This window comes from Nocardioides montaniterrae (assembly GCF_054782655.1).
The window spans coordinates 1-41,752 of record NZ_BAAGSB010000018.1; the positions used below are offsets into that span (position 1 = coordinate 1).

Genomic DNA, 41,752 nt, shown 5'->3' on the forward strand with positions numbered 1-41,752 from the left:
CCCGCGAACTATTGCCCCTCATCCGAGAAGCACTAGGCGACACGGCACCAGCGCCCGACATCCACATTGCCGCTTGACGATCTATAGGAGCTTCAGGCCCATCAGCGCAGCATCGGGTGGCCTCGACCAGCGGGGCCCTCGATGCGCGAGCGCGGTCCTACTTGTTCCAGTCGGTCCCGGGGGGCCGGGCCTCGAGCCAGGCCTGGAAGCCCGTGAGCGAGGACTCGCTCATCGCCATCTCCACGACCTCGCCGCGCAGCGAGTGGCACCGGATGACGACGTGGTCGGGGTAGAGCGAGGCCTGCTCGACACCGAGCGGCTCGCGCCGGCCGTCGTAGGTGAGCCGCTCGCGCTGCCAGACGACACCGGGCCGGGGCCACAGCGAGAAGATCCGGAACCACTCGAGCCGCTCGTCGACGTACCTGCCGATGCCGAGGGCCCAACCACGGCCCTCCGCGCCACCGGGCAGGCGGTAGGAGAGCTCGAACGTCCCGCCGTGGCGGGACAGGAAACGGCGCCGGACCATGAGTCCGGCGCCGTATCCGAGAAGCAGCAGGAGCACGGCACCGGAGACGTCCAGCAGCGCACCCCACCACGTCATGTCAGGATGCCTGCTCCGCAGCCTCGGCAGGCTCCGTGGCGAGCTCGGTGCCCAGGGCAGCGTGCTCGGCCAGGATGGAGACGCGGTCGTTCGCTACCGAGATGAAGCCGGCGTCGACGGACGCGACGACCTTCTCCCCCTCGGTGGCGACGATCTCGACCACGCTGCGAGCGAGCAGGGACATCACCGGGGTGTGGCCCCGGAGGATGCCGATCTCGCCCTCGACCGTGCGGGCGTTGACCTGCGACGCCTCACCGGACCAGACGATCCGGTCAGCCGCGACGAGCTCGACCTGCAGTGCCTCAGCCATCAGAGGCTCTTCTGGATCTCAGCCCACTTGGCCTCGACGTCGTCGAGCCCACCACACATGAAGAAGGCCTGCTCGGCCACGTGGTCGTAGTCGCCGTCGCAGATCTTGTTGAACGCCTCGATGGTGTCGGCGATCGGAACCGTCGAGCCCTCGATGCCGGTGAACTGCTTGGCGACGTAGGTGTTCTGCGAGAGGAAGCGCTGGATACGACGCGCCCGGGTGACGATGGTCTTGTCCTCTTCGGACAGCTCGTCGACACCGAGGATGGCGATGATGTCCTGGAGCTCCTTGTTGCGCTGCAGGATCTGCTTGACGCGGATCGCGCAGTCGTAGTGAGCCTGACCGATGTACTGCGGGTCGAGGATCCGGGAGGTCGAGGTCAGCGGGTCCACGGCCGGGTAGATACCGAGCGACGCGATCTCACGGGAGAGCTCGGTCGTGGCGTCCAGGTGGGCGAACGTGGTCGCCGGCGCCGGGTCGGTGTAGTCGTCCGCGGGGACGTAGATCGCCTGCATCGAGGTGATCGAGTGACCACGGGTCGAGGTGATGCGCTCCTGGAGCGTGCCCATCTCGTCGGCGAGGTTCGGCTGGTAACCCACGGCGGACGGCATGCGGCCGAGCAGGGTGGAGACCTCGGAACCGGCCTGCGTGAAGCGGAAGATGTTGTCGATGAAGAGCAGCACGTCCTGGTTCTGGACGTCGCGGAAGTACTCCGCCATCGTCAGCGCGGACAGGGCGACGCGCAGACGCGTGCCCGGCGGCTCGTCCATCTGGCCGAAGACCAGGGCGACCTTGTCGAAGACGCCGGCCTCCTGCATCTCGACGATGAGGTCGTTGCCCTCGCGGGTACGCTCACCGACACCGGCGAACACGGAGACACCACCGTGGTTCTTGGCGACGCGGGCGATCATCTCCTGGATGAGGACGGTCTTGCCGACGCCGGCACCACCGAACAGACCGATCTTGCCGCCGGTGACGTACGGCGTGAGCAGGTCGATGACCTTGATGCCGGTCTCGAACATCTGCGTCTTCGACTCGAGCTGGTCGAAGGCCGGAGCCTTGCGGTGAATGCCCCAGCGCTCGGTGACGTTGTACTCCTCGCCCTCCTCGAGGTTGAGGACGTCGCCGGTGGTGTTGTAGACGTGGCCGAGGGTCACGTCGCCGACCGGGACGGTGATCGGGCCGCCGGTGTCGCGCACCTGGGCGCCACGCACGATGCCGTCGGTGGGCTTCAGCGAGATGGCGCGGACCATACCGTCGCCGATGTGCTGAGCGGCCTCTAGCGGCAGCGTGATGGTCTCGCCGTCGAGCGTGACGTCGACCTCGAGCTTGTTGTAGATCGCCGGCATCGCGTCGACGGGGAACTCCACGTCGACGACCGGGCCGATGACGCGGGTGATGCGGCCCACCGAGCCAGCGCCGGCGGCAGTGGTCTCTTCAACCGTTGCAGTCATTTCATTAACTCCGTTTGTCTGGATCAATCGGTGGGTCAGTCGTCGCCGGCCTGGGCGTCGGCCAGAGCGTTCACGCCACCCACGATCTCGGAGATCTCCTGGGTGATGCCGGCCTGGCGCGCCTGGTTGGCGATCCGGGTGAACTTCTTGATGAGCTCCTCGGCGTTGTCCGTCGCGGACTTCATCGCCTTCTGACGGGCAGCCAGCTCGGAAGCCGCGGCCTGCAGGAGCGCGTAGAAGACCCGGCTCTCGACGTACTGCGGAAGCAGCCCGTCGAGGACGGCCTCGGCCGACGGCTCGAACTCGTAGAGCGGCAGGACCTCACCGGAGACCGGCTTGTCCTCGCCCTCGACGACCTCGAGGGGCAGCAGGCGCACGGTGTGCGGCTCCTGCACCAGCATCGACTTGAACTGGGTGAAGACGACGTGCACCTCATGCACGCCCTCCGCACTCTCGCCCTGACCCGCGAGGAAGGCCTCGATCAGCGTCTCGCCGATCTCCTTGGCCACGTCGTACGTCGGCTGGTCGCTGTGACCGGTCCAGGACCGCTCCACGGGACGACCGCGGAACTTGTAGAAGGCCTCGCCCTTACGTCCGGAGATGTAGGCGGTGACCTCCTTGCCCTCTTCCTTGAGCCGCTCGACAAGCTGCTCCGCCTCGCGCAGGACGCTGGAGGAGTAAGCACCCGCCAGACCGCGGTCACTGGTGACGACCAGTACCGCGGCCCGCGTCGGGTTCTCGGGCTCGGTGGTCAGCGCGTGGTCGACGTTGGAGTACGTCGCCACGGCGGACACGGCCCGGGTCAGCTCTCGGGCATACGGCGCGGCCGAGTTGGCCCGCTGCTGCGCCTTGATGATTCGAGACGCAGCGATGAGCTCCATGGCGCGCGTGATCTTCTTCATCGACTCCGTCGACTTGATCCGCGCACGATACTCACGCAGCGATACGGCCATGAGTCAGCTCACGCCTTCTTCTGCTTGACGATCTGAGCCTGCTCGATCTCGTCGTCCGCCAGCGGAGCGCTCTCCTCGTGGCCGGCGCGGATGAACGCACCACCCGAGGTCTGGAACTCCGGCAGGAACGAGTCGTACGCCGAGCTCAGCTCGGACGCGGTCGAGTCCTCGAACTTCAGCGACTCACGGATGGCCGACAGGATGCCCGCGTGCTTGCTGCGCAGGTAGTCGAGGAACTCGTGCTCGAACTTGATGACGTCCTCGGTCGGGATCTCGTCGAGACGGCCCGAGGTGCCCAGCCACAGCGAGACGGTCATGTCCTCGACGGAGTACGGCGAGTAGGCCGGCTGCTTGAGCAGCGCCATCAGCCGCTGGCCACGGGCCAGCTGCTGCTTGGAGGCGGCGTCGAGGTCCGAGGCGAACATGGCGAAGGCCTCCATGGCGCGGAACTGCGCCAGGTCGACCTTGAGCGAGCCGGTGACGGCCTTCATCGCCTTGGTCATGGCCGCGCCACCGACACGCGACACCGAGACACCGACGTCGATGGCCGGGCGCTGGTTGGCCGCGAACAGGTCCGACTGCAGGAAGATCTGGCCGTCGGTGATCGAGATGACGTTGGTCGGGATGAACGCCGAGACGTCGTTGGCCTTGGTCTCGATGATCGGCAGACCCGTCATCGAGCCCGCGCCGAGCTCGTCGGAGAGCTTCGCGCAACGCTCCAGCAGGCGGGAGTGCAGGTAGAAGACATCACCCGGGTACGCCTCGCGGCCCGGCGGGCGCCGGAGGAGGAGGGAGACGGCACGGTAGGCCTCGGCCTGCTTGGTCAGGTCGTCGAAGACGATCAGGACGTGCTTGCCGTCGTACATCCACTGCTGGCCGATGGCCGAGCCGGTGTACGGCGCGAGGTACTTGAAGCCCGCGCTGTCGGAGGCCGGAGCCGCGACGATGGTGGTGTACTCGAGAGCACCCGCCTCCTCGAGGGCACCGCGGACCGACGCGATGGTCGAGCCCTTCTGGCCGATGGCGACGTAGATGCAGCGCACCTGCTTCTGCGGGTCGCCCGAGGCCCAGTTGGCCTTCTGGTTGATGATCGTGTCGATCGCGACCGTGGTCTTGCCGGTGGCGCGGTCACCGATGATCAGCTGGCGCTGGCCGCGGCCGATCGGGGTCATCGAGTCGATGGCCTTGATACCGGTGGCGAGCGGCTCGTGGACCGACTTGCGCTGCATGACGCCGGGCGCCTGCAGCTCGAGGGCACGACGACCCTCGGTCGCGATCTCGCCGAGACCGTCGATCGGGTTGCCCAGCGGGTCGACGACCCGACCGAGGTAGCCCTCGCCGACGGGGACGGAGAGGACCTCGCCCGTACGACGGACGGCCTGGCCCTCCGCGATCTTGTCGAAGTCACCGAGGACGACGACGCCGATCTCCTTGGTGTCGAGGTTCAGCGCGATACCGAGCGTGCCGTCCTCGAACTCCAGGAGCTCGTTGGCCATCGCCGACGGCAGGCCAGCGACACGAGCGATGCCGTCAGCCGTCTGCGAGACGGTGCCGACCTCCTCGGTCTTGGCCGCGTCGGGCTGGTAGTCGGCGACGTACTTCGCCAGGGCGTCGCGGATCTCGTCCGGACGGATAGACAGCTCCGTCATCTCCAGATGCCTTCTCTCTCGTTTCGTTTAAGTCTTAGCCGGCGATGCGACGCTTGGCGTCGTCGAGCCGGGTGGCGATGGTGCCGTCGATGATGTGGTCACCGATGGCGACCTTCACGCCACCGATCACGGCCGGGTCGATCACGACGTTGGCGTGGACCTTGCGGCCGTACTGAGCGGACAGCGAGCTGACGAGCCGGTCGAGCTGACCGTCGGCGAGCGGCCGGGCGACCCGAACGGTCGCGACGGTCTCGCCACCCACCTCGGCCGCGAGGCCTCGGTAGTGGCCCAGGCCCGCGCTGACGGTGCCGTGGGCACCGCCCACCGCGCGCTTGATCAGTGCCGACGTCGCCGGGAGGACCTTGCCGCCGAAGATCGTGTCGACCAGGCCGGACTTGTCGGCCTGCGACCGCGTCGGGTCGGCCAGCGCGTCCCGGAGCTCCGGGGTGCCCTGGACCAGCTCGCGTGCGGCGAACAGCTCGTCGGCCACCTTGCCCTTGTCGTCGCCGGCGGAGAGCACGGTGGCGGTCTCGGCGAGGTGGGCCAGGCCCCGGGCCAGGTTGCCGCCCGAGGTCCAGCGACGCTGGACGGCGGAGGCGACGATGTCGACCGCGGAGCCGTCGAGCTTGGCGAACACCTCGCGGACGAGACCGGACTTGGCCTCGGCGGGGGCGCTCTGGTCGGCGGCGAAGCGGCGCAGGGCCGGCTCGTCGCGAACCGCGTCGGCCACCGTGAACAGCGACTCGGCGATCGACGCGGCCTTGGCGGCGTCGGCACCGGCCGCAGCGGTCAGCTCACCGGTGAGTGCGCTGACCGCCTCGGCGGAAGCTCCACGGAAGTCCATCAGCTCGCGCCCTCGAGCTCGCTCAGGAAGCGCTCGACGACGCGGCTCTGACGAGCCTCGTCCTCGAGGCCCTCGCCGACGATCTTGCCGGCCAGGCCAGTGGCCAGGCCGCCGGCCTCGGCGCGCAGCGACGCGATGGCCGCCTGACGCTCGGCCTCGATCTGGGTCTTGCCGTGCTCGACGATCCGCGCGGACTCGGCCTGGGCCTGCTCACGCATCTCGGCGATGATCGCGGCACCCTGCTCGCGGGACTCCTCGCGGATGCGAGCAGCCTCCTTGCGAGCCTCGGCGATCTGGGACTCGAACTCATCCTTGGCAGAGCTGGCCTCGGCCTTGGCGGCGTCGAGGTCGGCGAACTGCTGGCGGATCGCCTCCTGCCGAGCAACCATCGCGCGGTTGATCGGCGGGATGATGAACTTCGCGATGATCGCGAACATGATCACGAAGGCGATCAGCTCGACGACGAAGGTGCCGTTGGGCACCAGGAAGTTCGGCGCGGGCTTCTCGGCCTTGCCACCGGCTGCCTCGGTCGCGAGCTGGATCAGCTGCGTTGTGCTCATCTACGTCACGGTCCTTCTGAACTAGTGCGGGTGAGTCGGGTCCCCAGTGGGGACCGGCTCACTTGCCGCCGAGGACGAAGACGAAGAGGGCCATGAACGCGAGGTTGATGAAGAACATCGCCTCGACCAGACCCACGGTGAGGAAGAAGATCGTCTGCAGGCGGCCCTGGGCCTCCGGCTGGCGAGCGACACCCTCGATGTACGACGAGCCGGCGAGGCCGTCACCGATACCGGCACCGATAGCGCCACCGCCCAGAGCGAGGCCACCGCCGACGAAAGCGCCAGCGAGCGTGACGGCCTGGTTCATGTTCGAGACTGCCATTGTTTCTCCTTGGTGTCCGCGCCGATTTTCGGCCGGCGCCGTGTGATTACCTCTTGTGCGATCCGAGCGTCTTGCCCGGCCGCGAGTCTTTGGTTGTTGCGGGTGCTACGGGTGGATCAGTGGGCCGACGCGTGGGCCGCGTCTTCCTCGTGGTCGTCATGGCCGCCGCCGGCCATTGCGAAGTACAGCACGGTTAGCAGGGCGAAGATGAACGCCTGCAGACCACCGATGACCATGTCGAACATCTTCCAAGCCACGTTCGCGATGGGCATGCCGGCGAACCACGGGATAGCGGCGATCAGGGCGAGCATGATGCCGCCGGCGAAGATGTTGCCGAAGAGTCGCAGGGCCAGGGTGACCGGCTTGACGAGCTCCTCGAGGACGGTCAGCGGCAGCAGGACCGGGTAGGGCTGCACGAAGTGCTTGAAGTAGCCCAGGCCGTTCTTCTTGATGCCGTAGACCCAGACCGAGATGACCGCGAAGATCGCCATCGCGTAGGTCAGGTTCGTGTCAGCGGTCGGCGCCGGCAGCACGTGGTAGTTGGTCTTGCCGATGTGGAACTCGGACGGGATCAGCTCGAGCCAGTTCGCGATCAGGATGAAGAAGAAGAGCGAGATCGCCAGCGGTGCGACGTACGGGTGCACCTTGCCGAGGTTGTCCTCGACCTGCTTGTTGACCTGATCGACGACCGACTCCCAGATGATCTGGAGCTTGGTCGGGACGTGGTCGTTGGTCTGCTTCGTCAGCGCGCGACGGACGAGGAAACCCAGCGCAAGGACGATGAGACCCGCGACGAGGGTGCTGAAGACCGTGTCGATGTTGACGGTCAGACCCAACCAGTGGCGCGTGGGGTGTACCCCGGGCTCAATGTGAATCTCGAGAGGCAGCAGGCCCATCACTGATTCTTCAACTCCTTCAGAAGGGGGATCGTCGTCATCACGAGCGCGATCAGGCGGAAGATAGCAAGGCCGAGCAGCGCACCGACACCATCTGGCCAGAAAGCAGCCGCGAAGCCGACGCCCACGAGGGTCAGCACCGCCAGACGGAAGATCGTGGAGTTGCGCAGCTGCGCCTTGGTCGGGGTGCCGCCGGACGTGATGATGCCCAGCAGCCAGCGCTCGGTGACCAGGTGGTTGGCGAGGCCGAAGAAGATGCCCGCGGAGAGGCTCACGGGAAGCGCCCAACCGCCCAGCACGGTGGTGCCGAGCTGGCCGGTGGTGCCGACCTGGCGGAACCAGAGGCAGAAGATCATGAGGCCGAGCGCGGTGAGCTCGACCTTGCGCTGGTCCTTGATGACCCGCGGCCACGTGGCACGCTCGGGGAGGCCCGGGAACTCTGCATGGATGGTCATGGGTTCACCTCGCTCCTCGGGTCGTCGGACAGGGTGCGCAACGCGCGACGTACGCGGAGCACGAAGCCGACCGCGCCGATCGCGATACCCGCCCCGACGCCGACGAGCACACCGACCGGCTCAGAGCCGGCGAGGTGGTCGAAGAGCAGACCGAGCACCGTGCAACCAACGACTGCGCCGACAAGCATCGCGCCGAGCCCGAGAAGGTCGCGGCCGCCCACAGCCGGAAACTACCACAGCGCAGCCCCGCCGCACGGGTGCGATCAGCCCCCGGGAAGGCGAAAGCGGCGGGTGTCATCAGATGGCATCCGTTCTGAAAAGCTGGGCGGGAAAGGTGCTCCGAGGAAGCTCGTGAAAGCTATCACAAGCGCTCGGCGGACTCCTCGGCGGGGTCGTGGTCCAGGAGGGGAAGGGGCTCCTCGGCAGGACCGTTCGGCGCGTTGTCGCGCAAGACCGGGAGCAGGAACGTGAGCGCGATCGTGCCGAGCACGGCCACGCCGATGCCGATCCAGACGGGGCGGCCGGGGTAGATGCTGGCGGCGACGGTCGCGAAGGCGATCAGGCCCGCCCAGAGCCACATGATCACCACGGCCACGCGGTGCGAGTGCCCGATCTCGAGCAGCCGGTGGTGCAGGTGCTGCTTGTCGGGCGCGAAGGGCGACCGGCCGGCGCGGGTGCGGCGTACGACGGCCAGGACCAGGTCGGCCAGCGGCACGATGAGGATCAGGACCGGCAGGAGCACCGGCAGCAACGCCGGCAACAGGCTCGAGCCCTGACCGTCGGCGCCCTTGGCCAGGTCACCGGGCGCGAACTGGGTGGTCACGGTGATGGCCGAGGCCGACAGCACCAGACCCAGCAGCATCGACCCGCTGTCCCCCATGAACAGCCGGGCTGGGTGGAAGTTGTGCGCGATGAAGCCCAGACAGGCCCCCGCGAGCGCGGCCGTGAGCAGGGCTCCGGTGGTGGCACGGGTGACGTCGTTGATGACGGTGAGCAAGTAGCAGAAGACGAAGAACGCGACCGCGGAGATGCCGATGACCCCGGCGGCGAGCCCGTCGAGCCCGTCGATGAAGTTCACGGCGTTGACGGTCGTCAGGACCATGAGCGCGGTGAGGATCGCGCCCTGGGCACCGTCGAGCGAGAACACGGCTCCGTTGCCCTGGTAGAACCACCGGAACTGGATGCCGGTGTAGACGAGCAGGCCCACCGCGAGCACCTGGCCGCCGAACTTGGTCAGCGCGTCGAGGTCGAAGATGTCGTCGAGCACGCCGACGGCGCAGATCAGCGCCCCGGACCCGAGCACGGAGTAGGCGTCGGTCCAGACCCAGTCGGCGCTGGTGGAGAGGAACGGCAGGTGGCGGGCGACGACGATCGCGGCGCCGAGGCCGCCGAGCATCGCCACTCCCCCGAGGTACGGCGTCGCCTCGGCGTGCACGTCGCGATCGCGTACGGCGGCCACGGCTCCCGTGCGGATCGCGAACTCCCTCGCCACGACGGTCAGCAGGTAGGTCACCGCTGCCGCGACGAGGAAGACGACGAGGTACTCACGCATCCTCGGCGGCCTCCCCGGGGCGCTCGACGGTGATGGCGAGGTCCGCCAGCGCTGCATCGAGCTCGCTGACGGCGATCGCCCCCAGGCGCAGCACCCGCGGGCGGTCGGCGGTCGCATCGACGATGGTCGACGCCTCGCCACCGGGGCTGGTGCCGGCGTCGATGACGACCGAGACGGCCTCCTCGAGCATCTCCATCGCCTGATCGGCGTCGGTCGCGGCCGGCTGGCCGGTCACGTTGGCCGAGGAGACGGCGAGCGGGCCGGTGCGCTGGAGGAGCCGGCGGGCGATCGGGTGGTCGGGGACGCGGACCGCCACGGTGCCGAAGGTGTCGCCCAGGTCCCACTGCAGCGACGGCTGCTGGTGGAGCACGATCGTCAGCGGGCCGGGCCAGAACCGCTCCACCAGCACGCGGGCGTACTCGGGGATCCGGGAGGCGAGGGCGTCGAGCGTGGAGGCGTCGGCGACCAGGACCGGAGGCGGCTTCTCGCGGCCGCGGCCCTTGGCCGCCAGCACGCGCGCGACGGCCGCCGGGTCGAAAGCGTCGCCACCGACGCCGTAGACGGTGTCGGTGGGCAGCACGACCGGGCGGCCCCGGCGTACGGCGGCACTGGCGACGTCGACCGCCGCCTCGATCTCCTCGTCCGTGGTCGTGGGGAGGCGCTGCGCAGTCACGGGTTCATCCTTGCACCCTGCGGGCCGTGGTGAAGCGAGGCCTTCCGGAGAGATCGGCGTTGTCCCGGATCTCGGCCCACAGGCCGGTCGCCGCGAGCACCGCCGGCACGCTCTCACCCTGGACGTCGGCGTGCTCGATGCCGACCACTCCCCCGGGCTTGAGCAGCGCGGCGGCGCGGTGCGCCAGCACGCGGACGGCGTCGAGACCGTCGTCGCCGGAGAACAGGGCGAGGTGCGGGTCGTGGTCGCGCGCCTCGGGGGCGACGGACTCCCACGCCTCGAGCGGGACGTACGGCGGGTTGCTCACCACGACGTCGACGGTGCCGAGCAGGTCGTCGAACTCGGTGGCGAGGTCACCCTGGCGCAGGTCGACGCCGGTGCCGGCCAGGTTGCGCTCGGCCCAGCGGTGGGCCGACTCGTCCAGCTCGCAGGCGTGGATCTCTGCGTCGGGGACCTCGTCGGCGAGCGACTTGGCGATGACGCCGCTGCCGGTGCAGAGATCCACGACGACGACTTGGTTTCGATACGCCCTCGCTCGTTCCTCGCTCGGGCTACTCAACCAACGGTTGCACGCATCGATCGCCCAGCCGGCGAGCAGCTCGGTCTCGGGGCGCGGGGTGAAGACGCCGGGGCCGACCTCGACGGAGATGTGCCGGAACCAGGCGGTGCCGAGGAGGTGCTGGAGCGGTTCGCGGTCGGCACGTCGGTCGACGAGGGCGGCGTACGTCGTCTGCTGGTCGGGACCGACGTCGGTGACCAACGGCAGCTGGGCACGGGTGGTACCGAGGACGTGGGCGAGCAGCTCGGCGGCGTCGTACGCCGGGCTGGGGACCCCTGCGGCGGTGAGCTGATCCACGGCGGCCGCCAGGAGCGCGCGGGTGCTCACTCCTCGAGGGCGGCCAGGCGAGCGGCCATGTCGGTGTCGACGCAGGAGTCGAGGATCGGCTGGAGGTCGCCGTCGAGGACCTGGTCGAGGTTGTAGGACTTGTAGCCCGTGCGGTGGTCGGAGATGCGGTTCTCGGGGTAGTTGTAGGTACGGATCCGCTCCGAGCGGTCGACGGTGCGGACCTGGCTCTTGCGGGCGTCGGAGGCCTCCGCCGCGGCGGCGTCCTGGGCAGCCTGCAGCAGGCGGGCGCGCAGGATCCGCATGGCCTGCTCCTTGTTCTGCAGCTGCGACTTCTCGTTCTGGCAGCTCACCACGATGCCGGTCGGCAGGTGGGTGATCCGGACGGCGGAGTCGGTCGTGTTGACGCTCTGGCCACCGGGACCCGAGCTGCGGAAGACGTCGATGCGCAGGTCGTTGTCATGGATCTCGACGTCGACCTGCTCGGCCTCCGGCATCACCATCACGCCGGCGGCGGAGGTGTGGATCCGGCCCTGGCTCTCGGTGACCGGCACGCGCTGCACGCGGTGCACGCCACCCTCGAACTTGAGCAGGCCGTACGGCGCCTGCCCCGGCTCGCTGCTGCCACCCTTGACCGCGACGGTCACGGACTTGTAGCCGCCGAGGTCGGACTCGGTGGAGTCGAGGATCTCGGTCTTCCAGCCACGTCGCTCGGCGTAGCGGGAGTACATGCGGAGCAGGTCGCCGGCGAACAGCGCCGACTCCTCGCCGCCCGCACCGGCCATCACCTCGAGGATCGCGTCGCTGTCGTCGGTCTCGTCGCGCGGCACCAGCAGGCGGCGCAGCTTCTCGGCCGCGTCCTCGCTCCGTGCGAGCAGCTCGTCGACCTCGTCGGCGAACGTCGGGTCGTCGACGGCCAGCTCCCGTGCGGCGACCGCGTCCTCGGCGTACTGCTTCCACTCGCGCCAGGTGCCGATGATCGCGTTCAGGGCGGCGTACCGCCGGTTGAGCGTGCGCGCGAGCCGCGCGTCGGCGTGGGTCTCGGGCAGGCCGAGCCTGGTCTCGAGCTCGGCGTGCTCGGCGAGCATGCCCTCGACGGCTTCGAACACCTTGGGTCCTAACGGGAGGAGAGGTTCAGAGAACGACGAAGCGCCGGTCCCCCGCAGGGAACCGGCGCTTCAGGTCAGCTACTTGCCGACCTTGCCGTACTTGGCCTCGAACTTCGCGACGCGACCGCCGGTGTCGAGGATCTTCTGCTTGCCCGTGTAGAACGGGTGGCACTGGGAGCAGACGTCGCTGTGGATCGAGCCCGACGCGACGGTGCTGCCGGTGGTGAACGTGGCGCCACAGGTGCAGGTCACCTGGGTCACGACGTAGTTCGGGTGGATGTCAGCCTTCATGGTTTCCTCTCGTGCGCCGGGTCGTGCTGCGGGGTGCGCACGTGAACCGGAGCGGAACTGGTGAATAGTACGGCGGCGCCGGATCGGCGGGCCAATCCTCAGGCGCGCTGCACACCCATCAAGAACTCGATGTTGGTCCGAGTTCTTCCCAGGCGCTCGACGAGCGAGCGGTGGGCGTCGGCGGCAGTCAGGTCCGCGAGCTCGGCGTCGAGCTTGGCGAGGATGCCGGCCTCGTCGCTGCTGGTGAGCAGCTCGGCGTGGCGGGTGCCGGAGGCAGCGACGTCGATCGCGGGGAACGCGCGCTCCTCGGCGAGGTCGCGGCGGAGCCGGATCTCGAGGTTCTCGGTGCCGTCGATCTCCTCGAACAGCAGCGCGTCGGTCGGCGACCCCGAGTCGACGACGACGGTCGCGATGATCGTCAGCGAGCCGCCCCCCTCGATGTTGCGAGCGGCGCCGAAGATGCGCTTGAGGCCGTAGAGCGCGCCGGCGTCCACTCCCCCGGTGACGACGCGGCCGTTGGCGGCGCCGGCGAGGTTGTAGGCGCGACCCAGCCGGGTCAGGCCGTCGAACAGCACCACGACGTCGTGGCCCAGCTCGACCAGGCGCTTGGCGCGCTCGACGGCGAGCTCGGCGGCAGTGACGTGGTCGGCGGCCGGGCGGTCGAAGGTGCTGGCGATGACCTCACCCTTGATCGAGCGCTGGAAGTCGGTGACCTCCTCGGGACGCTCGTCGAGCAGGACCACCATCAGGTGGGCCTCGGGGTTGTTCGCGGTCAGCGAGGAGGCGATCGAGCGCAGCAGCGTGGTGCGGCCCGACTTGGGCGGCGCGGCGATCAGGCCGCGCTGGCCCTTGCCGATCGGGGCCGCGATGTCGAGCAGCCGGCCGGCGAGGTTGTCGGCCGTGGTCTCCATCCGGAAGCGCTCGGTCGGGTGCGTCGGCACGAACGTGGCGAAGTCGGTGCGGTTCTTGGACTGCTCCGGGTCGGCGCCGTTGATCGCGTCGATGCGCACCATCGGGTTGAACTTCTCGCGGCGCTCGCCCTCGCGCGGCTGGCGGACCTGGCCGGAGATCGCGTCGCCGCGGCGCAGGCCGTACTTCCGCACCAGCGAGAGGGAGAGGTAGACGTCGTCGGTGCCGGCCAGGTAGCCCGACGTACGGACGAAGGCGTAGTTGTCCAGCACGTCGAGGATGCCTGCGGCGGGAACGAGCACGTCGTCCTCGCGGACCTCGTGCTCCGCCTCGCGTACGCCGGCCGCGCCGGCCCGGTTGCGGTCGCGACCCCGGCGGCGGCGGTTGCGGCGGTTGCCGCCCTCACCGTCGGAGTCGTCGTCGTGGTCGCCCTGGGCGTCGTCGGCCCCCTGCTGGTCGGCGTCGCGGTCGAGCTTGTTGTCGCTCTTGTTGTCGTCCTTGGGCGCCTGCTTCTGCTGCGCCTGCTGCTGGCCGGCCGGCTTGTCGGCGGGCTTGTCGGCAGCCTTCCCGGCCGGCTTCTCGGCCGGCTTCTCGGTCGGCTTGTCGGTCTGCTGCTGCGCGGCCTGCTCGGTGCGGGCCGGGCGCTGGCGGCGCTGCTGCTGGGTGACGACCGGCTTGGCCGGCTCGGCGGGCTCGACCGCCGCGGCGCTCTCGACCTTGGCGGGCTTGCTCTCGGCAGGCTCGGCCACCGCGGCAGGCTCGGCCACCGCGGCGGGCTTCTCTGCCTTCGGGGCGGGCTTCTCGGCCTTCGGCGCGGGGGCCGACTGAGCGGCCTTGATCGCCTCGATGAGGGCGGCCTTCTTCATGGAGCCGGCACCGGAGATGCCCATGCCGCCGGCCATCGCCTTGAGGTCCGCGAGCAGCATGGAGTTGAGGCCGCCGGACTTCTTCTTGGCGGCGGGCGCCTCAGTCGTGGAGGCGTCGGAAGATTCGGTCACGTGAGTTTCCTTCACGGATCACGGCCGTACGAGAACGTACGGCGACTTGAACAGATCGCCGCTCAAGCGGAACCCAACAGAACAACGGGGCGCGGCGGCGTACGGCCAATCTAACAGGGCACGACGGCGGCGGTCAGGAGGACCGTGCGCCGGACGTGTCGATGGCGAGCGCGTGCGCGGCCCAGCCGTCCGGGCAGCGGGCGAGGATCGTGGCGGCGTCGGTGCCGTCGGCGAACGCGAGCACGGTCGGACCGGCGCCGGACACGATCGCCGCGATCCCCTCGGCGCGCAGGGCGTCGACCAGGTCGAGCGAGGCCGGCATGGCGGGGCGACGGTAGGACTGGTGGAGCCGGTCCTCGGTCGCGCGGTGGAGCAGCTCGGGCGCGCTCGCGAGCGCGGCCACGAGCAGGGCGGCGCGACCGGAGTTGGCCGCGGCGTCGGCATGCGGGACGGTCGCGGGCAGCAGGCCGCGGGCCTCCTCGGTGGACACCGGCGTCGGCGGGACGAAGACGACCGCGCTGATGCGGGGGTCGACCGAGCCCGGAACCGCCCAGAACGAGCCATCGGCGTCCTGGCCGGCGATGGTGAAGCCGCCGAACAGCGCGGGAGCGACGTTGTCGGGGTGCCCCTCGATCTGCGCGGCGAGGTCGAGCAGCTGCTGGTCGTCGAGCAGCAGCCGACCACCGGCGACGAGCTCACGCGCCAGCCACACGCCGGCGACGATCGCCGCCGAGGACGACCCGAGGCCGCGGGCGTGCGGGATCACGTTCTTGCAGGACAGGCGCAGCCCCGAGGGCTGTACGCCGATCCGGTCGAACGCCGCACGCATCGACCGCACCACCAGGTGGCGCTCGTCGAGCGGGACCTCCCCCGCGCCCACGCCGTCGACCTCGACGACCAGCCCCTCGGGCAGGATCTCGGCCTCGAGCTCGTCGCGCAGGTCGAGCGCGAGCCCGAGCGCGTCGAAGCCGGGACCGAGGTTGGCGGAGGTCGCGGGGACCGAGACCCGGACGGGTCCGTCGACGAAGGTCATCGGTGGCTCAGAGACCGGCGGCCTGCGCGGCGGCATCGACGTCGGCATCCACCACGAGGTCGGGCAGCACGACGCCCTCGAGGGCGGTCGCGATGTCCTTCAGGCCGTGGCCCGTGACGGTGATGGCGAGCACCTTGCCGGCGTACGACTCACCGGCCGCGAGCTCCTGCAGCAGACCGGCGACGCCGGCCGCGGAGGCGGGCTCGACGAAGACGCCGTCGTTGCGGGCCAGCTCGGCCTGGGCGGCCAGGATCTGCTCGTCGGTGACCTTGGCGAAGCGACCGCCGGACTCCTTGGCGGCGTTCTCGGCCAGCTGCCACGAGGCGGGGTTGCCGATCCGGATCGCGGTCGCCTTGGTCTCCGGGTCGTCGACCGGCGCGCCGTCGACGAGCGGCGCGGCACCGGCGGCCTGGAAGCCGCGCATGACCGGACGCTTGGTGGCGCGGCCGAGCTCGGCGTACTGCTGGTAGCCGAGCCAGTACGCCGAGATGTTGCCGGCGTTGCCGACCGGCAGCAGGTGGAAGTCGGGGGCGTCGCCGAGGAAGTCGACGATCTCGAACGCCGCGGTCTTCTGGCCCTCGAGGCGGTGCGGGTTGACCGAGTTGACCAGCGCGACGGGGTACTTCTCGGCCATCTCGCGGGCCATCCGCAGGCAGTCGTCGAAGTTGCCCCGGACCTGGATCACCAGCGATCCGTGCACGACGGCCTGGGCCATCTTGCCCGCGGAGATCTTGCCCTCCGGCACCAGCACGATCGGCGTGACGCCGGCCTTGGCGGCGTACGCGGCCATGGAGGCGGAGGTGTTGCCGGTGGAGGCGCAGACGACGGCCTTGGCGCCCTCGTGGACGGCGACCGAGAGCGCGGCGGTCATGCCGCGGTCCTTGAACGAGCCGGTCGGGTTGTTGCCCTCGACCTTGAGCCACACCTCGCCCCCGGTGAGGCCGGAGAGCCAACCGGAGTGGACCAGCGGCGTACCGCCCTCGCGCAGCGTCACCGCCGGGGTGTCCTGCGGGATGGCGAGGAGCTCGCGGTACTCGTCGATCACGCCCTTCCACTGCTGGGTCAAGGGGCTCACTCTTCGACTCCTTCAACGCGCATCACCGAGGTGACGTCGCGGACGATGTCCATCTTGCGAAGCTGCTCGACGGTCGCCGACAGCTGGGCGTCGGTCGCCTCGTGCGAGACGACGACGAGCTGGGCGTCGTCGTCACGGCCCTCCTGACGGACCGTCTGGATCGAGACACCCTGGTCGGCGAAGGCGTTCGCGACGGCGGCGAGCACACCCGCACGGTCGTCGACGTCGATCGCGACGTGGTAGCGGGTGAGGGTCTCCCCCATCGGGACGATCGGGCGATCGGCGTACGCCGACTCGGCGGGTCCGCGGCTTCCGGCGAGCCGGTTGCGGGCCACCGTGACCAGGTCGCCGAGGACCGCGGAGGCCGTCGGGGAGCCGCCCGCGCCGGGGCCGTAGAACATCAGCTGCCCGGCGGCCTCGGACTCGACGAAGACGGCGTTGTAGGCGCCACGCACGCTGGCGAGCGGGTGGCTGCTGGGGATCATCGCGGGGTGCACGCGCACGCTGACGCCCTCACCCACGAGCTCGGCGATGCAGAGCAGCTTGACGACGCTGCCCATGTCCTTGGCGGAGCGGACGTCGCCGGCGGAGACCTCGGTCATGCCCTCGCGGTGGACGTCGGCCGCGGTGACGCGGGTGTGGAACGCCAGGCTGGCCAGGATCGCGGCCTTGGCGGCGGCGTCGAAGCCCTCGACGTCGGCGGTCGGGTCGGCCTCGGCGTACCCGAGCGCCTGGGCCTCCTCGAGGGTCTCCTCGTAGCCGGCGCCCTGGGTGTCCATCTTGTCGAGGATGAAGTTGGTGGTGCCGTTGACGATGCCCATCACCTTGGTGACGCGGTCGCCGGCGAGGCTCTCGCGCAGCGGGCGCAGGATCGGGATCGCACCGGCCACGGCCGCCTCGTAGTAGAGGTCGCGGCCGGCCTTCTCGGCGGCCTCGTAGAGCGTCGGGCCGTCCTCGGCGAGCAGGGCCTTGTTGGCGGTGACGACGGAGGCGCCGTTCTCGAGCGCGCTCAGGATGAGCGAGCGGGCCGGCTCGATGCCGCCGATGACCTCGATGACCAGGTCGATGTCCTCGCGCGCGACGAGCGCCGCGGCGTCCGTGGTCAGCAGGTCGGCGGGTACGTCGACCTCGCGAGGAGCGTCGAGGCGGCGTACGGCGACGCCTGCCAGCTCGACCGGTGCACCCACCCTGGCCGCCAGATCTGCGGACTGCTCGCCGAGGAGTCGCACGACCTGCGACCCGACGGAACCGCAGCCCAGGACGGCCACCTTGAGGGGATTGCTCACGGGGTCAAGGTTATCCGCGCCCGCGCCCCGGCTCCGATTCCGGTCCACCCTTCGAGGGCGGGGCTACTGTCGGCGATCGTGAGCGCACGTGACGACGACGCAGCCGACATCACCCCCGCCTACACCGGCCGACTCGGGATCGAGCCGCTGCCCGCGCTCCGGCTGCCCGACGGCGAGATCTCGCCGCGGGCGGCGTACCAGTTCATCCACGACGAGCTGATGCTCGACGGGTCCTCGCGGCTGAACCTGGCGACCTTCGTGACGACCTGGATGGACCCCGAGGCCGGCCAGCTGATGACCGAGGCGCTCGACAAGAACATGATCGACAAGGACGAGTACCCCGCGACCGCCGCGATCGAGCAGCGCTGCGTGGCCATGGTGGCCGACCTGTTCCACGCCCCGGGCCTGTCCGCCACCGACCCGTCCTCGGCGACCGGCGTCTCCACGATCGGGTCCTCCGAGGCGGTCATGCTCGCCGGACTCGCGCTGAAGTGGCGCTGGAAGGCCCGCTCCGCCTCCGGACGTACGCCGAACCTGGTGCTGGGCTCCAACGTGCAGGTCGTGTGGGAGAAGTTCTGCCGGTACTTCGAGGTCGAGCCGCGCTACCTGCCGATGGCGGAGGGTCGCTACGTGATCACGCCCGAGCAGGTCATCGACGCGGTCGACGAGGACACCATCGGCGTGGTCGGCATCCTGGGCACCACCTTCACCGGCGAGCTCGAGCCGGTCGCGGAGGTCTGCGAGGCGCTCGACGCGCTGGCCGCCCGCGGCGGGCCCGACGTGCCGGTCCACGTGGACGCGGCGAGCGGCGGGTTCGTCGTACCTTTCCTGCGGCCGGAGCTGGCGTGGGACTTCCGGCTGGAGCGCGTGGCGTCGATCAACGTCAGCGGCCACAAGTACGGCCTGACCTATCCCGGCATCGGCTTCGTGGTGTGGCGCTCGGGCGAGTGCCTGCCGGACGAGCTGGTCTTCCGGGTGAGCTACCTCGGCGGCGACATGCCCACCTTCACCCTCAACTTCTCCCGGCCCGGCAACCAGGTCGTCGGGCAGTACTACAACTTCATCCGGCTGGGTCGCGCCGGCTACACCGCCATCATGGAGAGCCTGCGCGACACCGCCGTCTGGGTCTCGGAGCGGCTCGACGAGCTCGACGGCATCGAGATCATCACCGACGGCTCCGCCATCCCCGTCGTGTCGTTCCGCCTCACCGGCGACCCCGGCTTCACCGTCTACGACCTGTCGCACGAGCTGCGCACGGGTGGCTGGCAGGTCCCGGCGTACCCGATGCCGGCGGACGCCCAGGAGATCTCGGTCCTGCGGATCGTGGTGCGCGAGGGCTTCAGCCGCGATCTCGCCGCCCAGCTGGTGGTCGCGTTCCAGACGGCCTACGACCGGCTGCGGGCCGGCGTACGTCCGAAGTCGGCGGCGTCGGGCTTCAGCCACTCGTAGCCGGACGGACCTGTCGCGCCGCAGACCCCGAGAGCGCCGGCTCATCCGCCGCACCAGTCACACGAGCACCAACGGGTCCGTCCGAGTACGACGCCCTCAGCCGATGTCCGTGGCGAGCAGGTCGTCGACCGTCTCGCGCCGCACGATCACCTGCGCCTGGCCGTCCTTGACCGCAACGACCGGCGGCCGGAGCGCGTGGTTGTAGTTGGAGGCCATCGAGCGGCCGTAGGCACCGGTGCCGGGGACGGCGATGAGGTCACCGGGCGCGATGTCGCCCGGCAGGAACTCGTGCTTGACCACGATGTCGCCGGACTCGCAGTGCTTGCCGACGACGCGCGCGAGCACCGGCGCCGCGTCGGAGCGACGTGAGACGAGGGTGCAGGAGTAGTCGGCGTCGTACAGCGCCGGACGGATGTTGTCACTCATCCCGCCGTCGACGGAGACATAGGTACGGCGCTGCCCGCCGTCGAGCTGCACCTCCTTGACCGTGCCGACGGTGTAGACGGTGCACATCGTCGGGCCGACGATCGCCCGGCCGGGCTCGATCGAGAGCCGGGGCTGCTCGACGCCGAGCGCGCGGCACTCGTGGACGATGATCTCGCGCATGCCGGCAGCCAGCTCGGCGGCCGGCTTGGGGTCGTCCTGGCTGGTGTAGGCGATGCCGAAGCCGCCGCCGAGGTCCATCTCCGGCATGACGACGCCGAGCTCGGAGGCGATCCGGGCGTGCAGGGCGAGCACCCGCTTGGCGGCGACCTCGAACCCGGCGGTGTCGAAGATCTGGCTGCCGATGTGGGAGTGCAGGCCGAGCAGCTCGACACCGGGGGCGGCGATCACCCGCCGTGCGGCCTCGAACGCGTCGCCGGAGGAGATCGAGAAGCCGAACTTCTGGTCCTCGTGGGCGGTGGCGATGAACTCGTGGGTGTGCGCCTCGACGCCGGCCGTCACGCGCACCATCACGCGAGCGGGCACGCCGGTCTCGGCGGCGATCGCCGCGACCCTGTCGATCTCGTGGAAGGAGTCGACGACGATGCGGCCGACGCCGAGCGTGATCGCGCGACGCAGCTCCATCGGGGTCTTGTTGTTGCCGTGGTAGCCGATCCGCTCGGGCTCGACTCCCCCGCGCAGCGCGACGGTGAGCTCGCCGTCGGAGCAGACGTCGAGGAACAGGCCCTCCTCGGCGATCCACCGGGCGACGGTGGTGCAGAGGAAGGACTTGCCGGCGTAGTAGACGTCGGCGTCCTCGAAGGCGTCCTTGAACGCGCGCGCCCGCGTGCGGAAGTCCTCCTCGTCGAGGACGTACGCCGGTGTGTTGATGTTCGCCACGAGGTCCGGGATCGCGACGCCGCCGACGTGCAGCACGCCCTGGTCGTCCTTGGTCGTGGTGCTGGACCACAGGATCGGGACCAGCTCGTTGGCGTCGTCGGGCTGCTGGAGCCAGACCGGCGAGGTGCCAGCGAAGTCGCCGGGAGGCACACGGCCCGCCATCACAGGTCCTCCAGCTTCGTTCGTCCGCACTCGGCCTCGATCGCCAGGTCCGTTGTCGTCTGCCGCGCCGAGGCGGCCTCGAGCGGCCTCACATGCGCTCCGGGGCGGAGACACCGAGCAGGTCGAGGCCGTTGCGGAGCACGGTCTGCATCGCGACGACCAGGACCATCCGGGCGAGGTTGGCCGGCCCGGCGGGCTCGTCGCCCTGCGGGAGCATGCGGCACTCCTTGGTGTCGTACCACTTGTTGAAGACCGACGCGGTGTCCTCGAGGTAGCGCGCGATCCGGTGCGGCTCGCGCAGCTCGGCCGCACTCGTCACGACCCGGGGGTACTCGGCCAGGGCCCGCAGGAGGTCACCGTCGCGCTCGTGGTCGAGCAGGCTCGGGTCGTACGCCGCACCCGGCAGCTCCATGCCCAGGTCGGCCGCGTTGGCGAGCATCCGGCAGGTGCGGGCGTGGGCGTACTGCACGTAGTAGACGGGGTTGTCGTTGGACGCCTTGGTGATCTCGGCGACGTCGAGCGCGAGCGGCGAGTCGGCCGGGTAGCGGACCAGCGAGTAGCGCAGCGCGTCCACACCGATCTCGTCGGCGAGCTCCTCCAGGGTGATGAAGGTGCCCTTGCGCTTGGACATCTTGAGCTCTTCGCCGTCCTTGACGATCTTGACCAGCTGACCGATCAGGACGTCGAGGGTCTTCGCCGGGTCGTCGCCGACGCAGGCGGCCATCGCCTTGAGCCGGCCGACGTAGCCGTGGTGGTCGGCGCCGAGCAGGTAGATGCAGTGGTCGAAGCCACGGGCGCGCTTGTTGAGGTAATAGGCGGTGTCCGACGCGAAGTAGGTTAGCTCGCCGTCGCTCTTGATCAGGACGCGGTCCTTGTCGTCGCCGAAGTCGGTGGTGCGCATCCACAGCGCGCCGCCGTCCTCGAAGACGTGGCCGAGGTCCTTGAGCCGCGCCAGCGTGTGGGGCACTCCCCCGCTCTCCTGACCCTCCTCGTGGAGCGAGAGCTCGGAGAACCACACGTCGAAGTGGGTGTTGAACCGGTCGAGCTGGTCCTGCTGCTCCTTGAGCTGGATCGCGTAGCCGACCTCGCGCACGGCAGCGAGCCGCTCGGCCTCGTCCTCGATCCGGAAGATGCCCGGCTGGGCCGTCTCGACGGCCTTCGCGAGGTCGTCGATGTACCCGCCGGCGTACCCGTCCTCGGGCTTCTCCTGCCCGAGGGCCGAGGCGATGATCGAGGCGGCGAAGTTGTTCATCTGCACGCCGCGGTCGTTGATGTAGAACTCGCGGGTGACCTCGGCGCCCGCGGCGCTGAGCACGCGGCCGATCGCGTCGCCGAGCACGGCCCAGCGGGTGTGGCCCAGGTGCAGCGGCCCCGTCGGGTTGGCCGAGATGAACTCGACGTTGATCTTCTGGCCCGCGAGCGCGTCGAGATGGCCGTACGCCGAACCCGCGGCGACGATCTCGGCCGCCACGGCACCCTGGGCGCCGGCCTCGACGGTGACGTTGAGGAAGCCGGGACCGGCCACCTCGACGTCGGCGATGCCGTCGGCCTCGCGCAGCCCGCCGGCGATGAGCTCGGCCAGCGCACGGGGATTGGTCCCGGCCTTCTTGGCCAGCTGCATCGCGACGTTGGTCGCGTAGTCGCCGTGGCCCTTCTGGCGGGGCAGCTCGACGGTCACCTCGGCGGGCACGCCGTCCGGCAGCGCGACCTCGCCTCGCTCGACCAGGCCCGCAAGGACGTCGACGATCGTGGACGAGAGCTGATCAGGGGTCACCCGCGAAGCCTATCGACGGGACTCGGTTTCGCTCACGCCGATATGCCCCGGTAGTGTTCGGCAGCACGCCAGCCTTCGTAGCTCAGGGGATAGAGCACTGGTTTCCGGTACCAGGTGTCGCAGGTTCGAATCCTGCCGAAGGCGCACAGCGCGAAAGGCCCCGACTCCCTCGAGTCGGGGCCTTCTGCATTCCCGCACCGCTCGCCGACGCTCGCGGCCGCGCGCCCGACGAAGGGGCTTGTTGCAAACCGATTGCAACAACCTAGAGTGAGCACGTGCCCCGTCTCGCCGCGTTCCGCTCCAGCCTGAGCGCTGAGGACCGGCGGAGCCTGTGGGCGATGAGCGGCGTGATCGTGGCGCTGCACGTCGTCGGGTTCGGGATCCTGCTGGGGTTCGTCGCGCCGCAGCACTTCACGCTCGGCGGCGACCACCCGGTCTTCACGATCGGCGTCGGGATCCTGGCCTACACCTTCGGCCTGCGGCACGCGTTCGACGCCGACCACATCGCCGCGGTCGACAACACGACGCGCAAGCTGATCGGCGACCGAGCGGGACAGGCCGACACCGAGCGGCAGCCGCTCGCGGTCGGGTTCTGGTTCAGCCTGGGCCACTCGACGATCGTCCTCGCCCTCGCGCTCGGGCTCGCGCTCGGCGTGAAGAGCCTGGTCGGCCCCCTCTCCGACGACAGCTCGACGCTCCACACCTGGACCGGCGTGATCGGCCCGAGCGTCTCTGGGGGCTTCCTGTGGCTGCTCGGCCTGCTCAACCTGGCCGCACTGGTCGGCATCCTGCGGGTCGCCCGCCGGATGCGCCACGGCCACTACGACGAGGCGCGGCTCGAGCACCACCTGCACCACCGCGGCCTGATGAACCGGATCCTGCACCCGCTGACCCGCTCGGTCCGCAAGCCGTGGCACATCTACCCCATCGGAGTGCTGTTCGGCCTCGGCTTCGACACCGCGACCGAGGTCGGGCTGCTCGTCCTCGCCGGCGGCGCGGCCGCGTTCCAGCTGCCGTTCTGGTCGATCATCGTGCTGCCGATCCTGTTCGCGGCCGGCATGTGCCTGGCCGACACGATCGACGGCGTGTTCATGAACGCGGCGTACGGCTGGGCGTTCGCCAAGCCGGTCCGCAAGGTCTTCTACAACCTGACGATCACCACGATCTCGGTGGTGGTCGCGCTCGTCATCGGCACCATCGAGCTGCTCGGCGTGTACGCCGACCGCTTCTCCGTCACCCACGGCCCGATCGCCGCGGTGGCGAGCATCCCGCTCGACTACGCCGGTTACGCGATCGTCGGCCTGTTCGTGCTCTCGTGGCTCATCGCCCTGTCGGTGTGGCACTTCGGCGACATCGAGGAGCGTTGGTCGGCCGCGCTGGCCGAGTAGCGCGATGATGACCGGCGTGACCACTCGGATCGCCACCGCGAACATCCTGTTCAAGCTCCCCCACGCCGACGCCCGCCGCGCGCTCGACCTCGTGCTCGCGGAGCAGCCGGACCTGGTCACCCTGCAGGAGTGGTACGTCGTACGCCTGAACCTGCTCCGCGCGACCGGATCGGTGCGCATCACCCCGGGCCTCCCGGTCTCGATCCCGGGTGGCGACGACTTCCACTGGATCACCGGGCTCGGCGGCGGCAACGCCGTCGGCGCCCGCAAGGACCGCTTCGACCTGCTCGAGGCGCACCAGCCCTGGTTGTCGCTGCCCGGGCGCACCGAGCGCTCCGACCGCCGCCTCAACATCGAGCCGCCGCGCGAGGCCACCGTCGGCATCTTCCGCGACCGGACCGTCGGCGACACGGTCGCGATGCTCAGCTACCACCTCGTCTCCGGCGCGGTCCGCGGTCCGGCGTACCGCACCGACGACCGGCCCAACATGGTCCGCCGTCACCGCCACGAGGTGGCCCGGGTCGAGGAGGTCGTCGCGGGGCTGCAGGCCGACGGTCACCGCGTGTACGCCGCGGGCGACTCCAACCACCACCTGCAGACGTACGCCGGCCTCACCTCGGCGTGGCAGGGACGCGACTGGGTGCGGACCCTCGGGCGGTGGACGCTCGACGACGTGCACGGCCCCGGCGAGGCGACCTCGGTGCGCACGATCACCACGCCGAGCGACCACCTCGCGGTTTTGGTCGAGCGCTGAGCGGGGAGGACCCGGCCCGTGCAGCTGAGCCTGAAGCAGAACCACAACCTCCGGATGGTCCTGGCGGTCGGCGTCATCGCCTGCCTGGGCGCAGCGATCTACCTGTGGTTCTGGCCGGCCGACAAGGAGTGGAAGGCGGTCCACGACCTGCCGATGTGCACCGACCAGCCGAGCAGCGGCTGCCTGGAGCAGCGGACGGGCCACTTCGACCACGGCTTCGTGCACAACTACTTCGTGACCGACGGCGGCAAGCGCTACCGCTTCCACGACACCAACGGCCACCTGACGCCGCGCTACGCGCGTCACCTGGACGGCGACGACGCCATCGGCTACTTCCACGACGGCGAGTTCGTCGGCTTCACGCTCTCCGACGGGTTCGGCCACAAGTACTGGAGCTCGGACAGCTGGATCCCGCCGGTGAAGTACATCGGCCTGGCCGCGCTGTTCGTCCTCCTTGCCGGCGCGCTCCTGGTCCTCGCCCAGAAGCTCGCCGACAAGGACCCTAACGCCAAGGCCGAGTTCAAGCGGTTGATGGCCAAGCGGCGCTGATCAGCCGAGCCGCGCCGCCTTGTTGGTGAGGGCGACGTACGGCCGGCACGGCTCGTTGCGCAGGACGCCGCAGGCCGGCAGCGAGGTCGGGATCGAGACGCCCGGCACGACCGGGAGCACGAGCCGCGACGGGTAGCGCGGAGAGTGCGCGATCGCGACCGTCGCGCCGCTGCCGACCGCGTTGTCGAAGCGCCAGATCGGCTGGGTGCCGTTCGGCGCCGAGATCGTGACCCGGATGCGGGAGCCGGCGCGGTAGGCGTGACCCTCGTAGTAGAGCGGGATCGTCACCTTCACGAACTTCCCACGCGGCATCGCGCGGACGTCGCCGGGCAGCAGGCTCGGCACCGGCTCGAGCAACGTCGAGGCCTGGCGGAAGATGTCGTGGTCGCTGAAGGACAGCTTGCGCTCGCTGGCGCGCTGCCAGCCGTTCTGGACGAACACCTCCTTGCCGTCGGGCCGGACCTCGGTGACGGTCGCCTGCAGGTCGACGTCCGGCGTCGACGAACGCACCCACACCTGGACGGCACCCGCGCCGACGACGGTGTGGCCGCTCCTCAACGGAGGCGTGAGGTACGACGCGCCCGTGCCGGCCGGGTTCGGCTTCCAGTCCCAGTCCCACTGGCTCGCGTTGCCCCACAGGCCTCCGGTCATCGGGGCGCCGAGGTAGTCATCCCCCGGCACGGCCTTGGGCGAGGAGGTGTAGCGGTCGAAGTAGGACCTCGTCGCACGGGTGCCCACCATGGTGCCGTGCTGGCGGAAGTACCAGGACCGGGCCTTCGTCCCGGGCACGGGGATCGAGGAGAAGCCCTTCTCGTAGCCCGGGTACGGGTCGCCGGCACCCTTGCCGGCGCCGTTGTCGAACAGCACCCGCACCCGGGGCTGGGCGGCGAACTTCGCCAGCGCTCCGGCGTACGTCAGCTGGTTCTGGACGGGGTCGTTCGGCAGCGTGACGAGATCGGTCTGCGGGACGCCCATCGCGGTCTGGTAGATCAGCGGTGAGGCCAGCTTGAGCAGCGGGGAGTGCATGATCGGCGCCTCGTGGGCGACGTACAGCATCAAGAAGTCGTAGAGCCGGTTGAACGTCTCGGGATCGAGCGAGTCGATGTGCGCGCCGTTGGTGAAGGTGAACCACTTCTTGGTGGTGCCGGTGAAGTGTTTGACCAGCATCGGGCAGTGGCCGCCGGTCTGCTCGTCGGTCCACTGGCACGCCAGGAACACCGGCATGTGGATCTTGTGCACGAACGTCAGTGGATCGAGCGGGTCGGCCACCGCCGGGTGGTAGTGGTCGTTGGCCTTGAGCTTGGCCATCAGGTCGGCAGCCTCGCCGTGCATCGCCTGGTTGGCCTTGCAGACGGCGTCGCCGTCCTGGACGCGCTTCCAGGCGTACGCCTGCCCACCGGTCGCGCTCGCGGGCAGCGCGTCGTGGATGCGCTCCTTGGCCCACTCGACGGCGAAGCCGTCGTTGCGGATCCCGCCGGGGTAGAGCGTGCTGGCGACCGCGCTGATCGTCGAGACCGGCGTGATCGCGGCGAGGCTCGGCGGGTTGAGCTGCGCGGCGAAGAGCTGGCTGATGCCGCCGTAGGAGATGCCGAGCATGCCGACCTTGTGGCCCTTGACCCACGGCTGGCGCGCGACGGTCTCGATGACGTCGTACGCGTCGAGGTTCTGCATCGGCTCGAAGAAGTCGTAGGCACCTCCGCTGCAGCCGGTACCGCGCATGTTCACGTCGACGACCGCGAAGCCCATCAGGTTCGCGAGGGCGGCGATGCCGCTCTGGGGCGCCTTCGGGTCGGCGTACCCGTAGCCGGCGTACTCGATGACGGTGGGGTACGGCGGGAGGTAGTCGGCACCGACGTTCGGCAGGGACGTGCCGGGCGGCAGCCCGGGCAGCCCGGCCGGGCTGGTCGGCGGGTGCACGCTGATGGCGAGCTTGGTGCCGTCGCGCGTGGTCAGGTAGCCGTACCCGTTGCTCGGGATCGTCTGGTGGAAGAAGTCGGTGTGCCACGGCTTCGCCGCGTCGGTGTGGACGGCGAACGCGGCCGATCGCACTCCCCCGACGACCATCCGGTAGCCCGTGCCCGGCGCGACCTTGCGGAACAGCACGGCACCGAGGCCGTCGGCATGCTTGGTGGCGACGACGGTGCCGCCGTGCGTCAGGCGGACGGTCGCGCCGCCGGGCAGGCCGGTGGCGTACGCCTGCCGCGCGCTGCCGTGTGCGACGACCGGGGTCGCCGCGACCGCGCGGACATCGGGAGCAGTCAGGCCGAGGAGCACCGCGGCCACGGACAGAGCGGCGACGAGAACACGTTTCACATCAGCAGTGTCGCGGCAAAGTCGCATCCTGGCGAGCATCGTTGCCGAGCCGGCGCGCGCCAGCGGTGTCCGGGTTCTCGACATCGGCCCCACCGATCACCATGCCGTGGCCCTGGACCACGCAGCTGGTCACCTGCGCCGGGTCGACGTCGGCGACGGCGTGCGCGATCCGGAACAGCTCGCTCGGGCCGAGGTCGGTGGCGAGGTGCTGCATCACGGTCAGGATGCCCTTGGCGATGAAGCCGGGGTGCGACCGCATCCGGTGGATCTTGCGCTGGATGCCACGGATGACGCGGTCCTGGTTGGCGCTGCGGTCGAAGTCGCCGTACGGGAGCGTGTGCCGGATCCGGGAGAACTTCAGCGCGAGCAGGCCGCTGAGGTGGATCCGGCCCTTCTTGAAGCCCTTCGGCCAGATCTCCGGGTCGTTGAAGGGGCGCGGGTTGTCGACGGTGATGCCGCCGATGTCGTGGACCATCGCCTGGAAGTAGGTGAACCGGGTGACGAAGACGTAGTCCGGCTGCACCCCGACCAGGTTGCCGACGGTCTGCCCGAGCAGCTGCGGGCCGCCGAAGTAGAGCGCGGCGTTGATCCGGTTGGTCCCGTGTCCCGGGATCGGCACCCACGAGTCGCGCGGGATGCCGATGTCGGCCGCGGTGTGCGTCTTGGTGTTCATGAAGATCAGGTGCAGCGCGTCGCTGCGGGTGTGCAGCATGTTCTCGCCGGGCCGCGCGTCCGAGCCGACGGCGAGGATGGTGATGACGTCCTTGCCGTGCGCGAGCCTGCCGAGATCGGTCCCCTCGGCGGTCTGCACCTTGACCAGCGCCGCCTCGGTCGACTGCACCGTCGCATCGGGCACGGTCACGAGCACGACGCCGAGGATGAGCATCAGGACGATCGTGGAGCAGGTACGTCGGAGCAGGTGCTTCATCAGTTGCCCTTCTTCAGCGGCGAGCAGTGGTGGGAGACGTCGAAGCCGAAGATCTGCCAGTGCCCGCCGACCGGGACCAGGCTCACGGTGCCACCGACGAAGCAGCGCCGGACCGCCTGCCCGTTCGTGTCGTAGGTGAGCCGCACCCGGGCGGTGGCGCCGGCCGCGTGCTTCTCGACGGCCAGCACGTCGAGGTCGACGCGCCGCCGGACGAGCTGGACGGAGTCGATCTTCCCGGCGAGGTCGGCATTGCTCATCAGGTCGGCGTCGCGCGCCGCGAGCCTGGCGGCACCGGGGGTGAATCCCGGGAACCGGTTCTTCGCGTCGGTGGAGAGGTAGGCGGCCTGCCACCACGTCCCGATCGTCGCGCTCGCCTCCCTGCGGACCTGTGCACGGGCCGCGTCGGGCAGCTTGCCGGTGATCTTGGCCAGCTTGACGGCGTACGGGACCGTCGGGGTCGGCAGGGCGGACGGGCCGCCCTTCGAGGCGTGGTCGGAGCTCGAGCAGGCGGTCGCACCGAGGCCCGTCATGAGCGCCATCACCAGGCCCAGGACGGGTGTGAGGCGGTGAGTCTTCGACAAGGTTCGACCTCCATATCGGGTGGACCAGCGGCCCATGCATCACGCTTCCACAACACCGTGTCCGATCCTTGCTCCCTCTCCCGGCATTTCAAGCGGCATGGGTCTAGGCTCGTCGTCGGTGCCGACCGGTGAGGTGGCGTCGGCCCAGTGATCAGAAGAGGCGAAGCCAGTCGTGACGCAGTCGTCGGACCAGCAGTCCAGCTCCAACAGCCCCCACGGCATCGATTTCGGTGCCAACGAGTGGTTGGTCGAGGAGATGAGGTCGCGCTTCGACGCCGACCCCTCCAGCGTCGACCAGGCCTGGGCGTCGTACTTCCGTGGCGCCGGCGCGGCGACCAACGGCTCCACTCCCTCCGCCGCCCCCGCCGCCGCGGCCCAGACCGCGCAGGCGAACCCGCCCACCGGCGCGATCCCGATCCCCAAGGCCCGTCCGGCCACGCCGGTCAGCCCGGCCGCGAAGACGATGCCGACCAAGCCGTCGACCGCCGAGGACAAGCCGACCCCGAAGGATGCCCCCAAGCCGGCGCCCGTGGCGGTCAACGACGAGGCCACCCTCACCACGCTGCGCGGCATCCCCGCGGCGACCGCGAAGAACATGGACATCTCGCTGTCCGTGCCGACCGCGACCTCGGTCCGCAACATCCCGGTCAAGCTGCTGTGGGACAACCGCATCGTCATCAACAGCCACCTCAAGCGCGCTCGAGGCGGCAAGGTCTCCTTCACCCACCTGATCGGCTACGCCATCGTGCGCGCCATCAAGTCGATGCCGGAGATGAACAACACCTACGCCGAGATCGACGGCAAGCCGACCATGGTCACGCCGCCGCACGTCAACCTCGGCCTGGCCATCGACCAGCAGAAGCCCGACGGCACCCGCCAGCTGGTGGCCCCCTCCATCAAGGCGTGCGAGTCGATGGACTTCGCGCAGTTCTGGACGGCGTACGAGGAGATCGTGCGCAAGGCCAAGGACAACAAGCTGACGATGGACGACTACACCGGTACGACGGTCAGCCTGACCAACGTCGGTGGCATCGGCACCAACAACTCCGTCCCCCGCCTGATGCAGGGCCAGGCCGCGATCATCGGCGTCGGCTCGATGGACTACCCGCCGGAGTTCCAGGGCGCGTCCGAGGACACCATCTCCCGCAACGCGATCTCGCGGATCATGACGATGACCTCGACGTACGACCACCGGGTCATCCAGGGCGCCCAGTCGGGCGAGTTCCTCCGTCTGGTCCACCAGCAGCTGCTCGGCGAGGGCGGCTTCTACGACGACATCTTCCGCTCGCTGCGCATCCCCTACGAGCCGATCCGCTGGAACGCCGACATCGCGACGTCCCACGACGACGAGATCGACAAGCAGGCGCGCATCCTCGAGCTGATCCACGCCTACCGCGTCCGCGGCCACCTGATGGCCGACACGGACCCGCTCGAGTACAAGCAGCGCAGCCACCCCGACCTGCGCATCGAGTCGCACGGCCTGACGCTGTGGGACCTCGACCGCGAGTTCCCGACCGGCTCGTTCGGCGGCGCCGGCCGTCGCTTCATGAAGCTCCGCGACATCCTCGGCATCCTGCGTGACTCCTACTGCCGCACCACCGGCATCGAGTACATGCACATCATGGATCCCGAGCAGCGCCAGTGGCTCCAGGAGCGCGTCGAGAAGCCGTACGACAAGGAGACCCGCGAGGAGCAGCTGCGGATCCTGCAGAAGCTCAACCAGGCCGAGGCGTTCGAGACCTTCCTGCAGACGAAGTTCGTCGGCCAGAAGCGCTTCTCGCTCGAGGGTGGCGAGACCACCATCCCGGTCGTCGACGAGATCTGTGAGGCCGCCGCCCAGTCCGGCCTGGTCGAGGTCGCGATCGGCATGGCGCACCGCGGTCGCCTCAACGTGCTGGCCAACATCGTCGGCAAGTCCTACAACCAGATCTTCCGCGAGTTCGAGGGCAACATCGACCCGCGCACGGTCCAGGGCTCGGGCGACGTGAAGTACCACCTCGGCGCGGACGGCGAGTTCGTCGCCGGCACCGGCGAGACCATCGCGGTCTCCGTGGCCGCGAACCCCTCGCACCTCGAGACGGTCGACCCGGTCCTGGAGGGCATCGCCCGCGCCAAGCAGGACGTCCTCGACCGGGGCGACGAGTTCCCGGTCCTGCCGCTGCTCCTGCACGGCGACGCGGCGTTCGCCGGCCAAGGTGTGGTCGCCGAGACCCTCAACCTGTCCCAGCTCCGCGGCTACCGCACCGGCGGCACGATCCACCTGGTCATCAACAACCAGGTCGGCTTCACCACCTCGCCCGCCTCCTCGCGCTCGACGCTCTACGCCACCGACGTGGCCCGCATGGTCCAGGCGCCGATCTTCCACGTGAACGGCGACGACCCGGAGGCCTGCATCCGCGTCGCACGGCTCGCGTTCGAGTACCGCCAGGCGTTCAACAAGGACGTCGTCATCGACCTGGTCTGCTACCGCCGCCGCGGTCACAACGAGGGTGACGACCCGTCGTACACCCAGCCGTTGATGTACGACCTGATCGAGCAGAAGCGCTCGGTGCGCAAGCTCTACACCGAGTCGCTGATCGGTCGTGGCGACATCACCATCGAGGAGGCCGAGCAGGTCCTCCGCGACTACCAGAACCAGCTGGAGCGGGTCTTCACCGACGTCCGCGAGGCCGACGCCAAGCCCGACGAGTGGACCACCGTCCCCGACTACCCCGAGAAGGAGGCCTACGAGGCCACCACCGCGGTGTCGCCGGAGGTCCTCAAGCGGATCGCGGACGCCTACGTCACCCCGCCGGAGGGCTTCACGGTCCACCCGAAGGTGATGCCGCAGCTGCAGCGTCGCTCGGCCGCGATCGCGGACGGCCCCATCGACTGGGGCACCGGCGAGATCCTCGCCTTCGGCTCGCTGCTGATGGAGGGCCGCCCGGTCCGCCTGGCCGGCCAGGACTCGCGTCGCGGCACGTTCGTGCAGCGCTTCGCGACGATCATCGACCGCGTCAACGCGGACGAGTGGACGCCGCTGGCCAACCTCACCGAGGACCAGGCCAAGTTCTTCGTCTACGACTCCCTGCTCAGCGAGTACGCCGCCCTCGGCTTCGAGTACGGCTACTCCGTGGCCCGTCCCGAGGCACTGGTCCTCTGGGAGGCCCAGTTCGGTGACTTCGTCAACGGCGCACAGAGCGTCATCGACGAGTACATCTCCGCCGGCAAGACCAAGTGGAACCAGGACTCCGGCGTCGTGCTGCTGCTGCCGCACGGCTACGAGGGCCAGGGTGCCGACCACTCCTCCGCCCGCATCGAGCGCTTCCTCACGCTCTGCGCGGACGAGGCGATGGTGGTCGCGCAGCCGTCGAGCCCGGCGTCGTACTTCCACCTCCTGCGTCGCCACGCCCTCGGCGGCGACCACAAGCCGCTGATCGTCTTCACACCGAAGTCGATGCTCAAGCGCAAGGAGGCCGCCTCGCTGCCGGCCGAGTTCACCTCCGGTGAGTTCCAGCCGGTCATCCCCGACGAGCTGGTCGACGCCGACAAGGTCACCACCGTGCTGCTGGTCTCCGGCCGCCTCACCTGGGACATCGTCGTTGACCGCGCCAAGCGCGAGCGCAGCGACGTCGCGATCGTGCGCGTCGAGCAGCTCTACCCGTGGCCGACCGACGCGATCGCCACCGAGCTGGCCAAGTACCCGAACGCCAAGGTCAAGTGGGTCCAGGACGAGCCGTTCAACCAGGGCCCGTGGCCGACGTTCGCGCTCAACGTGGTGCCCGAGCTCGGTCGCGAGGTCGAGGCGATCACCCGCCCGGCGTCGTCCACCACGGCCGTCGGCACGGTCAAGCGGCACATGGTCGAGAACGCCGAGCTGCTCGAGCGCGCCTTCAGCTGAGCCGATGTACTTCACCGATCGCGGCATCGAGGAGCTCGAGCAGCGCCGGGGTGACGAGGAGGTCACCCTGGCGTGGCTGTCCGAGCGGCTGATCGAGTTCGTCGACGTGCACCCCGAGCACGAGAACGCCATCGAGCGCTTCGCCACCTGGCTGGCGCGGCTTGACGACCCGGAGGACTAGTGCCGCAGCCTGACCAGCACGACCACGTCCCGTACGCCGCGTGGGGCGAGCTGTTCTTCGCGGCGGCCGTCACCGAGGAGCGTGTCCTCGCAGGCGTCAACGTCCTGGGCGGTCGACCGATCGACGTCGGCCCGATCGGGGTCGGTCCAGGCAGGGTCGCGAAGGTCAGCGCCAAGGGCCAGATCGGCACCGCCACCGGCCAGCGGGTCGGCGACCTGCCCATCGTGTTCAAGGTGAACCTGCCGGTCACGGTGCAGTTCGTGATCGACCTCGGTGTCGACAAGCACCTCTTCGACGCCTCGATCCAGGTCCCGCTGACGATCACCGCCGAGGGACGGCGCGACCTCGCCATCGAGCTGGTCGTCACTCCCCCGACGCCGGGCCAGATCATCGTGCACCTCAAGGCCAAGGGGCTGCGCGCGTCACTGATGCAGAAGGCGGCCGGCGTCGATGCCGAGCTGCGTCGCTTCGTCGCCAAGTACGTCGCCCGCGAGATCGACAAGCCGGAGGTCGCCGCGGCCCGGCTCATCGACGTCTACAGCGCGATCGACCGCGCCGCCGGCAGCCTGGTGCCCTCCGACGCGAGCCGACTCGCCGCCGAGGTCTCCGAGAGCCTGCCTGCCGCGTTCGAGTCGGAGATCGAGGCCGCCGCCGACCAGCTCCTCCAGGACGAGTCCTGAGCCCGGCGTACCCTCCGGCGCCGTGGCGGATGCACGGGTCGATGTGGCTCACCGTCCTCCGGCTCGGCAGGGACGTCGACGAGCGCCATCCTGCGGGCATCTACGGCGTCGCGCTGGTCGACTACCGCGAGCCCAGCCCGCTGACGTACGCCGAGCTGCTCGTCGCGCGCTCGCTCACCAACCGGGCCGGCCAACGGGCCGTGACCATCACCGACATCTGGGTCGACTCCCCCTCCTCCCGCGCGGGTGGGCGCGAGCTGTGGGCGATCCCCAAGGAGCTGTGCGACTTCGAGCTGGAGTCCACCCACCGGGGTCCGCTCGCCTCCACCCGATGGCGCGCCTCCCTGGACCGCCGGCCGATCGTCGAGGCCTCGTTCACCGACGTCTCCCGGGCCGCACCGCGGGTGCCGTTCAAGGGACTGGTCGAGCAGCCCGGCATCCCCGACCACCCCGAGACCGCCGACGTGGCGATGTCGGGCTCGGCCAGGGCCCTGCCCGCGCGCGGACGCTGGCACTTCGCCCCTGACGGGCCCCTCGGGTTCCTGCGCGGGGCCCGTCAGCTGGGATCGTTCCGGATGGCCGACTTCCGGCTCGACTTCGACTGAGTCGCCTCGCGGAGGTGGCGGGGACGGTCCAGGTACGACGACGAGGCCCCGCCTGATGGCAGGGCCTCGTCGTGGTTCGGGCTCAGATGTCGCTGTCGTCCTCGGGCCCGACGTGGTCGGCCCGCGCCCGGCGGGCCGCGTCGCGGATCTCGAAGAGGTCCGTGGCCAGGCCGCCCACCGTCTTGGCGATGCCGCCGACCGCGTCGACGACGATCCCGGTGGCTTGGCCCACCGCCTGCACGGCGGCGTCCACGCCGTCCTGCAGCGCGTCCTTGCGGATCTCGGCCTTGCTCAGCTTGTCGCGTCCGGTCATGGGACCAGTGTCATGCGGCGACGGCGTCGCCCACAACATGCTGCTGGTCACGCGTGCGCTGCCTCTTGCGGAACGGGAAGCTGAGGATCTCGCGCAGACCGGCCAGCGGGCCCTTGGTGTAGGTGCTGTCCGGGAGGGAGAGCTTGAAGACCTGCTGCCACACGCTCCACAGCTGCTTGTGCATCGGCGCCTCGTTGTAGCGGATGCCGTAACGCTCGCAGATCTCCTTGACCTCGACGGCGATCTCGGCGTAGCGGTAGGCCGGGATGTCGGGGAACAGGTGGTGCTCGATCTGGTAGCTCAGGTTGCCCGAGAGGACGTCGACCCAGTGGCTGCCGGTGAAGTTCGCCGAGCCCAGGATCTGGCGGTAGTACCACTCGGCGTGGCTCTCGTCCTCGGTCTCCTCGATGGAGAACGTCTCAGCGCCCTCCGGGAAGTGACCGCACCAGATGACCGAGGAGGCCCACAGGTTGCGGACGAGGTTGGCCGCAGCGTTGCCGACGAAGGTGAACGGCGCGCCCGGGCCGGAGAGGATCGGGAAGAGGACGTAGTCCTTCAGCGCCTGCTTTCCGGCCTTCTCCATGAAGCGCTTGCGGGCCGGGGCCATGTCGGCCCAGGTCTGCTCACCGCGGAACCACTTCTCCGACTCGAACTCCTGCAGCGCGGTGCCCCACTGGAAGAGCACCTGGAGGGTGCCGCAGAAGATCGGGTTGAGCAGCCAGATCGGGTGCCACGGCTGCTCTTCGGTGACGCGGATGACGCCGTAACCCGTGGCATCGTGGTCCTTGCCGACGATGTTGGTGAACGTGTGGTGCACGTAGTTGTGCGTGTAGAGCCAGCTGTCGGCGTGGATCGTGCTGTCCCAGTCGAAGTTCTTGGCCGTGTACTGGGGGTCGTTCATGAAGTCGTACTGGCCGTGCATGACGTTGTGGCCGATCTCCATGTTGTCGATGATCTTCGACAGGGAGAGGGCGGTGACGCCCGCGAGCCAGGCCGGCGGGAACCAGCCGGCCCACAGCAGGGCGCGGCCGGCGACCTCGAGCTTCTTCTGCTTGTCGACGATGTCGCGGATGTACGCCGCGTCCTTCTCGCCCAGGTCGGCGACGATGCGGGCGCGCAGGTCGTCGAGCTCCTTGCCGAATGCCTCGATCTTCTCGGGGCTCAGCTTCTTGCTCTTGGTCTTCTGGACGGCGGGCGCCGTGGCGGTGACAGTCATGAGAACTCCTGGAAGGTCGTGTCTGTGGATCAGAGGTCGATGGAGACGTCGCCACACGGCGCCGAGATGCACGGCTTGATGTTGACGTCGTTGTCGGTGTTCAGGTCGCCGGTCAGCACGTTGCGGGTGATGCCCGTGAGCTTGGTGCTGACGCAGGCGTTGCAGATGCCGATGCGGCAGCCGTAGTCCGGGTTGAGACCCGCGGCCTCGGCCTGCTCGAGGATGGTCTGACCGTTGTTGTCGGCCTTGGTCTCCGAGGCAGCGAAGACGAGCTCGCCGGTGGCCTCGTCGGTCGGGACGGTCCGGGTCGGGGCCGCGAACTGCTCCAGGTGGAGACGGTCGGAGATGCCCTCGGCCTCGAAGACCGCGCGTACGCCGTCCATCAGCGGCATCGGGCCGCACAGGAAGGTCTCGGCCTCGGCGAAGTGCTTGTCGGCGGCGACGAGGTGCTCCTTGGAGAAGAAGCCCCGCAGGTCCCCCTCGTCGGAGTCCGTGTAGGCACGGATGATCCGGACGCCCTCGTACTTGGCCTCGATCTCGGCGATCTCGTCGCGGTAGATCACGTCGTCCGGCGTGAACGCGTAGTGCAGGAAGGTGACCTTGCCGATGTAGGCGCGCTCGGTGAGCGTGCGGAGCATCGACATCACGGGGGTGATGCCCGATCCGCCGCTGATCAGCAGGATGCTGCGCGGGTGCGGCAGCGGGATGTGGAAGTCGCCCTGCGCCTGCGAGATCTGGACCATCAGGCCCGGCTTCGCGTTGGCCAGCAGCCACGGCGAGACCAGACCCTTCGGATCCACCTTGACGGTCAGCTCGACCCGGCCGTCGCGGCGGAACTGGGAGTTGGCCGGCGAGTAGCAACGCGTGCGACGGATGCCGTCGATCTCGACGGAGAGCTTGACGAACTGGCCGGCCTTGAAGCCGTTCCAGAGGTCGTTGGGGCGAAGCGTGATCGTGACGCTGTCGGCGGTCTTGCGCTCGACCTCGGTGACCTCGGCGCGGATCTCGGTGCTCGACCACAGCGGGTCGACCATCTCGACCCAGCGGTCGACGCCGTGGGGCGTCGTCAGGGCAGCGACGAAGTTCGAGCCCAGGAAGCGACGACCCAACCTCGACGAGGTCAAAACTTGTGTGCGGGACATGCGAGGCTCCTGAAAGTTCGGTGTACGTCTGTACACCGAAAGACTTCCCTGTCAGCCTGATCCTGGTCAACCTTGACGCGCCGTGACAGTGCACACATGTACACCGACTATGCTTGTCGGGTGAGTGAGACGACGGGAACCAGGGCCGAGCGCAAGGAGCGCACGCGCCAAGCCATTCTCGACGCCACCCTCGAGCTGTGCGGTGAGACTCCCCTGGCCGCCCTGTCCCTGCGCCAGGTCGCCAAGCAGGTCGGCATCGTCCCGACCGCCTTCTACCGCCACTTCGAGTCGATCGAGCAGCTCGGCCTGGCGCTCGTCGAGGAGTCGTTCGGCAGCCTCCGCGCGATGATCCGCGACGTCCGCTCCTCGGCCGACCCCGGGTTCAGCCGGCTGATCGACAGCTCGATGGCGACGATGGTCAGCCACATCCGTGCCGAGCACGACCACTTCTCCTTCATCGTCCGCGAGCGGTTCGCCGGCCCGGCCGCCGTACGTGACTCAATCCGCGCCCACCTGGACCGGTTCGTCGACGAGCTCGCCACCGACCTCGCGCGCCTGCCCGGCTCCGCCGCCGTCTCCGCCGAGGACCTGCGCACGATCGCCGATCTCTTCGTCACCAGCTTCGTGGCCGCCGCCGAGCGGTTGCTGGCCACCACCCCGGCCTCCGCAGCGGAGGCCGAGCTCCTGCGCACCGTCCGCACCCAGCTGCGGATGGTCGTCGTCGGCGCGCGTCAGTGGGACTCCTCACGCTGACGCCGTCTGGACCGGCGTACGTCGCTCCCAGGACCATGGGGCCGTGCCCACCCTGGAGAACCTGACGACCGTCGCCCGCCACGCCGCTCGCAACGCGTGGGCGATCTCGCCGCTCGGCGCCGGCATCGAGAAGTACGCCGGCCTGCCCACCTCGGTCGTCTACGACCGGCCCCACCGCCGGCTGCTGCGCTACTCCGGCGTGACGACCGCAGGCACCCGCCCGGTCCTGCTGGTTCCGCCGCTGGCGGTGTCGATCCGCTGCTACGACCTGCGCCCTGGCCAGAGCCTGGCCGCGCACCTCGTCGGGGCCCGGCGGCCGACGTACGTCATCGACTACGGCGAGATCGGCTTCGCCGACCGGGCCATGGGGTTCGAGGACTGGATCGACGACATCATCCCGACCGCGCTGCGCACCGTCTCCGAGGCGCACGGCGGCAGCGAGGTCGACGTGGTCGGCTGGTCCCTCGGCGGCACGATGAGCCTGTTGATGGCCGGCGCGCACCCCGAGCTGCCGATCGCCTCGATCACGGCCTTCGGCACCCCGATCGACTACTCCAAGAACCCGGCCGTGACCGGCTTCGTCGCGGCCGACAAGCTGCTCGGCACCTGGATGACCACCCTGCCGACGGCCGCGCTCGGCGGGGTCCCGAAGCACGTCGTCCGCGCGTCGTACCGCGCGATGGCGCCCAAGCGCGAGCTCACCAAGGCGGCGTTCCTCGCCAGGAACATCCTCGACGTGGAGGCGCTCGGCCGCACCGAGGCGGTCGACGACTTCATCGGCTCGATGCCCGGCTATCCCGGACGTGCCTACCACCAGATCCACAGCCGCCTGATGGTCCGCAACGAGCTGGCCAAGGGCCGCGTCGAGCTCAGCCGGGAGCGCGTCGTCGACCTGGAGCAGATCGACACCCGGGTGCTGCTGATCGGCTCCACCACGGACAACATCGGCCCCGGACCGTCGGTCCAGGGTGGCGTGGGCGTCATTCCCGGAGCGAGGTACGCCGCTGCCGACGGCCTGTCCCACCTCGGACTGATCGCCGGCCCCACGGCCGCGCAGGTCAGCTGGCCGCTGCTCGACGAGTTCCTGGGCTGACCGCCGAGATCGCGGTCCGTCACACCCGAGATCGCCGTCCGCCGCACACGACAAGGGCCGCCCGCATCATGCGAGCGGCCCTTGTGCGACTCAGTGCGGTCTCGGCTCAGTGGCCGGCGCCCTCGACCGGAGCCGTCGGGCGGGACGGCAGCAGCACCGCCATCACCACGACGATCACGGCGATCGCGGCAGAGACCAGGAACGCCGCCTCCAGGCCGCCGATGGCCGCGTCGACCTTGGAGTGACCCGACTCGAACAGGCTGGTGGCGCGGTTGCTCTGCACCGTCAGCAGCAGAGCGGCACCGATCGCACCGGCGACCTGCTGGAGCGTGCCGAGCAGCGAGCTGCCGTGGGAGTAGAGCTGCGGCGGCAGGTCGCCCAGACCCAGCGAGAAGACCGGCGTGAAGATCGCCGCGAGGCAGACCATGAGCAGCACGTGGAGCACGATGAACACGGCGTACGGCGTCGTGGCGGTCAGCTGGCTCATCGCGCCGAGCAGCACGACCATGCCGATCGCGCCCGGGATGACCAGCGGCTTGGAGCCGACCCGGTCGAACAGCTTGCCGACACGAGGGCCGAGCAGGCCCATCGCGAGGCCACCGGGCATAACCATCAGGCCGTTCTGGAGCGCGGTGAGCCCGCGCAGGTTCTGGAGGTAGCCCGGCAGGATGATCATCGACCCGAAGAAGCCGAGGAACGCGGCCGCCATCAGGACCAGCGACTTGGCGTACGTCGGGTGCTTGAGCGTGCGCAGGTCGAGCAGCGGGGTACCGACGCGCTGGAGGCGCAGCTGGTTGAGCACGAACAGCGCGACCAGCACGACGCCGCCGCCGACGATCGCGGCCGGCTCGGTCCACTCGGCGTGACCGACCTTGTTCAGGCCGTAGACCACGCTGGCGAAGCCGGTGGCGGCCAGCACGACGCTGACCCAGCTGACGGTCGACTTGTGGTTCTCACCGATGTTCTCGAGGAGGCGGTATCCGAAGGCACCGACGACCAGCGCGATCGGGACGACCACGACGAAGATCAGGCGCCAGTTGCCCGTCTGCAGCACGAGGCCGGAGACGGCCGGACCCATCGCGGGAGCGACGGACATCGCCAGGGTGACCTGGCCCATGACCCGGCCGCGGTCCTGCATCGGGACGACCGTCATCAGCGTCGTCATCAGCAGAGGCATCATCACCGCGGTGCCGCTGGCCTGGATCGCGCGCCCGGCGAGCAGCACGCCGAACGTGGGCGCGGCAGCGGCCACGACCGTGCCGACGAGGAAGGCCGACATCGCTGCGGCGTACGCCGTGCGGGTGCTGACGCGCTGGAGGAACCAGCCGGTCAGCGGGATGAGGGCGGCCATCGTGAGCATGAAGACGGTGGTCACCCAGCCGGCGGTGGCCAGGCTGACGTCGAAGTGACGCGCCAGGTCGGGCAGGGCGTTGACCGTGATGGTCTCGTTCAGGATCACCACGAACGTCGCAGCGACCAGCAGCTTGATCACCAGCGGGGTCCTGCCGGTTGCGAGCTCGGCCTCGAGCTCGGCGATCTCCTGCTCGACCTCGGCCGGCGGGGTGTACGCGGCGAAGTCATCTGCCTCGGTGGGCGCAGTCATGTCAGTCCTCGGGGGTGTGAGAGCGAAGTGGAAGGGCGTTCATCTGGTCGACGAACCAGACCCTCGCTTTTCGACATCCCCATGGTCCCAGCGACCACCGACAGTGGGCCAATCGTTATCGCGTGAGCACGATCTTCCCGAAGACATCGCCCGACGCGATCGCGGCGAAGCCCTCGCGGGCGTCCTCCATGGCGATCGTGCGATCGATCAGCGGCCGTACGCCGGTCGCGTCGAGCATGGTGACCAGCGACGCCAGCTCGTCCCTCGTGCCCATGGTCGAACCGATGACGCTCAGCTGCAGGAAGAAGATGTGGGTGAGCATCGTGTCGTCGAGCTTGGGCCCGGACGTCGTACCGCTGATGACGAGCTTGCCGCCCGGCTTCAGCGAGCGGATCGAGTGCTCCCAGGTGGCGCGCCCGACGGTCTCCATGACGGCGTCGACCTTCGCCGGCAGGCGCTCGCCAGAGCCGTGGACCTCGTGGGCACCGATCTCGAGCGCGCGGGCCCGCTTGGCCTCGTCACGGCTGGTGGCCACGACCCGGAGGCCCGCAGCACGACCGAGAGCGATCAGCGCGGTGGCGACGCCTCCGCCGGCGCCCTGCACGAGCACGGTGTCACCGGCCTTGAGGCCGCCCTGGGTGAAGAGCATCCGGTACGCCGTCAGCCAGGCGGTCGGGAGGCACGCGGCCTCCTCGAAGGACAGCGAGGCGGGCTTGGGGACGACGTTGCGTCGCGGGACGATCACCTTGTCGGCGAAGGTGCCCTGGTGTCGCTCGGACAGCAGCGAGCGCTTGGGGTCGAAGGTCTCGTCACCGGACCAGTCGGGGCTGGAGATGACGGAGTGGACGACCACCTCGTTGCCGTCCTCGTCGTACCCGGCCGCGTCGCACCCGAGGATCATCGGCAACGCCTCCTCGCGCAGGCCGACGCCCTTGAGCGACCAGAGGTCGTGGTGGTTCAGGCTCGCGGCCTTGACCGTGACGGTGGTCCACCCGTCCGGTGCGACCGGGTCGGGACGCTCCCCGATGACCAGTCCGTCGAGCGGGTTGTCCTGGCTGAACGACTTGGCGTAGACGGCGAACATGCGGCCAACGCTATCGGTCTGCAGGTTTCCCAAGGGATGCAGGGAAACCTGCACCTCCCAAGGGTTGCAGCGCCGCGGAATCCATCGGTCTAAGCAACGCTGACCCGCAAGGAGCGTTGTGGTGCGTAGAGCGATCCCGTACGAGACACGTGAAGAGCTACTGGAGC

The 41,752-nt window shown here is 69.6% G+C and carries 40 protein-coding genes and 1 tRNA gene; 11 read left to right on the forward strand and 30 right to left on the reverse strand.

Translation table 11 applies throughout. The features are described from left to right. Nucleotides 1-157: 157 nt before the first annotated feature. The 20 genes from ACYVJ3_RS16170 to ACYVJ3_RS16265 form a co-directional block, all read right to left on the reverse strand. Nucleotides 158-601, reverse strand: coding sequence for a DUF2550 domain-containing protein (locus ACYVJ3_RS16170; RefSeq protein WP_460854105.1), 444 nt, complete (start codon nt 599-601; stop codon nt 158-160). Nucleotide 602: 1 nt separating this feature from the next. Further along, on the reverse strand, nt 603-911 hold the full coding sequence (locus tag ACYVJ3_RS16175; RefSeq protein ID WP_460854106.1) for a F0F1 ATP synthase subunit epsilon: 309 nt from the start codon (nt 909-911) through the stop codon (nt 603-605). After that, complete coding sequence (gene atpD / locus ACYVJ3_RS16180) at nt 911-2,365, reverse strand: F0F1 ATP synthase subunit beta (protein ID WP_460854107.1); 1,455 nt, start codon at nt 2,363-2,365, stop codon at nt 911-913. The genes ACYVJ3_RS16175 and atpD overlap by 1 nt, the downstream gene beginning before the upstream one ends. A 35-nt stretch (nt 2,366-2,400) precedes the next feature. Beyond that, a complete protein-coding gene (locus tag ACYVJ3_RS16185; RefSeq protein WP_460854108.1) occupies nt 2,401-3,318 on the reverse strand; it encodes a F0F1 ATP synthase subunit gamma in 918 nt (305 codons plus the stop codon). A gap of 8 nt (nt 3,319-3,326) precedes the next feature. Beyond that, nucleotides 3,327-4,967, reverse strand: a complete 1,641-nt coding sequence (gene atpA / locus ACYVJ3_RS16190) for a F0F1 ATP synthase subunit alpha (RefSeq protein WP_460854109.1) — start codon at nt 4,965-4,967, stop codon at nt 3,327-3,329. A 34-nt stretch (nt 4,968-5,001) separates the two neighbouring features. Then, nucleotides 5,002-5,811 (reverse strand): F0F1 ATP synthase subunit delta, encoded by an 810-nt coding sequence (locus ACYVJ3_RS16195; protein ID WP_460854110.1) that lies wholly within the window; start codon nt 5,809-5,811, stop codon nt 5,002-5,004. Then, entirely contained in the window at nt 5,811-6,371 is a 561-nt protein-coding gene (locus tag ACYVJ3_RS16200; RefSeq protein WP_460854111.1) for a F0F1 ATP synthase subunit B, read from the reverse strand. The genes ACYVJ3_RS16195 and ACYVJ3_RS16200 overlap by 1 nt, the downstream gene beginning before the upstream one ends. Before the next feature lie 58 nt (nt 6,372-6,429). Continuing rightward, nucleotides 6,430-6,693 (reverse strand): F0F1 ATP synthase subunit C, encoded by a 264-nt coding sequence (locus tag ACYVJ3_RS16205; RefSeq protein ID WP_460854112.1) that lies wholly within the window; start codon nt 6,691-6,693, stop codon nt 6,430-6,432. Nucleotides 6,694-6,809: 116 nt separating this feature from the next. Continuing rightward, entirely contained in the window at nt 6,810-7,529 is a 720-nt protein-coding gene (atpB, locus tag ACYVJ3_RS16210) for a F0F1 ATP synthase subunit A (RefSeq protein ID WP_460854113.1), read from the reverse strand. Between the two features lie 59 nt (nt 7,530-7,588). Then, nucleotides 7,589-8,044 (reverse strand): hypothetical protein, encoded by a 456-nt coding sequence (locus ACYVJ3_RS16215; protein WP_460854114.1) that lies wholly within the window; start codon nt 8,042-8,044, stop codon nt 7,589-7,591. Beyond that, nucleotides 8,041-8,265, reverse strand: coding sequence for a hypothetical protein (locus ACYVJ3_RS16220; protein ID WP_460854115.1), 225 nt, complete (start codon nt 8,263-8,265; stop codon nt 8,041-8,043). The genes ACYVJ3_RS16215 and ACYVJ3_RS16220 overlap by 4 nt, the downstream gene beginning before the upstream one ends. Before the next feature lie 140 nt (nt 8,266-8,405). After that, on the reverse strand, nt 8,406-9,596 hold the full coding sequence (locus tag ACYVJ3_RS16225; RefSeq protein ID WP_460854117.1) for a glycosyltransferase family 4 protein: 1,191 nt from the start codon (nt 9,594-9,596) through the stop codon (nt 8,406-8,408). Beyond that, a complete protein-coding gene (locus ACYVJ3_RS16230; RefSeq protein WP_460854118.1) occupies nt 9,589-10,269 on the reverse strand; it encodes an L-threonylcarbamoyladenylate synthase in 681 nt (226 codons plus the stop codon). The genes ACYVJ3_RS16225 and ACYVJ3_RS16230 overlap by 8 nt, the downstream gene beginning before the upstream one ends. 4 nt (nt 10,270-10,273) lie before the next feature. After that, nucleotides 10,274-11,155: a peptide chain release factor N(5)-glutamine methyltransferase gene (gene prmC / locus ACYVJ3_RS16235; RefSeq protein ID WP_460854119.1), complete on the reverse strand. Its 882-nt coding sequence runs from the start codon at nt 11,153-11,155 to the stop codon at nt 10,274-10,276. Further along, nucleotides 11,152-12,222, reverse strand: a complete 1,071-nt coding sequence (gene prfA, locus ACYVJ3_RS16240; RefSeq protein WP_460854120.1) for a peptide chain release factor 1 — start codon at nt 12,220-12,222, stop codon at nt 11,152-11,154. Before prfA ends, prmC begins: the two co-directional genes overlap by 4 nt. A 78-nt stretch (nt 12,223-12,300) precedes the next feature. Further along, entirely contained in the window at nt 12,301-12,513 is a 213-nt protein-coding gene (gene rpmE / locus ACYVJ3_RS16245) for a 50S ribosomal protein L31 (RefSeq protein ID WP_460854121.1), read from the reverse strand. Between the two features lie 98 nt (nt 12,514-12,611). Continuing rightward, nucleotides 12,612-14,420, reverse strand: a complete 1,809-nt coding sequence (gene rho, locus ACYVJ3_RS16250) for a transcription termination factor Rho (RefSeq protein WP_460854122.1) — start codon at nt 14,418-14,420, stop codon at nt 12,612-12,614. Nucleotides 14,421-14,553: 133 nt separating this feature from the next. Then, a complete protein-coding gene (gene thrB, locus ACYVJ3_RS16255) occupies nt 14,554-15,453 on the reverse strand; it encodes a homoserine kinase (protein ID WP_460854123.1) in 900 nt (299 codons plus the stop codon). A gap of 7 nt (nt 15,454-15,460) precedes the next feature. Beyond that, nucleotides 15,461-16,519, reverse strand: coding sequence for a threonine synthase (thrC, locus tag ACYVJ3_RS16260; protein ID WP_460854145.1), 1,059 nt, complete (start codon nt 16,517-16,519; stop codon nt 15,461-15,463). A gap of 5 nt (nt 16,520-16,524) precedes the next feature. After that, on the reverse strand, nt 16,525-17,814 hold the full coding sequence (locus tag ACYVJ3_RS16265; RefSeq protein WP_460854124.1) for a homoserine dehydrogenase: 1,290 nt from the start codon (nt 17,812-17,814) through the stop codon (nt 16,525-16,527). A 78-nt stretch (nt 17,815-17,892) separates the two neighbouring features. On the opposite strand from ACYVJ3_RS16265, the gene ACYVJ3_RS16270 reads away from it, so the two are divergent. Continuing rightward, complete coding sequence (locus ACYVJ3_RS16270; RefSeq protein WP_460854125.1) at nt 17,893-19,263, forward strand: glutamate decarboxylase; 1,371 nt, start codon at nt 17,893-17,895, stop codon at nt 19,261-19,263. Between the two features lie 96 nt (nt 19,264-19,359). Here ACYVJ3_RS16270 and lysA read toward each other — a convergent pair whose 3' ends face one another. Further along, on the reverse strand, nt 19,360-20,748 hold the full coding sequence (gene lysA / locus ACYVJ3_RS16275) for a diaminopimelate decarboxylase (protein WP_460854126.1): 1,389 nt from the start codon (nt 20,746-20,748) through the stop codon (nt 19,360-19,362). A gap of 88 nt (nt 20,749-20,836) precedes the next feature. Then, nucleotides 20,837-22,522, reverse strand: a complete 1,686-nt coding sequence (argS, locus tag ACYVJ3_RS16280; RefSeq protein ID WP_460854127.1) for an arginine--tRNA ligase — start codon at nt 22,520-22,522, stop codon at nt 20,837-20,839. Between the two features lie 71 nt (nt 22,523-22,593). Here argS and ACYVJ3_RS16285 point away from each other — a divergent pair. From ACYVJ3_RS16285 to ACYVJ3_RS16300, 4 genes are all read left to right on the forward strand, one after another. Further along, a tRNA-Arg gene (locus ACYVJ3_RS16285) sits at nt 22,594-22,666 on the forward strand. Nucleotides 22,667-22,797: 131 nt separating this feature from the next. Beyond that, nucleotides 22,798-23,910: a Nickel transporter NicT gene (gene nicT, locus ACYVJ3_RS16290; RefSeq protein ID WP_460854128.1), complete on the forward strand. Its 1,113-nt coding sequence runs from the start codon at nt 22,798-22,800 to the stop codon at nt 23,908-23,910. Nucleotides 23,911-23,926: 16 nt separating this feature from the next. After that, nucleotides 23,927-24,664 (forward strand): hypothetical protein, encoded by a 738-nt coding sequence (locus ACYVJ3_RS16295; protein ID WP_460854129.1) that lies wholly within the window; start codon nt 23,927-23,929, stop codon nt 24,662-24,664. Between the two features lie 18 nt (nt 24,665-24,682). After that, a complete protein-coding gene (locus tag ACYVJ3_RS16300; protein WP_460854130.1) occupies nt 24,683-25,213 on the forward strand; it encodes a hypothetical protein in 531 nt (176 codons plus the stop codon). Here the strand turns inward: ACYVJ3_RS16300 and ACYVJ3_RS16305 are convergent, their stop codons facing one another. The 3 genes from ACYVJ3_RS16305 to ACYVJ3_RS16315 are packed head-to-tail and all read right to left on the reverse strand — an operon-like array spanning nt 25,214 to nt 29,035. Next, on the reverse strand, nt 25,214-27,526 hold the full coding sequence (locus ACYVJ3_RS16305; RefSeq protein ID WP_460854131.1) for a CocE/NonD family hydrolase: 2,313 nt from the start codon (nt 27,524-27,526) through the stop codon (nt 25,214-25,216). A gap of 1 nt (nt 27,527) precedes the next feature. After that, nucleotides 27,528-28,454 carry an LCP family protein gene (locus ACYVJ3_RS16310; RefSeq protein WP_460854132.1) on the reverse strand — a complete coding sequence of 309 codons (927 nt, stop codon included), beginning with the start codon at nt 28,452-28,454 and terminating at the stop codon, nt 27,528-27,530. Next, nucleotides 28,454-29,035 (reverse strand): hypothetical protein, encoded by a 582-nt coding sequence (locus ACYVJ3_RS16315; RefSeq protein WP_460854133.1) that lies wholly within the window; start codon nt 29,033-29,035, stop codon nt 28,454-28,456. Before ACYVJ3_RS16315 ends, ACYVJ3_RS16310 begins: the two co-directional genes overlap by 1 nt. Before the next feature lie 172 nt (nt 29,036-29,207). Here ACYVJ3_RS16315 and ACYVJ3_RS16320 point away from each other — a divergent pair, with 172 nt between their 5' ends. The 4 genes from ACYVJ3_RS16320 to ACYVJ3_RS16335 are packed head-to-tail and all read left to right on the forward strand — an operon-like array spanning nt 29,208 to nt 34,381. After that, nucleotides 29,208-32,915: a multifunctional oxoglutarate decarboxylase/oxoglutarate dehydrogenase thiamine pyrophosphate-binding subunit/dihydrolipoyllysine-residue succinyltransferase subunit gene (locus ACYVJ3_RS16320; protein WP_460854134.1), complete on the forward strand. Its 3,708-nt coding sequence runs from the start codon at nt 29,208-29,210 to the stop codon at nt 32,913-32,915. Between the two features lie 4 nt (nt 32,916-32,919). Next, nucleotides 32,920-33,096, forward strand: coding sequence for a DUF6104 family protein (locus ACYVJ3_RS16325; protein WP_460854135.1), 177 nt, complete (start codon nt 32,920-32,922; stop codon nt 33,094-33,096). Then, on the forward strand, nt 33,096-33,776 hold the full coding sequence (locus tag ACYVJ3_RS16330) for a hypothetical protein (RefSeq protein ID WP_460854136.1): 681 nt from the start codon (nt 33,096-33,098) through the stop codon (nt 33,774-33,776). The genes ACYVJ3_RS16325 and ACYVJ3_RS16330 overlap by 1 nt, the downstream gene beginning before the upstream one ends. Nucleotides 33,777-33,817: 41 nt before the next feature. Then, the gene (locus tag ACYVJ3_RS16335) at nt 33,818-34,381 is read left to right on the forward strand and encodes an acetoacetate decarboxylase family protein (protein WP_460854137.1); all 564 of its coding nucleotides are present in this window, start codon (nt 33,818-33,820) and stop codon (nt 34,379-34,381) included. Nucleotides 34,382-34,463: 82 nt separating this feature from the next. On the opposite strand, the gene ACYVJ3_RS16340 is transcribed toward ACYVJ3_RS16335, so the two are convergent. From ACYVJ3_RS16340 to ACYVJ3_RS16350, 3 genes are read right to left on the reverse strand one after another with little or no spacing between them, the layout of a single operon-like run. Continuing rightward, nucleotides 34,464-34,694 (reverse strand): hypothetical protein, encoded by a 231-nt coding sequence (locus ACYVJ3_RS16340; RefSeq protein WP_460854138.1) that lies wholly within the window; start codon nt 34,692-34,694, stop codon nt 34,464-34,466. 10 nt (nt 34,695-34,704) lie between these two features. Further along, the gene (locus ACYVJ3_RS16345) at nt 34,705-35,910 is read right to left on the reverse strand and encodes a fatty acid desaturase family protein (protein ID WP_460854139.1); all 1,206 of its coding nucleotides are present in this window, start codon (nt 35,908-35,910) and stop codon (nt 34,705-34,707) included. Nucleotides 35,911-35,939: 29 nt separating this feature from the next. Then, nucleotides 35,940-37,052: a ferredoxin reductase gene (locus ACYVJ3_RS16350; RefSeq protein ID WP_460854140.1), complete on the reverse strand. Its 1,113-nt coding sequence runs from the start codon at nt 37,050-37,052 to the stop codon at nt 35,940-35,942. Nucleotides 37,053-37,172: 120 nt separating this feature from the next. Here ACYVJ3_RS16350 and ACYVJ3_RS16355 point away from each other — a divergent pair, with 120 nt between their 5' ends. Both ACYVJ3_RS16355 and ACYVJ3_RS16360 read left to right on the forward strand, forming a co-directional pair. Continuing rightward, nucleotides 37,173-37,805, forward strand: a complete 633-nt coding sequence (locus tag ACYVJ3_RS16355) for a TetR family transcriptional regulator (protein ID WP_460854141.1) — start codon at nt 37,173-37,175, stop codon at nt 37,803-37,805. Nucleotides 37,806-37,848: 43 nt separating this feature from the next. Further along, nucleotides 37,849-38,898 carry an alpha/beta fold hydrolase gene (locus tag ACYVJ3_RS16360; RefSeq protein WP_460854142.1) on the forward strand — a complete coding sequence of 350 codons (1,050 nt, stop codon included), beginning with the start codon at nt 37,849-37,851 and terminating at the stop codon, nt 38,896-38,898. Nucleotides 38,899-39,004: 106 nt separating this feature from the next. Here the strand turns inward: ACYVJ3_RS16360 and ACYVJ3_RS16365 are convergent, their stop codons facing one another. Both ACYVJ3_RS16365 and ACYVJ3_RS16370 read right to left on the reverse strand, forming a co-directional pair. Next, entirely contained in the window at nt 39,005-40,501 is a 1,497-nt protein-coding gene (locus ACYVJ3_RS16365; RefSeq protein ID WP_460854143.1) for an MDR family MFS transporter, read from the reverse strand. 115 nt (nt 40,502-40,616) lie between these two features. Continuing rightward, entirely contained in the window at nt 40,617-41,585 is a 969-nt protein-coding gene (locus ACYVJ3_RS16370; protein ID WP_460854144.1) for a zinc-binding dehydrogenase, read from the reverse strand. Between the last annotated feature and the right edge of the window lie 167 nt (nt 41,586-41,752).

Excerpts from the sequence above, each read along its gene's own strand:
- ACYVJ3_RS16335 (WP_460854137.1), top strand. The coding sequence starts at position 33,818 with ATGTGGCTCACCGTCCTCCGGCTCGGCAGGGACGTCGACGAGCGCCAT.
- ACYVJ3_RS16200 (WP_460854111.1), bottom strand. The coding sequence starts at position 6,371 with ATGAGCACAACGCAGCTGATCCAGCTCGCGACCGAGGCAGCCGGTGGC.
- ACYVJ3_RS16215 (WP_460854114.1), bottom strand. The coding sequence starts at position 8,044 with ATGACCATCCATGCAGAGTTCCCGGGCCTCCCCGAGCGTGCCACGTGG.
- ACYVJ3_RS16195 (WP_460854110.1), bottom strand. The coding sequence starts at position 5,811 with ATGGACTTCCGTGGAGCTTCCGCCGAGGCGGTCAGCGCACTCACCGGT.
- ACYVJ3_RS16370 (WP_460854144.1), bottom strand. The coding sequence starts at position 41,585 with ATGTTCGCCGTCTACGCCAAGTCGTTCAGCCAGGACAACCCGCTCGAC.
- ACYVJ3_RS16225 (WP_460854117.1), bottom strand. The coding sequence starts at position 9,596 with ATGCGTGAGTACCTCGTCGTCTTCCTCGTCGCGGCAGCGGTGACCTAC.
- ACYVJ3_RS16325 (WP_460854135.1), top strand. The coding sequence starts at position 32,920 with ATGTACTTCACCGATCGCGGCATCGAGGAGCTCGAGCAGCGCCGGGGT.
- atpA (WP_460854109.1), bottom strand. The coding sequence starts at position 4,967 with ATGACGGAGCTGTCTATCCGTCCGGACGAGATCCGCGACGCCCTGGCG.
- thrB (WP_460854123.1), bottom strand. The coding sequence starts at position 15,453 with ATGACCTTCGTCGACGGACCCGTCCGGGTCTCGGTCCCCGCGACCTCC.
- atpD (WP_460854107.1), bottom strand. The coding sequence starts at position 2,365 with ATGACTGCAACGGTTGAAGAGACCACTGCCGCCGGCGCTGGCTCGGTG.
- ACYVJ3_RS16365 (WP_460854143.1), bottom strand. The coding sequence starts at position 40,501 with ATGACTGCGCCCACCGAGGCAGATGACTTCGCCGCGTACACCCCGCCG.
- ACYVJ3_RS16345 (WP_460854139.1), bottom strand. The coding sequence starts at position 35,910 with ATGACTGTCACCGCCACGGCGCCCGCCGTCCAGAAGACCAAGAGCAAG.
- ACYVJ3_RS16310 (WP_460854132.1), bottom strand. The coding sequence starts at position 28,454 with ATGAAGCACCTGCTCCGACGTACCTGCTCCACGATCGTCCTGATGCTC.
- ACYVJ3_RS16205 (WP_460854112.1), bottom strand. The coding sequence starts at position 6,693 with ATGGCAGTCTCGAACATGAACCAGGCCGTCACGCTCGCTGGCGCTTTC.
- ACYVJ3_RS16175 (WP_460854106.1), bottom strand. The coding sequence starts at position 911 with ATGGCTGAGGCACTGCAGGTCGAGCTCGTCGCGGCTGACCGGATCGTC.
- ACYVJ3_RS16185 (WP_460854108.1), bottom strand. The coding sequence starts at position 3,318 with ATGGCCGTATCGCTGCGTGAGTATCGTGCGCGGATCAAGTCGACGGAG.
- lysA (WP_460854126.1), bottom strand. The coding sequence starts at position 20,748 with ATGGCGGGCCGTGTGCCTCCCGGCGACTTCGCTGGCACCTCGCCGGTC.
- ACYVJ3_RS16170 (WP_460854105.1), bottom strand. The coding sequence starts at position 601 with ATGACGTGGTGGGGTGCGCTGCTGGACGTCTCCGGTGCCGTGCTCCTG.
- ACYVJ3_RS16340 (WP_460854138.1), bottom strand. The coding sequence starts at position 34,694 with ATGACCGGACGCGACAAGCTGAGCAAGGCCGAGATCCGCAAGGACGCG.
- rpmE (WP_460854121.1), bottom strand. The coding sequence starts at position 12,513 with ATGAAGGCTGACATCCACCCGAACTACGTCGTGACCCAGGTGACCTGC.
- ACYVJ3_RS16350 (WP_460854140.1), bottom strand. The coding sequence starts at position 37,052 with ATGTCCCGCACACAAGTTTTGACCTCGTCGAGGTTGGGTCGTCGCTTC.